This window comes from Microbacterium sp. SSM24 (genome assembly GCF_025989145.1).
Lineage (GTDB): Bacteria > Actinomycetota > Actinomycetes > Actinomycetales > Microbacteriaceae > Microbacterium.
Window position 1 is genome coordinate 687,017 of record NZ_JAPDNQ010000002.1, and the last position, 57,671, is coordinate 744,687.

The window sequence follows — 57,671 nt, forward strand, 5'->3', positions numbered from 1 at the left end:
GCGACAGCGGGATGCCGCGCCCGGCCGCCCACGCGCGCAGCGCCTCGCCCTTGTCGGACTGGCCCTGCACGACGTCGACGCGCAGCTTGTCGGCGCGCGCGGTGACGACGGGGTTCACCTCGCTCGAGAGGATCAGGACGGGGATGCCGGCGGCGCGGAGCAGCGCGACCCCCATGCCGTCGGACCGGCTCACCGTCACCGTCTCGGTGCCGTCCTGCGAGACCTGCACGGAGTCGTCGGTGTGCACGCCGTCGAAGTCGGTGACGACCGCGTCCACGATGATCGGCGCGGCGACGTCGATGAGAGGCGCCATCGCCCGCGCGATCTGCAGCTCGCCCTCGGTGTCGATCTCGATCGCCGTTCGCTCGGGGACCTCGGCGATCCCGACGCTGCCGAAGAAGCGGTGCTGCGTCGCGCGGAACCCGGCGGCGCGCAGAACGTAGAACCCGCCGGTCTCGAGGAAGTGAGGGTCGCGGTCCTGGCGCCGCGGTCGCACGTTCGCGTCATGGTTCACGGCCTCCGCCGCGCACGCCGGCGAGCGCGCCCACAGGAACCCGTAGGTCTCGACGGCCGAGAACACGCTGTCGCGACGGCGGGAGCGCACGAGCTGCACGGCGTCTTCGAGAGCCGGGACGTCGATGAACGGGGAGGTCGCCTGCAGGAACGCGACGACGCCGACGTCGATCCTGCGCCCCTCGAGGACGTCGAGGGCGTGCAGGAGCGCGCTCTCGGAGCTCGCCGTGTCGCCCGAGAGCTCCGCCGGACGGACCACGACCTCTGCGCCCCATTCCTCGGCGACGGCGGCGATGTCGGCATCGTCGGTGGTGACGACGACCCGGTCGATCGACGGGCACCGCCGAGCGGCGTCGATCGCGCGCGCCACGAGCGGGATGCCCCCGACCCGGCGCAGGTTCTTGCGGAGGACGCCCTGGGAACCCCCTCGGGCGGGGATGATGGCGACGACTTCGCTCATGCTGCGGCCTCCGTCGCCGCGGCATCCCGTCCGACCCGCAGGGCGGAGCCGGTGCCGGCCAGCACGAGCGGCAGGGTCGTCGTCGTGCTGGAGGCGAGGGTTCGGATGTCGAGAGGCCCGGCGGCCCCCGCGAGCACGAGCTCGACCGGCAGCTCGGTCTGCCGGATCGTCACACCGGCGATGGCCGCCACGGCTGCGAGCTGCTCGCGCGGCTCTCGCCGGTGCGGGAGGTAGACCGCGGGGCAGGAGCCGGCGGCGTCCGTCACCCAGGCCAGGTAGTCCGACAGGGCCAGGCGGCCGTCGACGGGCAGCGCGCTGCCGAGCAGCACGCGTCGACCCAGCTCCGGGGCTGCCGGTGCCGTCGCGCGCGTCCACTCGAACCGATGCCGGCGGACCGTGAATCCGCGGTCGCTCAGCGCGTCGATGCGGTCGTCGCCGAGATCGAACGCGGTGAAGAACTCGGCCCGTCCGGCTGCGGCGCGGCGCAGCACGGTCTCGTGGGCGAACGGTGCCAGCTGCGTCGTGAGACCTCGCTCGGCGACTCCGGGCCGGGCGTACGGACGCCGTCCCAGCAGCGCATCGGCGTAGGCGATCGCATGCGCGCCGTCATCGAGGAACGTCACGCGGTGCGGCCGCAGGACGGATGCCGCCAGCCGGAACTGTCCGGAGAAGCCGTCGCCGACGAGCCAGTGGCCGTGGCGGGCGAGGAGCGAGAACGGCACGCCGAGGTAGGGCTCGAGATCGCGGAAGCGCGCTCCGCGCGCGAGCAGCGCGTCGGCGGTCGCGGACATCTGCGCGGTGAGGCGGCCGGCCACCGGCACGGTGACGCGGTGGGCCGCGGCCCACTCCGCCGCCCCGACCAGCTGGAGCGGGGATTCGACCCACGCGATCACGTCGTTCCGGGCCATGTCACCTCCTGCTGCTGCCACTGACTCCCCACGGTGGGCCGCGACGGTGAACGCGGTGCCGCACGGCGGTCGTACGGGATGCGACGGGGAGGTGAACGGCCGGTGGCACGCCGCCCGCTCCGGCCGACGCGGCCGTGGACTCGGGAGTGGCGCCACGGCGACGCGCACGGCAGGGTGGGCACATGACACGCGTCACCGCCGACATCGCCGTCTCCGCCGACGGGTACTCCGCCGGCCCCGACCAGAGCGAGGCGCACCCGCTCGGGGTCTTCGCCGAAGACGCCCTGCACGGCTGGATGTTCCAGCATCCCGACGAGAACCGCGCCGAACTGGACGCGATCCTCGAGGCACGCGCGTATGTGATGGGTCGCAACATGTTCGGGCCGATCCGCGGCGAATGGACCGGGGACTGGCGCGGATGGTGGGGTCCCGAGCCGCCGTACCACGGCCCGGTGTTCGTGCTCACGAACCATCCGCGGGAGCCCCTCGAGATGGCGGGCGGCACGACCTTCTTCTTCGTCAGCGACGGTGCCGAGTCGGCGCTGGCCCAGGCGCGTGCGGCCGCGGGCGACGGCAGCGTCTCGATCGCGGGCGGAGCGAGCACGCTGAACCAGTTCCTCGCGGGCGGCCACATCGACGAGCTGCGGCTGCACATCGCACCCGTCACGCTCGGCCTGGGCGGACGCACCGACGTCGTGCGCCTGTTCGACGACGTTCCGCCACTGAACCTCGATCCGGTGAGCGTGCGCTCGACGCCGCACGTGACCCACATCACCTACCGACTGCGCTGACGGGGTCGGAGGCGCGTGCCAGGATGAAGCGCGTGACCGACCGCCTCATGCTGCTCGACTCCGCCAGCCTGTACTTCCGCGCGTTCTACGGCGTGCCCGACACCGTCCGGGCGCCCGACGGAACTCCGGTCAACGCCGTCCGCGGATTCCTCGACATCATCTCGAGGCTCGTGACGACGTACCGGCCCACGCACCTGATCGCGTGCTGGGACGACGACTGGCGGCCGCAGTGGCGCGTCGACCTCATCCCGACCTACAAGACCCACCGCGTCGCCGAAGTCGTCGCGGTCGGTCCCGACGTCGAAGTGGTGCCGGATCCGCTCGAGGTGCAGGTTCCGGTGATCCGCGAGGTGCTGGGCGCGCTCGGCATCGTGATCGTCGGGCAGGCCGCGCACGAGGCCGACGACGTGATCGGCACTTTCGCCACGATCGCCGACCTCCCGGTCGACATCGTGACCGGCGACCGCGACCTGTTCCAGCTCGTCGACGACGCGCGCGACGTGCGCGTGATCTACACGGCTCGCGGCATGAGCAACCTCGAGATCGTCACCGACGCGACCGTCGTGACGAAGTACGGCGTGCTCCCCTCGCAGTACGCCGACTTCGCGACCCTGCGCGGCGACTCGTCCGACGGGCTCCCCGGTGTAGCGGGCATCGGCGAAAAGACCGCTGCCGGCCTGCTCGCGGCCCATGGCGACCTCGCGGGCATCCTCGCGGCTGCCGAGACCGGGGAGGGCATGTCGGCCGGCGTGCGGGCCAAGCTCGATGCCGGTCGCGCCTACCTCGCCGTCGCGCCGACGGTCGTCGAGGTCGTGCGCGACCTCCCCGTTCCCGACGTCGACTCGCGTCTGCGCCCGCTCGACGAGCGTCAGAGGGCGGATGCCTCGTCCCTCGCCGATCGGTGGGCACTCGGCACCGCGATGACGAGGATCATCGAGACGCTCGACCGGGTGGACGAGGACTGACCTCGGCGGCGACGTACTCCCGTGGGAGTATGCGCGGCCGCTCCCCCGGTCAGACGCCTCCCAGCGATGCTCGGCGTACGATCGGGGCCATGCGGGACCGGACGTGGGACGAGAGCGCGCCGCGCTTCCGTCCGCCGCCCGGAGTGACGCTGTACGTTCCCGTCGTCGTCGCGCTGCTCATCCAGGTCCCCGGCACGATCGCCGTCTCGTGGTGGACCCGCGCGCCGATGCCCGCTGCGGCGATCAGCGTCGCGCTCGCCGCGGCATCCGCTCTCGCACTTCTCGCGGCGCGGCGCTGGCCCGGCCCGACCGTCGCGGTCGTGGCCGCGCTCACCACCGCCGACCTGCTGGTCGCGCCCGAGGCCGGACCGTCCGCCGTCGCGCTGGCGTTCGCGATCGTCGGCGCCGTCGTGCGCGGCGCCCGGGTCTGGGCTCTCGTCGCGGTCGGGGTCGGATGGGTCGTCGCGATCCTCGCCGCCGGCGCGTTGGGCATGTCGTGGCCGCCCTTCCGGATCGCGCTCGCCACTGTCGGACTCGCACTCTGCTTCGCGATCGGCGAGGGCGCCCGCGCGCGGCTGGTGCACGCCGCCGAACGTCGAGTCCAGTTGGCGGAGCGGCGGCGGACGGCCGAGCAGGAGGAGCGCACGCGCATCGCACGGGAGCTGCACGACGTGCTCGCGCACTCGCTCAGCCAGATCGCCGTGCAATCGGGCGTGGGGCTGCACCTGTTCGATCGCGAGCCCGAGCGCGCGCGAGAGGCCCTGACGAACATCCGGGCACTGAGCGCCACCGGCCTCGACGAGGTGCGCGGTGTGCTCTCCTTCCTCCGCGGCGACGAGAGCGGAGCCCCGGCGACCGCCCCGCTCACCCCGCAGCCGCAGCTGGCACAGCTCCCCGCGCTGGTCGAGGCGCGATCGGGCCTCGGCCTCGCGGTGACGCTCGAGGACCGCCTGGGCGGCGACGCGCCGTCCAGCGCCGTTCAGACCGCGGCGTATCGCATCGCGCAGGAAGCCCTCACCAACGTCGTGCGGCACTCCGCGGCATCCCGCGCGGTCGTGACGGTCGAGAGATCGGACGACGAGCTGGTCCTGACGGTCGTCGACGACGGGAGCGGGATCCGCCCCGACACCGTCGAGCGCGGCGGGCTGCGGGGCATGCGCGAGCGGGCGGAGCTCGCCGACGGCACCCTCGAGGTGGACGGCGCGGCTCGCGGCACGACCGTCGTCGCGCGCCTGCCGTGGCGGGTGGCGACGTGATCCGCGTCGCGCTGGCCGACGACCACCAGCTCGTGCGGGCGGGGTTCCGGGCACTGCTGGACTCGGAGCCCGACATCGAGGTGGTCGTGGAGGCCTCGGGCGGCCAGGAGCTCCTCGCACGCCTCCGCGAGACTCCTGTCGACGTCGCGCTCGTCGACATCCGCATGCCCGACGGCGACGGGCTGTGGGCGACGGAGCAGATCACATCCGACCCGGATCTCGCCGCAGTGCACGTCGTGATCGTGACCACGTTCGAGCTGGACGAGTACGTCTCACGGGCGATCCTCGCCGGCGCCGGCGGGTTCCTCGTGAAGGACACCGAGCCGGCCGACCTCATCCGCGCGGTGCGGGCCGTCGCCGACGGGGACGCCCTGCTCTCGCCGAGCGTCACCCGCCGTCTCCTCGATCGGGCGGCGACCGGACTCCGCGAGGCGCCCGACGCCGCATTGCTGGACGCGCTCACCGAGCGCGAGGCCGACGTGCTGCGCCTGGTCGCCGAAGGGCTCACCAACGACGAGATCGGCGCGCGCCTGCACGTGTCGCCGCTCACGGCCAAGACCCACGTGTCGCGCATCATGCAGAAGCTCCATGCCCGCGATCGTGTGCGGCTGGTCGTCCTGGCGTACGAGTCCGGCATCACGACCCCCGGCTGGCGCTGACCGCTGCGCCGGCATACTCCCCAGGGAGCACGCGAGATCACTCCTGCGGGCAGATCCGCGGATGCCGCTCCCGGCGTTGACTCGAGGCATCCGGTCGCCGCGCGGCGACCTCGACCGAGAGGCAGATCATGTCCGCAACGCTCGCCACCGCACTCGTGGCAACTCACTTCGCCGGCCCGTGGGGCTTCGGCTGGTGGTTCCTCATCCCGCTGTTCTGGATCCTCCTCTTCGTGGTGATCTTCGCGATCTTCGGGCGCCGCTGGCGCCGCGCGGCCGCCGAGAACGGGTATGGCCCGTACGGCCGCCGCAGTCCGGCCCGGCAGGCTGAGACGACGCTCGCGGAGCGCTTCGCGAAGGGAGACATCGACGAGACCGAGTACCGCGCCCGTCTGGAGGTCCTCCGGGCGAACGCCGCCGGCTGAGCCTGCCCTTTCGCAGGAGATCGCCGCTTCGCCGGGTATCGGCATCCCGATTCACCCGGCGAAGCGGCGAATCCCTGCGAACGGGCGCGAGATCAGCGCGTCGCGGGCGGATGCCGCGACCGTGGCCAGTAGCGCCGCGCAGTACACGACCGCGAGCACCAGCATGACGGCGAGCGCCGCCTCCCAGCCGCCGGTGATCTCGCGGAGCGCACCCATGAGCGGTGCGCCGAGCGCTCCGATCGCGTAGCCGCCGCCCTGGATGAGCGCCGACATCCCGGCTGCCTCGGCATCGCTGCGTGCGACCGCGACGAGCGCGGAGAAGATCACCACGAAGCCGCCTGCGTGACCGATCGCGCCGACGGCGAGCCACACCCACAGCAGCGCCGGAGCGAACACGAGACCAGCCGTGACGGTGAGCCACGACGCGCAGATCACGAGGGGCGTGACGATGCGCGGCGTGAAGCGCAGCATCACCGGCACGAGGAACGCCCCGAGGATGCCGACGCCTTGATAGATCGACGCCATCGCGCCCGCCGCCGACGCACCGAGCCCGAGCTCGTCGGCGGCGAACGTGGGCAGCCACGTCGACAGCGCATAGTAGATGAGGCATTGGAGACCGAACGCGGCGAGCAGAAGCCACACCACGGGTCTGCGGAGGAACGAGCGCTCGCGCGCGACGACGGGGAGCGGTCCGGTCAGGACCTCGGGGTCGACGTCCCTCGTACCGGATGCCGCGGTCGGCGCCGCGCCGGAGAACCGGTCGGCGCGAAGGCCCGCCGAGCGGGCGCGGCGAAGCTGCACACCCCATACCGCGATTCCCGCCACCGTGATCGCCGACCAGGTCAGCAGCGCCGCCGGCCAGCCGATCCATGCCGCCAGCGGAGCCGTCAGCAGCGACGTGAGCAGCGACCCCGCGTTGAGCATCGCGGCGTAGGCCGCCGTGACGAGCGCCACGCGGTCGGGTGGCACGTCGCGCCGGATGATCACGGGGATCACCACGTTGCCGATGGTGATGGATGCTCCGATCACGACCATGCCCGCGAGCATCCAGCCGAACCCTGGCAGCGCGCGGACGAACGTGCCCAGAAGCACGCCGCACAACGAGACGAGGAGCGCCAGTTCCGCGCCGGCACGGCGGATCACGAGCGCCGCGACCGGGGTCAGGAGCGCGAACATCAGCACCGGGGCCGTGGTGAGCAGACCCGCGGTGGCCGACCCGATGCCGAGATCGGACTCGATCTCGGCGAGCACCGGCGTCGGCGAGACGATCGGGCCGCGCAGGCTCAGCGCGGCGGTCATGACCCCCGCGATCACCAGCCAGGGAAGCGCCGATCTCGCAGTTCTGGCGGAGTCGGCGGGCACCGGTCGAGTCTACGGCGCGCCCCCGCGCCGACCCTGGGCAGCAAGGATGCCGGGAGCGAAGCTCAGCGCGAGCGCCGCGTCCATTCGCGCAGCCGCTCCAGCGGCCACGTCGTGACGATCCGCTCGGCGGGAACACCGATGCGCTCGGCGCGTTCCGCGCCGTGATCGATGAGCGACAGCTGCCCCGGCGCGTGGGCGTCGGAGTCGATCGAGAAGAGGCATCCGATCTGCAGGGCCATCGCCATGAGGTCGTCGGGGGGATCCTGCCGTTCGGGGCGCGAGTTGATCTCCACAGCGACGCCGTGCTCGGCGCAGGCCTCGAAGACCGCCCGGGCGTCGAACGTCGATTGCGGGCGTGTGCCGCGCGATCCTTCCACGAGGCGCCCGGTGACATGGCCCAGCACATCGACGTGAGGGTTGGATGCCGCCTTCACCAGCCGCCGGGTCATCGGCCCCCGCTCCATGCGCAGCTTCGAGTGAGCCGAGGCGACGACGATGTCGAGTTCGTCGAGGAGCTCCGGCTCCTGATCGAGCTCGCCGTGATCGAGGATGTCGACCTCGATCCCCGACAGCAGCGTGAACCCGTCGCCGCTCATCTTCGCGACGACGCCGAGCTGGGTGCGCAGACGTTCGGGAGACAAGCCGTTCGCGACCCGGAGCCGTGGCGAGTGATCGGTGAGCGCGAGGTACTCGTGCCCGAGCGCCCGCGCGGCATCGACCATCAGATCGATCGACGTGAGACCGTCCGACCATTCGCTGTGCGAGTGCAGGTCTCCGCGCAGCAGTCCGCGCAGATTCGAGGCCACCTGCACGCCGGCCCGCTCCCGCAGATCCGCGAGATAGCCGGGGACCTCCCCCGCGAGGGCCTCCTGGATGACGGCGAAGGTCGAGTCTCCGACGCCCTTCCGGCGGCGGAGGGATGCGGCATCCCGCAGCTGCTCGTCGGTCAGTCCTTCGATCGCATCTGCCGCAGCACGGAACGCCTTCGACTTGTAGCGTGACGATCGCTCGCGCTCGAGGAGGGTGGCGATCTCGGTGAGGGCGTCGTGCGGATTCATGCCCGACGCCCCGTGGCAGCCGCGCTCACGCGCCCGACGTCACCCCTGCGCGCCGGACGATGACCGGCACGCTCGCCAGGCGATGGATCGCCCAGCCGAAGAGGATCGCGAGCACGCCCATGCCCGCGGCGAACAGCGCCACCCCGTAGGCGACGATCGACGTGAACAGCGACGCGCGCAGGAACGAGGCCTGCATCACGGTCGCGCGCACCGGGTCGTCCTGCGGCAGCTCGGCGTAGGTCTTGCCACCGGATGCCTCGAGCGCGTGGTGGTTGATGATGTCGGCCTGCACGTAGGCGGTGACGGGCCCCGTGACCTGCTGGCCCTGGAAGGCCATGGCGTCATCGGGGATCGTGATGTTCTCGGCGGTGAGCTGCGACGTCACGCCGATCCAGGCGACGATGCCGACCACGATGAGCAGGACGCCGCCGATGATGCCGAGGATCCCGACGGCCTTCACCACCCCGACCTTCTTCGAGGGCGTTTCGATGACGTCGGCGGTGGTCTCGGTGACTTCCTGGCTCATGTCGTCCTCCTGGCACGTGGGCGGTTGTCGCCACGCTAGCGTCGCGACACGACCCCGCGGAAGCCCCCTCGCCGTGGATGATCCGACGTCAGGACGCGAGCTCGCGCGTGACCTCGACCCACCGATCGAGCGTCGTCGTCGCCGCGCCCGAATCGATCGCTTCGGCGGCGACGTCGCGCGCCTCGGCGAGGCGCTCGAGAATCGGCCGCTGCACCTGGGCCGCGTCCTGGAACAGTCGGTAGGCGACGAGACCGGCCGCCGCGTTGAGGAGCACGATGTCGCGCACCGGTCCCTCCTCGCCCGCGAGCACGCGACGGACCACCGCCGCGTTGTGCGCCGGATCACCGCCGAGCAGATCGTTGATGTCGGCGAGCGGGATGCCCAGATCGCGCGGATCGAGATCGTGCTCATGGATGTCGCCGCGGCTGACCTCCCAGAGCCTGCTGTGTCCGGTCGTCGTCAGCTCGTCGAGCCCGTCGTCGCCGCGGAACACGAGCGCGGTCGCGCCGCGCGTGCGGAAGACCCCGGTGATGAGCGGGACGCGGTCCAGGTGCGCCACACCCACCGCGTTCGCCTCGGCGCGCGCAGGGTTGCACAGGGGTCCGAGGAAGTTGAACACCGTGGGAACTCCGAGCTCGCTCCGCGTCGGACCGGCGTGTCGGAAGCCGGGATGGAACGCCGCGGCGAACGCGAACGTGATCCCCGCCTTCGGCAGCGCTGCGGCGACCGCCTCAGGGGGCAGTGTCAGGTCCACCCCGAGTGCCGCCAGGACGTCCGACGAACCCGACGACGAGCTCGCCGCCTTGTTCCCGTGCTTGACGACGGGGACTCCGGATGCCGCGGCCACCAGCGCCGACATGGTGGAGACGTTCACCGTGCCGAAGCGATCGCCGCCGGTCCCGACGATGTCGAGGACGGCCGGGTCCACGCGCAGCGGCAGTGCCGCCTCGAGGATCGCGTCGCGGAAGCCGACGATCTCGTCCACCGTCTCGCCCTTTGCCCGCAACGCGACGAGGAATCCTCCCAGCTGGGAGGGCGTCGCCGACCCCGACATGATCTGCCGCATCGCCCACGTCGACTCCGAGACGCTGAGATCGCGCCGCTCCAGCAGTGTTGTGAGGATGCCCGGCCAGGTGTACAGCTCCGCCATAACGCAGAAGCCTAGCCGCGGGCGGGAATCGGAACCGTTTCGTGACACGGCATCCCGCAACGGGCGGTTCTGCGTCTTCACCACGCGTTCACGGGAGACTCGCGGGTGATTCTTAGGCTTGCCTAAGTTCGAGTCGAGTCAAAGACATGCCTTCCGATGCGAAACTCGGGCCTCCGAATCGGCCATAATGGGGAGCGTGACGACCTCCTCAGCGACCTACGCGCAGGCCATGCGGTCCGTCAAGCGGCCGGATCCGGTCGCCGTCGGCACCATCGTGTGGCTGGGCAGCGAGGTGATGTTCTTCGCGGGCCTGTTCGCGATCTACTTCACCCTGCGCAGCACCTCCCCCGATCTCTGGGCGCAAGAGACGCAGCTGCTCAACATCCCCTACGCGACCGTGAACACGATCATCCTCGTGCTCTCGTCGGTCACGTGCCAGATGGGCGTGTTCGCGGCCGAGCGCTTCCAGCCCTACTCCACGCGCAAGCGCGGGTGGCTCGGCTGGGGCATGGTCGAGTGGTTCTGGCTCACCTTCGCGCTGGGCGCGATCTTCGTGTCGGGCCAGGTCTGGGAGTACGCGCAGCTCGTCGCCGAGGGAATGCCCATCAGCGCGAACTCGTACGCCTCCGCCTTCTACCTGACGACCGGCTTCCACGCCCTCCACGTCACGGGCGGCCTCATCGCGTTCCTCCTCGTGATCGGTCGCGCCTACGCCGTCAAGAACTTCGGGCGCAAAGAGATGACGTCCTCGATCGTCGTGTCGTACTACTGGCACTTCGTCGACGTCGTCTGGATCGCCCTGTTCCTCGTCATCTACTTCCTGAAATAAGAGCGGAGCTGATTCCCGACATGGCACGTGAGACCCCGCGCCGCTCGAAAGGCCGCCGTAGCCCCTGGGCCGCCGCAGCGCTCATCGGCATCGGCCTCCTGATCACCGGTGGCGTGTACGCCGGTGCAACCGCGGCTGTCGCCGCCACCAGCACCGAGTCGACGGTCGTCAGCGCCTCGACCGTCGAGGACGGCGAGAAGCTCTTCCAGGCGAACTGCGCCACCTGTCACGGCCTCGACGTGCAGGGCACCGACGACGGCCCGTCGCTCTACGGCGTCGGCGAGCTCGCGGTGCACTTCCAGATGAGCACCGGTCGCATGCCGCTGCAGATGCAGGGACCGCAGGCACCGCAGAAGCCCGCCCAGTTCACCGACGAGCAGATCGCGGCGATCGGCGCCTACATCCAGAGCATCGCGCCCGGGCCCACCTTCCCCGACCCCGAGGTTCTCGACGGCGAAGGCAACGCCGGCGAGGGCGGCGAGCTGTTCCGCATCAACTGCGCGATGTGCCACAACGTGGCCGGCGCCGGCGGTGCGCTCACCGAGGGCAAGTACGCTCCGGCGCTCTACCAGACCTCGCCCCTCAACATGTACGCGGCCATGGTCACGGGTCCGCAGAACATGCCGGTCTTCAACGACATGACGCTGACGACCGAGGAGAAGCGCGACATCATCAGCTACCTGCTCTTCCTGCAGGACACCACGTCGCCCGGTGGCTTCACCCTGGGCTCGCTCGGCCCCGTCTCCGAGGGCCTCTTCATCTGGATCTTCGGCATCGGTTCGCTGATCGCCGTCACCGTGTGGATCACGGCGAAATCCAACTGAACCCACTGACACGCAAGAACTGACGAGGAGCAGCATGGCACACGAGGACGACCCGCTCGAGCACGAGAGGGCTTCCTGGAAGCCCTCCCCCGGGCTCGCCGTGGCGGTCACCGACCCGGTGCAGCATCCGGAGCTCCCGCCGCATCGCGAGCGGATCACCGACCAGGACCCGGCCGCCATGCAGCGTGCCGTGCGAACGGTCTACACGCTCTTCTACGTCTCGGTCGCGGGCAGCATCTGGGCGGTCGCCGCCTACATGCTGTTCCCGATCGAGAGCGGCCGGATGATCGACATCCGCAACAACAACCTCTTCATCGGCCTCGGCATCGCCCTCGCCCTGCTCGCGATCGGCATCGGCGCGATCCACTGGTCCAAGGCGATCATGTCCGACAAGGAGTTCGTCGAGCCCCGGCACGCGACCCGCGGACGCGACACGACGCGCGAGGCGGCGATCCAGGCCTTCGCCGACGCGAACGAGGAGTCCGGCTTCGGGCGCCGCACGATGATCCGCAACTCGCTGATCGCGGCGATCGTCGCCTCGGTCGCCCCGGCCATCGTCCTCTTCCGCGGGCTCGCGCCCGAGAACACGCCGGATCACCCCAACGGGGGCGACCCGGTGTACCTCCTGAGCCACACCATGTGGAAGGAGGGCACGCGCCTGGCGCACGACCCGAGCGGCGAGCCGATCCGCGCCGCCGACGTCACCCTCGGCTCTGCCGTGCACGTGATCCCCGCAGACCTCGCCGACATCCCGCACAGCGACGGCTACCTCGAGCAGAAGGCCAAGGCCATCGTGCTCCTCATGCGCCTGCTCCCCGAGCAGCTGACCGAGGCGCCCGACAAGGCCGACTGGTCGTACGACGGCATCGTGGCGTACTCCAAGGTCTGCACGCACGTCGGCTGCCCGGTGGCCCTGTACGAGCAGCAGACGCACCACCTGCTCTGCCCCTGCCACCAGTCGCAGTTCGACGTCACGGATGCCGCGAAGGTCATCTTCGGGCCTGCCGCGCGTCCGCTGCCGCAGCTGCCGATCACCGTTGACGACGAGGGTTACCTGATCGCGCGCAGCGACTTCACCGAACCCGTCGGCCCGAGCTTCTGGGAGCGTCACTGACCATGACCACCACCCATCCCGTCGAGAACCTGACGCAGGAGCCGGCGTCGTATGCGGGGCCCGTGGCTCCCGCGCCCCGCGACAAGCCGCTCGGCGGTCGCTTCGTCGGCGCCGCGTCGAATTACATCGACGAGCGCACGAGCCTGTCCGGCTTCGTCAAGGAACTCGGTCGCAAGATCTTCCCCGACCACTGGTCCTTCATGCTCGGCGAGATCGCTCTGTGGAGCTTCGTCGTCGTGCTCCTCACGGGCACGTTCCTGACGTTCTTCTTCCAGGCGTCGATGGTCGAGACCCACTACCACGGTGCCTACCTCCCGATGCGCGGCATCGAGATGTCGGCGGCGATGGCCTCGACGCTCGAGATCTCGTTCGACCTGCGCGGTGGTCTGCTGGTGCGTCAGATGCACCACTGGGCGGCTCTCGTGTTCGTTGCGGGCATCGGCGTCCACATGCTGCGCGTCTTCTTCACCGGAGCGTTCCGCAAGCCGCGCGAACTCAACTGGGTGATCGGCTTCATCCTCTTCATCCTCGCGATGGGTGAGGGCTTCACCGGCTACTCGCTCCCCGACGACGTGCTCTCGGGCAACGGCCTGCGCATCATCGACGGCATGGTCAAGGGCATCCCGCTGATCGGCACCTGGACCTCGTTCCTGCTGTTCGGCGGCGAGTTCCCCGGCACCGCGATCGTCGGGCGCCTGTACTCCCTCCACATCCTGCTGCTCCCCGCGATCCTGGTGGGTCTGCTCGTCCTCCACCTCATGCTTATGGTGATCAACAAGCACACCCAGTTCGCCGGTGCCGGGCGCACCAACAGTGTCGTGGTCGGCTACCCGATGATGCCGGTCTACATGTCGAAGATGGGCGGGTTCCTGTTCATCACGTTCGGGTTCATCGCGCTCATCGCGGCCCTGTTCACGATCAACCCGATCTGGAACTACGGCCCGTACGACCCGTCACCGGTCTCGGCGGGCACGCAGCCTGACTGGTACATCGGCTTCGCGGACGGCGCGCTGCGCCTCATCCCGCCGGGCTGGGAGATCGTGTTCCTCGACCACACCTGGTCGTTCAACATCCTCGTTCCGCTCGTCGGCTTGGGCGTGTTCATCGTGCTCGTCCTGATCTACCCCTTCATCGAGGCGTGGGTCACGGGCGACAAGCGCGAGCACCACATCGCCGAGCGTCCCCGCAACGCCGCCACGCGCACGGCCATCGGCGCCGCCGGCGTGACCTTCTACGCGGTGCTGTGGGCGGCGGCAGCGTCGGACATCATCGCGACGCACTTCTGGCTCACGATGGAGGGCGTCATCCACACCCTCCAGGCGCTGCTGTTCGTCGGCCCGGTGATCGCCTACTTCGTCACCAAGCGCATGTGCATCGCGCTGCAGAAGAAGGACCGCGAGATCGCGCTCCACGGCTACGAGTCCGGTCGCATCGTCCGGCTGCCCGGCGGCGAGTACATCGAGGTCCACCAGCCCGTGGACGAGTACGAGCGCTACAAGCTCGTCGAGTTCGGCACCTACGAGCCCCTCGTGGTCCGTCCGAACTCCAAGGGCCGGATCCCGTGGCACGAGAACGTGCGCGCGGCGATCTCGCGCTGGTTCTTCGAGGACCGCCTCTCCCCCGTCACCCAGTCCGAGCTCGACGCGGCGCTGGCCCACCAGCACCACGCGCTCGATCACATCGCGACCGAGGAGGACGCCGAGCTGCAGGGTGCGCACGAGCGCGCCGGCGTTCCGGATGCTCCCCACAAGCCGATCGACGACGGTCGCAACTCCGAGACGGCCGTCCGCCCGTCGAACATCATCGTGCCCGAGGACGGCCAGAAGAAGCCCCGAAACCGCGAGAAGGAGGGCGGCCAGTAGGTCGCCACGCGGTTCGACCGGATGCCTCGGCACCAAGCCCCTCACGGGCGCGGCGCCGGGGCATCCGTCTTGTGGACTGCGAGGCGTGATGCAGCGCGAGCGGGAACGGCAGGAATGCGCTGAGGCGTGACCGACACCGCGACTGCCCGGGCTGCGACCACGCCGTAGCGTGGACGTCATGACCTCAGCATCGGACTACTTCGCCGCCAAGCTCTCGCTCGAGACCGACGCCTCCGACGTGTACGCAGCGCAGAAGGCGGGTGAGCGCTTCGTGCTCGTCGACGTCCGCAGCGATGAGGGATGGGCGCAGGGGCGCATCACGGGTGCGGTCCACATGCCGCACGCCGAGATCGCGGCGCGAGCGCCCGAAGAGCTCGACCCTTCCATCCCGGTCGTGGTGTATTGCTGGAGCCCCGGATGCAACGGCGGCGCGAAGGGAGCTCTCGCCTTCGCGAAGCTGGGCTACAGCGTCAAGGAGATGATCGGCGGCTACGAGTACTGGATCCGCGAGGGCCAGCCGATCGAGAACGACGAGGGCGCGCTCCCCCGCACGTTCGACGACCAGGTGATGGTCGTCCGCCAAGAGGTCGTGCGTGGCGGTTCCTGAGTGCCGCGCCGAAGGGGCGGCGTATCGAAGGACGACGACCAGGTGATGGTCGTCCGCCAAGAGGTCGTGCGTGGCGGCTGATGGTCGTCAGGCCGACTCGAGCCCCTCGGTGAAGCGTGCGGCTGCGGCGCCGTAGAACGACGTGTCAGGGCGCGCTGAGAAGCTCACCGCTTCGCCGACCTCGATGTCGCAGACCACCACCGTGACGTTATCCCGCGTGCCGGCCTCGAGCGCCCGTGCGACAGCATCCGCCGCGGCCTCGGACGCGCTGCGTCCGGTGACGGCCTCGGCGATGTCCTCGTGCGGCACGTAGTCGCTCAGTCCGTCGCTGCAGAGCACCCAGCGATCACCCGCACGGGCCTCGTGCTCAGCGACCATCACCCGATCGCGTTCGCCGCCGCTCAGCGACGCGGTGATGAGATTGCGGCGGGGATGGGATGCCGCATCCTGCGCCGTCACGAGGCCCCGGTCAACGAGCGCCTGCACATACGAGTCGTCACGGGTCTGCTGCGTCAGGACGCCGTCGCGCAGGAGATATGCGCGGGAGTCGCCGGTGTGGGCGAGGAGCAGGGTGTCGGTCTCGGAGACGAACACGCCGGTGAAGGTCGTCGCCATGCCGCTGAGCGACGGATCCCGCTCCACGTGCGCGCGCAGGTCCCAGTTCGCGTGGCGCACACTCACCGCCAGCGTCTCGGGATCGACGGTGCCGACGCGCCCCGCCGCCAGTCGATGCGCGAACGCCGCAGACGCCAGGTCACCCGCGGGGCCGCCTCCGACCCCGTCGGCGACCGCACCGCCCCAGGGCGCCGTGAACGCGGCATCCTGATTCACGGCGCGATGGACGCCGGTGTCGGAGACGGCAGCGGAGCGCAGCCGTACGCGCGAAGGCCTCAGCGGCACGATCAGCGCGCGAAGTACCCGCGGTAGTACTCGTACACCCAGCCGACGATCGCCACGACGAACACGCCCACGCCGATCGGCACCATCCAGGCGCCGACCGCGAGGCCGATCATCGCCAGTGCCGCGGAGAACGCGAGCACGATGGGCCACCACGACCACGGGCTGAACTCGCCCAGTTCGGGGTCGCCGTCGTCGATGTCGGAGGTCAGGACGTCTTCGGGAAGCTCGCCGCCCTGCGCCTTGTGCACGCGGCCGATGTAAAACGCGATGAGGGCGCCCATGAGCGCGGTGAACAGCAGCGCGACGCTGCCGACCCACTCGATCGCGTTCACGACCGGCAGCTGCGGGTGCGCGAGGATGTTCCAGGTCGTGTACACGACCGCCATCAGCACGAAGAACGCGCTGAGGAGCCACCAGAGTCCGGTGTTGGTGCGCACTTACTTCACCTCTCCCTCGGCGAGGTCGACGACCGGGGCTTCGGGTGCATCCTTCGCAGGACCGACGCCGACGGGGATCCCCGCCTCGGGGTGGTTGAGGTCGAACGCCGGACGCTCGCTGCGGATGCGCGGGATCGACGTGAAGTTGTGCCGGGGCGGGGGGCACGAAGTCGCCCACTCGAGCGACGCGCCGTAGCCCCACGGGTCGTTCACCGTCACGCGAGGCGCCTTGCGGGCGGTGATCCACACGTTGAAGAGGAACGGGATCATGGATGCGCCGAGGAGGATCGCACCCACCGTGGAGACCTGGTTCTGCCACGTCCAGCCATCAGCAGCCGAGTAGTCGGCGTAGCGGCGGACCATGCCGTCGACACCCAGCCAGTGCTGGATGAGGAAGGTCATGTGGAAGCCGATGAACAGCATCCAGAAATGCACGATGCCCAGACGCTCGTTGAGCATCTTGCCCGTCCACTTCGGCCACCAGAAGTAGAAGCCGGAGAACATCGCGAACACCACCGTGCCGAACACCACGTAGTGGAAGTGGGCGACGACGAAGTACGAGTCGGACAGCGCGAAGTCCAGCGGCGGCGATGCGAGGATCACGCCGGTCAGACCACCGAACACGAACGACACGAGGAAGCCGAGCGCGAAGACCATCGGGGTCTCGAACGTCACCGAGCCGCGCCACATCGTGCCGATCCAGTTGAAGATCTTCACGCCCGTCGGCACGGCGATGAGCATCGTCATCACGGCGAAGAACGGCAGGAGCACGGCACCCGTCACGTACATGTGGTGAGCCCACACGGCCACCGACAGCGCGGCGATCGCGATCGTCGCGTAGACCAGCGTCTTGTACCCGAAGATCGGCTTGCGGCTGAAGACCGGGAGCACCTCGGAGATGATGCCGAAGAACGGCAGCGCGATGATGTACACCTCTGGGTGCCCGAAGAACCAGAACAGGTGCTGCCACAGCAGCACACCGCCGTTGGCCGGGTCGTAGATGTGAGCGCCGAGCACGCGGTCCGCCGCGGCGGCGAGGATGGCGGCGGCGAGGATCGGGAACGCCATCAGGATCAGGATGCTGGTGACCAGCGTGTTCCACGAGAAGATCGGCATGCGCCACATGGTCATGCCCGGCGCACGCATCGTGATGATCGTGGTGATGAAGTTCACCGCGCCGAGGATCGTTCCGAAACCGCTCATGCCGAGGCCGAGCATCCAGAGGTTTCCTCCGACACCTGGCGAGAAGGTCGCATTCGCGAGCGGCTGATAGGCGAACCAGCCGAATGCGGCGGCACCCTGCGGGGTCAGGAAGCCCGCGACGGCGATGGTCGAACCGAAGAGGAACAGCCAGAAGGCGAAGGCGTTCAGACGCGGGAAGGCGACGTCGGGCGCGCCGATCTGCAGCGGCAGGATCGCGTTCGCGAAGCCCGCGAACAGCGGTGTCGCGAACATCAGCAGCATGATCGTGCCGTGCATCGTGAACAGCTGGTTGTACTGCTCCTTGGTCGGGATGAGCTGCATCCCGGGCTCGAAGAGCTCGGCGCGGATGATCAGCGCCATGACTCCACCGAGGAGGAAGAAGATCACCGACGAGATGAGGTACAGGTAGCCGATCGTCTTGTGGTCGGTCGAGGTGACCCACTTGACGATGATGTTGCCCTTCTGCTCGACGCGCGAAGCGCTGAGCAGAGCTGCCTGGCGAGGCGGCAGGGTGGTCGGGCGACCCTGCGTCTTCTCCTGAAGCGGAAGCGTCGTCGCCATGATCAGTTGTCTCCCTCTTCGTCTTCAGGCGTACCGCCGGTGCCGGGCAGATTCTGCAGCCGGTCGTACTCGTCGTTGATGTCGCCCGTCTGACCGGCCTCGCGGAGGGTGTCGAGGTACTCCTCGTACTCCGACGCGCTCACGACCTTGACGTTGAACAGCATCATCGAGTGGTACTCGCCGCAGAGCTCGGCGCACTTGCCGGCGTACTCGCCCTCACGGGTCGGGGTGAAGGACCAGTAGTTGTCCCGCCCGATGTACATGTCTTTCTTGTACAGGAAGTCGATGATCCAGAACGAGTGGATCACGTCGCGCGACTGGAGCTTGATCTTCACCGTCTGGTCGACCGGGAGCACCAGCGTGGGCAGCTCGCTCGTGATGTTGCCCTCGTCGTCGGTCTGCGCCTGGACACCCATCGTCCAGACCGTCTCGTCGTCGGACGCGCCGTCGTACTGGAAGTCCCAGGACCACTGCTTGCCGATCGCGACGATCGACACATCCGGGTCTTCCGTCTGCGTCTCGAGCGTCGTCTGGTCGCGCGCGGTGAAGGCGAAGAATCCGATCACCAGGATGAGGGGGACGATCGTGTAGAAGATCTCGATCGGCATGTTGTAGCGCAGCTGCACCGGCAGGCCGACCTGGCCCTTGCGGCGACGGTAGGCGATCGCCGCCCAGCCCATCAGGCCCCACGTGATCACGCCGACGGCGAGGAGCACGATCCACGAGTTGACCCACAGACCGGCGACCATGTCGGTGTGGTTCGTGGCGGGCGTGCCGTCTTCGACGAAGCCCGGGAGGAAGCCGTGCAGCTCGGTCGGGGTGCACCCGGCGAGTACTGCGGCCGTAGCGATCCCGACGGGAAGGACGGCCCAGCGGATTCGACGTTTCGAGGGCACAATGCACCTTTCCGGGTCGTGAGAAGAACTCTTGCCAGTCTAGGGCAAGCATCCAGGCGATTCAGGCCAACCGCCCAGCTTCCAACGAGTCCGCATCGGGGAAAAACCGCAGGCCCGGGCACTCCGAGGAGTGCACCGGGCCCGGTGGAAATCGGTTCGGATCAGTGGAAGCTGTCGCCGCATGCGCAGCTGCCGGCCGCGTTCGGGTTGTCGATCGTGAAGCCCTGCTCCGAGATCGTGTCCTTGAAGTCGATGGTGGCGCCGTCGAGGTAAGGAACGCTCATGTCGTCGATGATCACCTCGACGCCGTCGAAGTCGACGGCTTTGTCGCCGTCGAGGTACCGCTCGTCGAAGTAGAGCTGGTAGATCAGGCCGCTGCATCCGCCGGGCTGGACGGCCACGCGAAGGCGCAGATCGTCACGACCCTCCTGCGTGAGAAGGCTCTTCACCTTGAGCGATGCGGCATCGGTCAGCAGGACGCCGTGCTCGCGAACGGGCTGGTCGGTCGACAGTGCGGTGTCGGTCATGGCACTCCTCCGGACGGGCCGCGATCGCGGCGGGATGCTGCGATTCTACCCGGGTTCGCCGGGAACCGGCTCCGAGCGGGGCGTGTCCCCGCCCCGCTCGGGTGCGGCCCGGCTACTCCCCCGCGCCGCGGCGGTCGAGCTTCTCGAGAAGGAGCGCCTCCGAGAGCACCGCGTTGCGGAAGGTGTCGAGGTGCAGCGACTCGTTCGGGCTGTGCGCGCGAGCGTGCGGGTCCTCGACCCCGGTCACGAGGATCTGTGCGCCGGGGAACTCCCGCACCAGGTCGGCGATGAACGGAATGGAGCCGCCGACGCCGATGTCGACCGACTCGACGCCATAGCCCTCGTGCAGCGCCTCGCGGGCGGCCGCGACGGCCCAGCCGGACGTGTCGACGAGGAAGGCGTCGCCGAAGTCCTGGTCGCTGAACGTCAGCTCGGCGCCGAACGGCGCGTGCGCGCGCAGATGCGTCTCGATCGCCTCGTACGCGTCACGAGCGCGCTGCCCCGGCGCGACGCGGGCGCTGATCACGAGCGAGATCTCGGGGCTCAGCGTGTTGGAGGCGTTCACGACGCTCGGAGCGTCGATGCCGGTCACCGTGATCGAGGGCTTGTTCCAGATGCGGCTCAGGATCGTCCCGTGCCCGATCGGCGACACGCCTGCCGGAAGGCCCGCCTCGTCGCGCAGCGTCTCCTCGCTGTACGACGGAGTGTCGGCATCCCGCTCGGTCAGGCCCTCGACCGCGACCGCGCCATCGTCATCCCACAGCGTGGCGAGGAGCTTCACGGTCGCCATCATCGCGTCGGGCACCGCTCCGCCGAACATGCCGGAGTGCGAGGCGTGCTCGAGGGTCTTCACCCGCACCGTGAAGCGGGTGTTCCCCCGCAGCGACACGGTGAGAGCCGGAGTCTTCGCGTCCCAGTTTCCCGAGTCGGCCACCACGATCACGTCGGCGCGCAGCGCATCGGCGTTGTCGGACAGGAACTGCGCGAACGACTTCGAACCCGCCTCCTCCTCACCCTCGAAGAAGAGTGCGACGCCGAGGTCGAAGTCGTCGCCGACGGCCTCCTTCAGCGCACGAAGCGCGGCGACGTGCGCCATGACGCCCGCCTTGTCGTCGGCGGCACCGCGGCCGTACAGGCGACCCCCGCGGAGGGTGGGCTCGAACGGGGGCGACTCCCACAGGGACTCATCGCCGACTGGCTGCACGTCGTGGTGCGCGTAGAGCAGGATCGTCGGCCGGCCGTTGCGAGCGGCGCGGGTCGCGAGCACGGCGGGCTGGCCCTGGTCGCTCGTGCCCGGGATCGCGGCGCGGCGGATCTCGACGGTCTCGAACAGTCCCGTGCCGCGAACGAGTTCCGCGACGGCCTCGGCGCTGCGCTGCACCGGCTCTTCGTCGAACCCGGGAAACGCGACCGACGGGATGCGCACGAGCGCGCCCAGGTCGGCGAGAGCGGAGGGGATGCCGGAGGCTGCGGCTTCGCGCACAGCATCCTGTCGGGAGAGGTCAGTGGTCATGCGGGTAATCTTAAGCGCACCCCATCTCCCGCACTCCGAGGATCATCGTGGCCAAGAACTCCGCAGCACCCGCGTCGAGCGACGCACCCTCCGAGGGGACCACGCTCAACGGCGTCCCGGTCCCGGGCGGAAAGGGCCGCGCGACGCCGAGCCGCGCCGAGCAGGAGGCCGCTCGCAAGCGACCCCTCGTGCCCGACACGAAGGAGGCCAAGGCGCGTCAGCGCGCCGACCTGCAGACGCAGCGCGAGAAGGCGCGCGTCGGCATGGCCGCCGGTGATCCCAAGTACCTCCCGGCGCGCGACCAGGGGCCGCAGCGCAAGTTCGTACGCGACTACGTGGACGGGGGCTGGCACCTCGGAGAAGCCGTCATGCCCGCCATGGTGGTCGTGATCCTCGCGACGTTCATCCCGATGCGCGAGGTGCAGTTCTACTCGTTCGTCGCCCTCTGGATCTTCATCTTCTTCGTCATCGGCGACATGATCCTGACGTCGATCATGGTCAAGCGTGCGGTGAAGGCGAAGTTCGGGGCGGACAAGATCGAGAAGGGGCTCGGCTGGTATGCGGCGATGCGCACCGTGCAGATGCGCTTCCTCCGCCTTCCCAAGCCGCAGGTCAAGCGCGGTCAGCGCCCGTCCTGAGCCGCCAGACCCCGGTTGATCTGCCGCGCCCACAGCGGACCTCGGTAGAGGAACGCCGTGTAGCCCTGCACGAGGGCGGCTCCGGCATCCAACCGCTCCTTCACGTCGTGAGCGGTCTCGACGCCCCCGACGGAGATCACGCAGAAGTCGGCCGGCACCGCCGCACGCACGAGGCGGAGCACTTCGAGGGCGCGCTCCTTCAGCGGCGCGCCCGACAGCCCACCGGCTCCCGCGGCGGCGACGACCGCCGGATCGGTCGCGAGTCCGTCGCGCGAGATCGTCGTGTTGGTGGCGATGAGTCCGGAGAGCCCCAGGTCGACCGCGAGCCGGGCGACCGCCGTGACCTCGTCGTCGGGCAGGTCGGGGGCGATCTTCACCAGAAGGGGGGTCGCTCCGCCGGCATCGCGCACGGCCTCGAGGAGCGGGCGCAGCGTTTCGACGGCCTGAAGCCCGCGGAGCCCCGGGGTGTTCGGCGATGACACGTTGACGACCAGGTAGTCCGCGACCGGTGCGAGCAGCGCCGCACTGCGGACGTAGTCGGCCGTCGCGTTCTCGACATCGACCACGCGGCTCTTGCCGATGTTGACGCCGAGCACTCCGCGCCGGCGGCGCCGCCGGAGCTTCGCGAGGCGATGCGCGGCGGCCTCGGCACCTTCGTTGTTGAACCCCATGCGATTGACGACGGCGCGATCGGGGATGAGACGGAACAGGCGTGGGCGGGGGTTGCCCTCCTGCGGGATCGCGGTGAGCGTGCCGACCTCGACATGCCCGAATCCGAGGGCGAACAGCCCGGCGGCGCCCTTGACGTCCTTGTCGAAGCCCGCCGCCACGCCGAACGGCGAATCGAAGCGCAGCCCCAGCGCGGTCACCGCCAGCCGGGGGTCGGGACGCGTGAAGGCACGGACGGCCCCCGCGAGGAACGGGATGCCGAAGGCGCGGATCACGATCATCGCGGCATGGTGCGCAGTCTCGGGATCCATGCGCGACAGCACGGTCCGGAAGAGGAGGGGATACATCGATTCCAGGCTAGCCGGTCGCCCTGCGGCGGCACGACGCGATGTCAGTCGGCGGATGCCTCTGCCGGCGTCGGCCGCTGGTGATCGGCGCGCAGCTGGTCGATCGCGGACTCGAAGTCCTCGAGGGAGTCGAACGCCTGGTAGACGCTCGCGAAGCGCAGATAGGCGACCTCGTCGAGATCGCGCAGCGGGCCGAGGATCGCGAGACCGATCTCGTTGGTGTCGAGCTGCGAGGCGCCGGTCTGACGCACCGTCTCTTCGACGGTCTGCGCCAGCACCGCGAGGTCGGCCTCGGTCACGGGTCGTCCCTGGCAGGCCTTGCGCACGCCCGACATGACCTTCTCGCGGCTGAACGGCTCGATGACGCCCGAGCGCTTGATGACATTGAGGCTCGCGGTCTCCACGGTCGTGAAGCGGCCGCCGCACTCGGGGCACTGACGACGACGGCGGATGCTGAGACCGTCGTCGCTGGTGCGCGAATCGATGACGCGGGAGTCGGAATGACGGCAGAACGGACAGTGCATGGCAGAGACAGACTACGCCTCGTCCTCATCGACGGGCTCCTGAGCCTGTCGATCGGCGAAGCGTGCGACGACGGCCTCGCCGTGGGCTGGCAGGGCCTCCGCGTCGGCGAGGGTCACGATGGCGTCGCTCACCTGGGCCAGCGCGGCCCGGTCGTATTCGATCACCTGCTGCGGTCGAAGGAACGTGGCTGCCGACAGCCCCGCCGAGTACCGCGCCTGACCGCCGGTCGGCAGCACGTGGTTGCTGCCGGCGAGGTAGTCGCCGAGGCTCACGGGCGAGTCCGGTCCGACGAACACCGCTCCGGCGTGGACGAAGTCCTCCGGGCGCGGATCGAGCAGGTGCAGCTCGAGGTGCTCAGGCGCATAGGCGTTGCTGAACGCGGTCGCGGTCGCGAGGTCGTCGACCAGCACGATGGCGGACTGCTGCCCTGCCAGCGCGGCGGCCACGCGCCGTGCGTGCCGGGTGGCCGTCGCGCGCGACACGATATCCGCGGCCACCGCGCGGGCGAGCGCCTCGGATGCCGTCACGAGGACCGCGGAGGCCTGCTCATCGTGCTCCGCCTGGCTGATGAGGTCGGCGGAGACCAGGCGCGGATCGGCGCTGTCGTCGGCGACGATGAGGATCTCGGTGGCACCGGCCTCGGCATCCGTCCCGACCAGGCCCGCCACTGCGCGTTTCGCCGCGGCCACGAAGTTGTTGCCGGGGCCTGTGACGACGTCCACCGGCTCGAGGTCGAGCGTCGCGACCCCGTGCGCGAGCGCCCCGATCGCGCCGGCGCCGCCCATCGCGTACACCTCGTCGACGCCCAGCAGCCGGGCGGCCGCGAGGATCACCGGATGCACGCGTCCGCCGTGATCGCGCTGAGGCGGTGACGCGAGGGCGATCTCGGACACGCCGGCCACCTGGGCAGGGACCACGTTCATGACCACGCTCGACGGATAGACCGCCTTGCCGCCGGGTACATAGAGTCCGACTCGGCGGACCGGCTGCCAACGCTGCGTCACCCGCGCACCCGGCCCCAGCACGGTGGTGATCGGACCCGGGACCTGGGCTGCCGATGCCTCGCGCACCCGCGTGATCGCCTCTTCGAGCGCGGCACGCACAGCCGGGTCGAGTGCGGCGACGGCCTCATCGAGGTGAGCGGACGGAACCCGGATGTCGTGACCGGCGACGCCGTCGAACTGCTCGGCCTGGTCGCGGAGCGCCGTCTCGCCGCGCGTGGCGACATCGGCCACGATGCGCGCGGCGGTCGCCAGGGCCTCCTCGCGGGCCGCGGCTGCCCGTGGAACGGTCGCGAGCAGGTCGGCGGGAGTGAGCGCGCGTCCGCGCAGATCGATCGTGCGGAGCATCCTTCTACGCTAGCGCGGAGCGGACGAGGTCACCCGCGTGTGACGTCGGAGACGTCGTGCAGGTACCCGATTCGGCCGTCCTCGTGCCGCACCACGAACGCTTCGCCACGGTCTTCGATCACGAGAGCCCACGCGGTCGGCCCGATGCGGAACACGGGGATGCCGATCTCGTCGACGACGTCGCGCTCTTCGGGCACGAGTGCCCAGAATGCCTGCTGGCGCGCCGGTTCGGCGGCGGGCTCGACCGTGGACGACGGCTCTTCGACGCGCTCGAACGTGTCGCGCGAGTGGGCGGGAGCGAAAGCGCTCGTGTCGGTGACCGACTCGGCAGGATTCGCGGCATCGGAAGCTGCGTAGGGCGATGGCGCGACCGGCGCGGGCGCGAATGCGCTGATGTCGGGGGCGTCGCCCTCGGATGCGCGGGGCGCGCGCGCGGGGCGCGGCGAGACCGGACGGATGGGGCGCGCACTGCGGTGGGCCGGCACCTCGGGACGGCCACGGAAGTCCTCGCAGAGGACGGGGATCACGGGGGCGAACACGGTCAGCACGACGCCGGCGAGCATGAGGACGGCTTCGACCCAGATGACCCATGTCCGGGCCCATGCGCCGGTCTCGATCGCGAACTCGACGGTCTCCCAGATCAGCTGCAGCCAGACGAGGGCCGCGACCGAGAACGCGACAGAGGCGAACTGGTCGATGCCGAGCGATCCGACCCGCCGAATGCCCTGCGGCGACAGGCGCCGCAGGGCGAGCAGGAACACCGCGACGGTCGGCACGGCGATCGCGAGGATCCAGAGGATCGCCGAAGTCCACACCGACTCGAAGCGACCCACATTGATCGAGAAGAACGAGACGACGAACGCGACGAGCCAGACTCCGGCGATGGCCACCTCGCGGATCGAGAACGGCCCGACCCCGTACTGCGGGGCATCCTCGGATGCCGCGACAGGCTCCTCGACGTCGAAATCCTCATCCAGCTGGTCGTCCGTCACGGTGCTCCCTTCCGGCCGCGCTCGGCGGCGTACGTCGATTTCATGCTACTCACGCCGTATGAGACGGAAATGAGATACGGCGTGGGTCAGCCGAGGCACTGCGGTCCGAGCAGTCCTTTGAGCTCGCCGTACAGGTCGGCCGTGAGCCGCACCTGGTGCGGCACCTCGAACACCTTGGCGACCGATCCGGCGTGCAGCTTCACCGTCACTTCGGTGTCACCCTTGTGCCGGTCGAGCATCTGGCGCAACTCCCCCACGAGCACCTCGCTGGCGCGGCGCTCCGGAATGACGAGGACGAGCGGGCCCGCAGCATCCATCGTCCCGAGATCGGGGGCGTACGCGGCCTGGGCGTGCAGATTGAGTCCGTCGTCGCGCCGCGAGACGCGCCCGCGCACGACCAGGATCGAGTCGGCGACGAGCATGGACGAGAACTCCGTGTAGGTCTTCCCCATGAACATCACCGTCACCTCGCCGTTGAAGTCCTCGACGGTGATCATGCCGTAGGGGTTGCCGCTGGCCTTGGCGACGCGATGCTGCACGCTCGTGACGAGACCGGCGACGGTCACCTGATCGCCATCGTCGACATCTTCGGATGAGAGCAGGTCGTGGATGCTCATCGAGGCATGCTTCGCGAGCGGGATCTCGAGACCCGCGAGCGGATGGTCGGAGACGTAGAGGCCGAGCATCTCGCGCTCGAACGCCAGCTTGTCCTTCTTCGCCCACTCCGGGCGCTCGGGGACCTTCGCCGGCATGACCTCTTCCGCCTCGTCGTAAAGGCTGTCGAAGTCGAAGCCGATCGCGCCCGTCGCCGCCTTGCGCTTGGTCTCGACGGCCGCCTCGGTGGCGTCTTCGTGGATCTCCATGAGCGCACGGCGCGTCGCGCCGAGCGAGTCGAACGCGCCCGCCTTGATCAGCGATTCGACGGTGCGCTTGTTCGAGACGTGCACCGGCACCTTGGCGAGGAAATCGTGGAAGCTGCTGAATCCTTCGTCCGCGCGGGATGCCACGATCCCGTCGACCACGTTGGCGCCGACGTTGCGCACGGCGCCGAGTCCGAAGCGGATGTCTTCGTCGACGGCCGCGAAGTAGCGGATCGACTGGCCGACGTCGGGCGGGAGCACCTTGATGCCCATGCGACGGCACTCGTTGAGATAGACGGCCATCTTGTCTTTGGAGTCGCCGACGCTGGTGAGCAGGGCGGCCATGTACTCGGCCGGGTAGTGCGCCTTGAGGTACGCCGTCCAGTACGACACGAGACCGTAGGCGGCCGAGTGCGCTTTGTTGAACGCGTAGTCCGAGAACGGCAGGAGGATCTCCCAGAGCTTCTGCACGGCGTCGTCGGAGTAGCCGTTGGCATGCATGCCGGCCTGGAAGCCCTCGAACTGCTTGTCGAGCTCGGACTTCTTCTTCTTGCCCATCGCGCGCCGCAGGATGTCGGCCTGGCCGAGACTGAAGCCGGCCACGCGCTGGGCGATGGCCATCACCTGCTCCTGGTAGATGATCAGGCCGTAGCTGGTGTCGAGGATGTCGGCCAGCGACTCCTCGAACTCCTTGTGGATCGGAGTGATGTCCTGCTGGCCGTTCTTGCGCAGCGCGTAGTTGATGTGGGAGTTGGCACCCATGGGGCCCGGGCGGTAGAGCGCGATGACGGCCGAGATGTCTTCGAAGTTGTCGGGCTTCATCAGGCGCAGGAGCGACCGCATCGGACCGCCGTCGAGCTGGAACACGCCCAGCGTGTCGCCTCGCCCGAGGAGCTCGTAGGACTCCTTGTCGTCGAGTTCGAGGTCCTCGAGAACGAGAGGATGCCCGCGGTTGGCCGCGATGTTGTCGAGGGCGTCGTTGATGATCGTGAGGTTGCGCAGCCCCAGGAAGTCCATCTTGATGAGGCCCAGCGACTCGCACGCCGGGTAGTCGAACTGCGTGACGATCTGGCCGTCCTGCTCACGACGCATGATCGGGATGATGTCGATCAGCGGCTCGCTCGACATGATCACGCCTGCCGCGTGCACACCCCACTGGCGCTTGAGGTTCTCGAGACCGACCGCGGTGTCGAAGACGGTCTTCGCCTCGGCGTCGGTCTCGATCAGCGCGCGGAACTCGGATGCCTCCTTGAAGCGGGGGTGGTCCTTGTCGAACATGCCCTCCAGCGGCATGTCCTTGCCCATCACCGCCGGCGGCATCGCCTTGGTGAGCTTCTCCCCCATGCTGAACGGGAACCCGAGCACACGGCCCGCGTCCTTCAGCGCCTGTTTGGCCTTGATCGTTCCGTACGTCACGATCTGGGCCACGCGCTCGTCACCGTACTTCTCGGTGACGTACTGGATCACCTCACCGCGGCGGCGGTCGTCGAAGTCGACGTCGAAGTCGGGCATCGAGACGCGGTCGGGGTTGAGGAATCGCTCGAAGATGAGGCCGTGCTGGAGCGGGTCGAGGTCGGTGATCTGCATCGCGTACGCGGCCATCGAGCCCGCGCCCGAGCCGCGCCCGGGACCGACGCGGATGCCGTTGCGCTTGGCCCAGTTGATGAAGTCGGCGACGACCAGGAAGTAGCCCGGGAACCCCATCTGCACGATGACGCCGGTCTCGTACTCCGCCTGCGTGCGCACCGCGTCGGGGATGCCGTCGGGGTACCGTACCTGAAGGCCGTTCTCGACCTCTTTGACGAACCAGGACTCCTCGGTCTCGCCGGCGGGGACCGGGAAGCGCGGCATGTAGTTGGCGCTCGTGTTGAACTCGACGTCGCAGCGCTCGGCGATCAGCAGCGTGTTGTCGCACGCCTCAGGGTGATCGCGGAAGATCTGCCGCATCTCGGCGGGCGTCTTGACGTAGTAGCCATCGCCGTCGAACTTGAACCGCTTCGGGTCGTCGAGCGTCGAGCCCGACTGCACGCACAGCAGCGCCGCGTGGCTGTTCGCGTCGTGCTGATGGGTGTAGTGGAGGTCATTCGTCGCGACGAGCGGGATGTCGAGATCCTTCGCGATCTTGAGCAGATCCGTCATCACACGGCGCTCGATCGACAGCCCGTGATCCATGATCTCGGCGAAGTAGTTCTCTTTGCCGAACAGATCCTGGAACTCGGCGGCCGCGGCGCGTGCGGCGTCGTACTGGCCCAGTCGCAGGCGCGTCTGCACCTCGCCCGACGGGCAGCCCGTCGTCGCGATCAGGCCCTTGCCGTACTTCTGCAGCAGCTCGCGGTCCATGCGCGGCTTGAAGTAGTAGCCCTCCATGCTCGCCAGCGACGAGAGGCGGAAGAGGTTGTGCATGCCCTCGGTGCTGTGCGAGAGCAGCGTCATATGGGTGTACGCGCCGGCGCCCGAGACGTCGTCGTCGCTCTGCTCGGGCGTGCCCCAGCGCACGCGCGCCTTGTCGGAGCGGTGCGTGCCCGGCGTGACGTATGCCTCGATGCCGATGATCGGCTTGATGCCGGCTTCTTTCGCGGTCTTGTAGAACTCGTACGCGGCGAACGTGTTGCCGTGATCGGTGACCGCGATGGCCGGCATCTTGAGACGCGCCGCCTCTTGCACCATCGGCCCGATGCGGGCCGCCCCGTCGAGCATCGAGTACTCGCTGTGCACGTGCAGGTGAACGAAGGAGTCGGATGCCACGGATCGAGTCTATGGATCGCTCCGACATCCGAGACTCCACGCACGCCCGCTCCGCGGGATTGCGGCCGGAGGTCGCGTCACCTTCGAGTTGAGGGTGAACCTGTCGATCGCGCGCTCATGCCAGATCGAGGCGCATGACCACGCGGGGAAACCCGTTCAGGACCGATTCGGTGTCGGCGGCTTTGCGGAACCCCGCCGCCCGGAAGAGCGCACGCGTGCCGACGTACGCCATGGTGAGGTCGACCTTCTCGCCCCTGTTGTCGACGGGGTAGCCCTCGATCGCGGGCGCTCCCCCGTCGCGGGCGAATTCGATCGCGCCGGCCAGCAGCGCGTGAGAGATGCCTTCGCCCCGATGGCCGGGGCGCACGCGGATGCACCACACCGACCACACGTCGAGGTCGTCGACGTGCGGGATCCTGCGGTTCGTCGCGAACGAGGTGTCCGCACGCGGATGCACGGCCGCCCACCCCACGACCTCGCCGTCGTCGTACGCGAGCACACCCGGCGGCCCCTGCTTCATGAGCGCTCGCACGCGGTCGCCGCGCGCCGTGCCGTGCAGAGCGAGATTCTCCTTGCCCGGCAGGCGGTAACTGAGGCACCAGCAGACGTTCGCGTCAGGGCGCTTCGGACCGACCATCGTCTTCACATCGGCGTACGTCGACGCCGGGACGACCTCGATCGCCACGTCAGCCCTCGTCGAGGGCGTACTGCCGCTGCCAGGACTCCGGACGCGGGATCCCGAGCCCGTACAGATACCGGATGAGCTGGCCGTGGTGCTGGGTCTCGTGCTCGAGCAGCGCGAACGCCTGGTCCACGGCGTAGTCGTCGGTGGGATCGAGATCGTCCAGGAACGCCTCGACGGCGGTGTGACTGCTGCGCACCGCCGCGCGAACGGCGTCGGCATCGCCGGTCGGCACATGATCCAGTGACGACGCGAAGCCCTGCCACGATCCCGCGCGCGCCGCCTTCGTGTAGCTCTCGCGCGCCCCGACGACGCAGCGCAGCTGATTCTGGATGGAGTCGGAGGGCAGCTCACGAAGGCGCGCGCCGAGGGACGACGCCGGGAGCTCGGCGACGAGGTCGGAGTACAGCTCGTTCGCGAGCGCGAGTCGCCGTCGCAGGGTGGACGTCAGAGGTGTCGTCATGCAGACAGCCTGGCACCGGCATCCGACACGCGCATCCGCGCTACTCGCCGCGGAGCACCGCGAGCGCGTGGGCGAGATCGGCCGGGTACTCCGAAGTGAAGGTCACCCATTCACCCGAACCGGGATGCGCGAACGACAGCTCGTGCGCGTGCAGCCACTGACGGGTGAGCCCGAGACGGGCCGAGAGAGTGGGGTCGGCGCCGTAGAGGGGATCGCCCACGCACGGATGCCGGTGCGCGGCCATGTGCACGCGGATCTGGTGCGTGCGCCCGGTCTCGAGGTGGATCTCGAGAAGCGACGCGCGGGGAAAGGCCTCGAGCGTCTCGTAGTGGGTCACGGAGTCCTTGCCGTCCGGCGTGACGGCGAACTTCCACGAGTGAGAAGGGTGACGGCCGATCGGCGCGTCGATCGTTCCCGCCAGCGGATCGGGATGCCCCTGCACCACCGCGTGGTAGATCTTCTCGACCTCGCGCTCCTTGAACGCGCGCTTGAGCGCGGTGTAGGCCCGCTCGGTCTTGGCCACGACCATGAGCCCGCTGGTTCCCACGTCGAGCCGGTGCACCACGCCCTGTCGCTCGGCGGCGCCCGTCGTCGCGATGCGGTAGCCGCCGGCGGCGAGGGCGCCGAGCACGGTCGGCCCCTCCCAGCCCACGGACGGGTGGGCCGCCACGCCCGTCGGCTTGTCGACCACGACGATCTCGTCATCGTCGTAGACGATGCCGAGATCGGGAACGTCGACGGGGATGACCCGAGGCTCCTCTTTCGGCGCCCATTGCACGTCGAGCCACGCGCCCCCGCGCATCTTGTCGGACTTCGCGAGCACCCGCCCGTCCAACGTCACCCCGCCCGCCTCGGCCACCTCGGCCGCGAACGTGCGCGAGAAACCGAGCAGCTTCGCGAGAGCGGCGTCGACGCGCACACCGTCGAGTCCGTCCGGCACCGGAAGGCTCCGCGACTCCACGTCAGTCCTTCGCCGCACCGGATGCCGCAGCATCCGTGCCGTCGTCACCCGATGCCGCCGCCTCGTCCGATGCCGCAGGCTCGCCGGCTGCAGCATCCGCCTTTCGGGACTCACGCGTGCCGTCGAGGCCGAGACCGACGAGCACCAGAAGGGCGACGCCGATCATCATCGACACGATGAAGATGTCTGCGACGTTGTAGATCGCCGGCATCATCCACGGAGTGTTGATGAAGTCGATGACGTGCCCGACCGGGAACCCGGGTTCGCGGAGCACCCGGTCGGTGAGGTTGCCGAGCACACCGCCGAGCAGCAGACCGAGGGCGACCGCCCACAGCCGCGAACGCACACGGGTCGCCGCGAGCCACGCGATCACGACCGCCACGGCGGCCAGCGCGATCGTGAAGACCCACGTCACCTCCTCGCCGAGCGAGAAGGCCGCACCGGGGTTGCGGACGAGATAGAAGATCAGGAAGTCGCCGATCACGGGAACCGGCTGCTCGTACGGCAGATTCTCGAGCGCGAGGTACTTCGTGAACTGGTCGGCGGCCAGCACCAGCACCGCGAGGAGCGCGATGATGGTGCCGGCCGCCGCCTTGCGAAGGGGGGGTCGGTCCGTCAAAAGACCGGCCTAGAGGCCGATGGACGACACGGGCGTGGAGCCCGACGTCGTTGCCGTCGTCTCGAGGTCGCGCAGCTTGCCCTCGATGTAGCTGCGCAGCTGCGCGCGGTAGTCTCGCTCGAAGTTGCGGAGCTCGGCGATGCGACCCTCGAGCTGCGAGCGCTCGCGGTCGAGCTTCGCGACCTCTTCGCGACCGCGGGTCTCAGCCTCGTTGATGATCGAAGCAGCCTGGGCCTTGGCGTCGGCCACGAGCTGGTCGCGCTGCGCGACACCCTCGGCGACGTGCTCGTCGTGGAGGCGCTGAGCCAGCTCGATGATGCCGGCGCTCGCCGCGCCCGGAGCGCTGGCGTCGGCGACGACAGCCGGAGCAGGAGCGGCGGCGACGGGCTCAGGAGCAGCGGGCTCGGCGGCCGCGACGGGCTCTGCAGCCTGCGCGGGAGCGGCGCCCGACTCGTAGGCGGCCAGCTTGGCCTTCAGCTCGTCGTTCTCGGCGATGGCCTTGCGCCACTCCACGACGATCTCGTCGAGGAAGTCGTCGACCTCATCCGGGTCGAAGCCCTCCTTGAAGCGGACGTGCTGGAACTGCTTGGTGACGACGTCATCGGGGGTCAATGCCATGGTGATTCCTCTTTCGAGCGCTCAGGTCGCTGGCCGATGTCGGGGATGACCCGCCGGCGGCTGGTCGTATCAGCCCAGCATAGCCGCGGGTCGCCGGGAGTGTTGAAGGACTTCGGTGCGTCCGGGCGTGGCGCGTCAGTTCGCGATGGCGCGCGTGACGCTGAGCAGGATGAAGCACAGCAGCATCGTCAGCGCGAACCCGAAGTCGATGGCGATCGCGCCGACGCGCAACGGCGGGATGAATCGCCGGAACAGCCGGATCGGCGGATCGGTGACGGTGTAGACGATCTCCGCGGCGACGAGCCCCGCCCCGCGCGGTCGCCATTCGCGGTTGAAGAACGGGATCCAGTCGATGATCAGCCGCGCGAGCAGCACGAAGACATAGAGGAGGAGCGCCAGATTGAGGATCGAGGCGATGAGCTGAACGACGGGCACGGATCCAGACTACGGCTGCGAGAAGGGGACCGACTCCGGGTCGGCCTGTGCGACGGCCCCGTCGCCCGACACGGCGACGTTCTCGGGCGAGAGCAGGAAGACCTTGCTCGTGACACGCTCGATGCGACCGTACAGGCCCAGCGAGAGACCGCTCGCGAAATCGATGAGACGGCGCGCGTCGGCATCGCTCATCTGCGAGAGGTTGATGATGACGGGGATGCCGTCACGGAAGTTCTCGGCGATGACCTGCGCGTCGCGGTACTGCTTGGGGTGCACGGTGACGATCTCGTTGATCGCCGCCGGGGCAGGCTGGCGCACCACGGCCGGGCGGTGGATCGGAGTCACCGGAGCCGCCTTCTCGACGACGCCGTCGCTCTTGCGAGCGCGCGGCTGCGGCGCGGGCTCGTCGTAGACCTCTTCCTCGTCGGCGAGGCCCAGGTACACCATGGTCTTCTTGAGCGGGTTCGACATCGCATCCTCCGTAGTGCTCATCTGTTCCGAGGTTAACCGCGCTCGGGTCGCGGGCCCGTGATTGCCGAGCCGATTCGTAGGTGTGTCGCGCCGGCGGCGATCGCCTCGGCGAAGTCCGCGGTCATGCCCGCGGAGATCCACGACGCCTCGGGGATCACCCGTCGCACGGTCGCGGACAGTTCTGGGAGACGCTCGAACGCGCGGGCGGGCGGCACATCGAGCGCTGCGACCGCCATGATCCCGCGAACGCGCAGCGTGGGCAGCCCGGCCACGTGCGCGGCGAGAGACTCCAGGTCGTCGCCGGTGGTGCCGCCTCGGCCGGGGTCGTCGGTGAGATTGACCTGCAGGAGCACGTCGAGGATCGGCGAGTCGGGAGACCCGGCCGCCTCGAGCGCGTCGGCGAGCCGCGCGCGATCGACCGAATGGACGACGGATGCCGCAGAACGGATCGCGCGGGCCTTGTTGGTCTGCGCCTGTCCGATGAAGTGCCAGCGAAGGCCCTCGCGCGGACCGACGGCGTCGACCTTCGCCGAGAACTCCTGCTGCCGGTTCTCCCCCACGTCGCGCACGCCGAGGGCGTACAGCCCCTCGACGAGCGCGGCGGGGTGGAACTTGGTGACGACGATCCTCGTTACGTCCGAGGGATCGCGCCCGGCCGCCGCCGTCGCCTCCGCGATGCGAGCGTCGACGGAGGCGAGCCGGGCAGCAAGTGCTTCGGCGGGCTCTGAGGACGGTGGCACGGCGTATCGCTCCTGAGCCCGGCGAGGGCTTTCTACTTGAGGAAGTCGGGGATGTCGAGGTCGTCGTCCCCGAAGGCCGAGTCGAACGACGTCTCGGGCAGCGACGCTCCGACCGGGACGGGCTCGGCCTGGTGGTCGTCCGCATCCTTGGCGGCCTCGTCGGCGGACTGCGCGGGCACCGCCGGCGCCGTGACGACGCGAGAGGCCGTGATCGGCTCGATACGCTGCTGCGGCTCACCGCCGTCGAATCCGGCCGCGATCACCGTCACGCGCACCTCGTCGCCGAGCGTGTCGTCGATGACGGTTCCGAAGATGATGTTGGCCTCGGGGTGCGCAGCCTCTTTCACGAGCTGTGCCGCGTCGTTGATCTCGAAGATGCCGAGGTTCGAGCCGCCCTGGATCGACAGCAGCACGCCGTGCGCACCCTCGATCGACGCCTCGAGCAGAGGCGACTCGACGGCGAGCTCGGCCGCCTTGATGGCTCGATCGGCGCCGCGCGCGGAGCCGATGCCCATGAGCGCGGATCCTGCGCCCTGCATCACCGACTTGACGTCGGCGAAGTCGAGGTTGATCAGGCCCGGCGTCGTGATGAGGTCGGTGATTCCCTGCACACCGGCGAGGAGCACCTGGTCTGCCGTGGCGAACGCCTCGATCATCGAGATGCCGCGGTCGCTGATCTCGAGGAGTCGGTCGTTCGGCACGACGATGAGGGTGTCGACTTCTTCCTTCAGCTTCGCGACGCCCGTCTCGGCCTGCTGCTGACGACGGCGACCCTCGAACGAGAACGGCTTGGTCACGACACCGATCGTGAGGGCGCCGATGGACTTGGCGATCTTCGCGACGACAGGCGCGCCGCCCGTGCCCGTGCCGCCCCCCTCTCCGGCGGTGACGAAGACCATGTCGGCGCCCCGCAGGGCTTCCTCGATCTCTTCGGCATGGTCCTCGGCGGCGCGGCGACCCACCTCGGGGTCGGCCCCGGCGCCGAGCCCGCGCGTGAGCTCGCGGCCCACGTCGAGCTTCACGTCGGCGTCGCTCATGAGGAGCGCCTGCGCGTCGGTGTTCACCGCGATGAACTCGACGCCGCGCAGTCCGAGCTCGATCATCCGGTTGACGGCGTTCACGCCGCCTCCGCCGACTCCGACCACCTTGATGACGGCGAGGTAGTTCTGGTTCTGGCTCATGCCGGCCTCCGTAGCCCTGGACCCTGTCTAAACCTTCAACCTCTAGTAGAGGTATAAAGAATTGCCGAGTATGCAATTCCTGCATTGAAAGTAAGCGGATGCCGCGGCGCGGCGCGGAGCCGTGCGGGCGTGTCGCGACATCCCGTCGCAGATCCGTCCTCCGAGGGCGTCAGCGGACGACGACGGCGTTGGGAGAGGACACGTCGTACTGCCGCACCGATGCGGGAGGACGCGCCGTCATGATCTTCGCCAGCACCGCGGCCTTGTCGGCGGACCTCTCCGCGCTGCCCCACACGACGGCGGTGCGGGTGGCCCCGAGCGTGAGCGTGACATCGTCCGGCGTACTCGCGGCGACGCGGGTGACCTGTGCGCGGATGTCGTCGGGCAGCGAATGCATGACCTGGCCGGCAGCGAGGAAGGCATCCGATCCCACGCCGCCGTCGATCTCGAGCACGGGAAGCCCCGCAGGCGCCTCGGCCGCCGTGGAGAGCGCCACCCCGGCCGCATCGACGACGGTCGCTCCGGCCCGCGTCTCGATGACCCCGATCGGGGTGCGCTCCACGATCCGCACGACCAGCTCGTGCGGCGGCCGCGCTTCGAGCGTGTACGACTCGACGAGCGGGAACGCGATGAGCGCCGCCTTCACGGCGCTCTCGTCGACCAGCGGGATCGGCGTCCCGAGCTGAGCGTCCAGTGCCGCCACCACCTGTGCGTCGTCGAGCTGCTCGGCGCCGACCACCGTGATCGTCTCGACGGCGAAGAGCGGGCTGTACGCCGCGCCGAGCGTACCGAGTGCCAGCACGACGACCGCGGCGACCGACCCGATCCACACGGCCCGCCGACGGCGCTGGCGGGTGGTGAAGCGGCGGACCTCGGCGCGGAGGGCCTTCCGGCGTGCACGCGCCGCACGCCAGACTTCGCTCCAGCCGATCGACTCGGCGTCCGGCGCGGGACGGGGCGCAGCATCCGGACGCGTCGCTACCGGCGACGCCTCGGCGCCCGACGGCGACGAGGGGCCGGTGAGCGGGATCACCGGCGCCGTGCCGAGATCCTCGTCGAGGACGTCGGCGGCCGAGCTCACCGGCTCGGCCGAGTGCACCGGGGCACTGGGCTTCGCCTCGCCACGCACGGGCGGCGGCAGCGGCGAGGGCCGGCGCATCCGCTCCTACTCCCCCTCGTCCGCGGGCCCGATGGCGTCGAGCGCTTCGAGGACCTGCGGAATGATGAGGTTCACGTTCCCGCAGCCCAGCGTGATGACGAAGTCGCCGTCGCGCGCGACGGACGCGGTGTACTCCGCGGCCTCCTGCCACTCCGGCACGTAGTGCACGTGCGCGGGGTCGGCGAACGCGTCGCTCACGAGTTCTCCCGTCACTCCGGGCACCGGGTCCTCGCGGGCGCCGTAGACGTCGAGCATGACCGTGTGGTCGGCGTGGTCCTCGAGCACCTGGGCGAACTCGCGATACATCTCCTGGGTGCGCGAGTACGTGTGCGGCTGCTGGATCGCGATGATGCGTCCGTCGCCGACGACCGTCCGGGCCGCGATGAGCGCCGCCTCGACCTCGGTCGGGTGATGCGCGTAGTCGTCGTACACGCTGACGCCCCGGCGGGACCCGTGGAGCTCGAACCGCCGGACCGTGCCGGCGAACTCCTCGACCGCGCGCACCGCGGGCTCGAGAGCGAACCCGAGCGTGAGCAGCACCGCGACGGCTCCCGCGGCGTTGACGGCGTTGTGAGCGCCGGGCACCGGCAGCCGTCCGGACGCCGTCTCGCCTTCGTGGTCGAGCGTGAACGCGACGGGACCGTCGGTGCGGATGTCGCGCACGCGCACCGTCGCATCGGCGGACTCGCCGAACGTGACGACCCGCGAGTGGGTGAGCCGTGCGGTCACGAGGCGTGCACCGGCGTCGTCGGAGGAGATCACGACGGCCTCGCGAGCGCCGTCTCCGAAACGGGCGAACGCCTCATAGAAAGCTTCGCTCGAGCCCCAGTGGTCGAGGTGGTCCGGATCCACGTTCGTGATGAGCGCGACCGAGGTGTCGTAGAGCAGGAACGTGCCGTCGGACTCGTCGGCTTCGATGACGAAGAGGTCGTCCGAGCCGGTGCCGCTCGAGACGCCGAGCTGCGCGATCACCCCGCCGTTGACGAACGTGGGATCCGCATTGAGCGCGCGCAGAGCGGTGACGATCATGCCCGTCGACGTCGTCTTGCCGTGCGCGCCGGCCACCGACACGAGGCGGCGCCCGCCGATGAGCCAGTGGAGCGCCTGCGAGCGGTGGATGACGTGGAGACCGCGCTCCCTCGCGAGCAGGAACTCCGGGTTCTCCGGCCAGATCGCACCCGTGTGGACGACCGTGTCGACGTCGTCGCCCAGATTCGCGGCGTCATGCCCGACGTGAACGGTGGCGCCGAGCTCGGCGAGCTCGCGCAGCGCTCGACTGTCAGCGCGGTCCGAGCCCGATACGCGGATGCCGCGCGCGAGGAACATGCGAGCGAGTCCGGACATGCCCGATCCGCCGATGCCGATGAAGTGCGCGGCCTCGATGTTCTCGGGGATGGGAAGGGAGAGGTCGGGTCTGATCATGACCCGTCAATCCTAAGTTGGCTCGCGCCCCGCACGGCCCCGGCGCGCTGGGTACGCGGGCCGGCGTCAGCGCCCCGGGAGGTCCAGCGCCTGGTCGATGAGGGCGACCACGTTCTCGGTGCCGGTGCGGGTGCCGACGGATGCCGCCGCCTCCACCATCTGCGCGCGCCGCCCCTCGTCGGCCAGCAGCGGCACGATCTCGGCGCGGACCCGGTCGCCGGTCAGCTCGGCATCGGGGATGAGGATCGCCGCGCCGGCACGGATCGCCGACGACGCGTTGAGCGCCTGCTCCCCGTTGCCCACGGCATACGGCACATAGACCGCCGGGATGCCGAGCGCACTGATCTCGCTGACGGTCGCCGCCCCGGCCCGCGAGACGATCAGATCGGCCAGGGCGAACGCGAGATCCATTCGATCGACATAGCGGCGGACCGCGTATCCGGGCGCTTCGGGGTCCGAGAGGTCGGACCGCTCCCCCGTCACATGGAGCAGCTGCCATCCCGCCGCGACGACGTCACGCCACGCCTCGCCGTGGCCCTCGCCGAACGCCTCGTTCAGACGCTGCGCGCCGAGCGAGCCGCCGAACACGAGGAGCACCGGACGCGCGGCGTCGAGTCCGAAGTGCGCGGCGGCGACAGGGCGCAGCGTGCCACGGTCCAGGTCGACGATCTCGCGTCGCAGCGGCATCCCGACGACGAAGGAGCGCTTGAGCGGGGTGCCCTCGAAGGCGACGCCGACCTTGGCCGCCGTGCGCGCGCCGAGGACGTTCGCCATGCCGGGGCGCGCGTTGGCCTCGTGCACCACGAACGGCACCCGCGCGCGCCGCGCGGCGACATAGGCGGGCGCGGAGGCATAGCCGCCGAACCCGATGACCACGTCCACCCCGCGCGTCCTCACGTGCTCGCGCACCTGTGCCACCGCCCGCGGGAACCGCATCGGGAAGGATGCCGCAGCGCGATCGGGACGGCGAGGGAACGGCACTTTGTCGACGAACAGCAGCTCGTACCCGCGTTCCGGCACGAGCCGGGCCTCGAGACCCTCGCGCGTTCCGAGGACGAGGATCTCGGCATCCGGCTCGCGCTCGCGCAGCGCATCGGCCACGGCGAGCAGCGGGTTGACGTGCCCGGCGGTGCCACCGCCGGCGAGAAGGTACGTCGTCACCCACCGAGCCTATCCGGCGCGCCGCTGGCCCGGAGATCGCCGGTTCTCCGGGCGCCCCGCTTCCGCCGCATCCTGGGAAGCGGCGATCTCCGGGGAATCGCAGCCGGGTCAGCGGACGCCGGATGCCGCCATGCGCCGTGCCGCGGCGAGGTCGATCGCCGCCTGGCGGCGGGCGACAGCATCCGGCAGCGTGCGCGCGAAGGCGAGCAGCACGCCCGACGCGACCAGCACCGACAGCAGCGACGTGCCTCCCTGCGACATGAACGGGAGCGGCACGCCCAGAACCGGGAAGACCCGCAGCACGACGCCCACGTTGATCAGCGCCTGTCCGACGATCCAGACGGTGATGCCGCCGGCGGCGATGCGCACGAACGGGTCGTCGGTCTTGCGGATGATGTGGAAGGCGCCCACCGCGAACAGGGCGAACAGCGCGAGCACGACGCCGCAGCCGATGAGTCCGAGCTCTTCGCCGACGATCGCGAAGATGTAGTCGTTCGCTGCCGCGGGGAGCCAGTCGTACTTCTCGCGCGAGTTGCCGAGTCCCAGCCCGAAGACGCCGCCGCTCGCGAGGCCCCAGATGCCGTGCAGCGGCTGATAGCAGTCGTTGAAGTAGTCGTCGAGGCAGTTGGGGTTGAGGAAGCTCATGAACCGGCGCATGCGGTCGGGACTCGTGATCGCGAGGAACGCGACCGCCCCGGCCGCCGCGATCGCCGGGAGGATGAAGATGCGCAGCGGGACGCCCGAGAAGAACAGCGCACCCAGCACGATCAGCACGAGGATCATCGCCGTGCCGAGGTCGTCGCCCGCGAGGACGGTCGCGATCGCCAGTCCCGCCACCGGCACCAGCGGGATGAACACGTGCTGCCACTTGCGCAGGTGGTTCTGCTTGCGGAAGAGCACAAGGGCGACCCACAGTGCGAGCGCGAGCTTGAGGAACTCCGACGGCTGCGCCTGGAATCCGGCGATGATGATCCAGTTGCGGTTGCCGTCGGCACCGTGACCGAGCGGGGTGAACACCAGCAGCTGGAACACGATGGCGAAGATCAGCGCCGGCCACGCCATCTTCTTCAGGAACGGCACCGGCAGGCGGCTCGCGACGAACATCAGCGGGATGCCGACCACGGCGAACAATCCCTGCTTCAGCACGATCTCCCACGGCGCCTCGCCCCGCGCCGTCGCCGTCGCCGACGTCGCCGAGAGCACCATGACCAGGCCGAACACCGTCAGCAGCAGCGCCATCGACGCGATCAGCAGGAACTCGCTCGGCACCGGCGCGAACACGCGCCCGAGTGTCACCCGCGCGGCGAGACCACGGCGAGCAGGCGGATCAGGCGGGGTCTGCGGGGCCGGTCGGGTCCGCGGCTGCGTCGTGCTCACCTGCGGCCCCCGTCTCGATGCGTTCCCTCACTGCGGTCGCGAATCGGCGACCCCGGTCGGCGTAGGAAGCGAACTGATCGAAGGATGCCGCGGCGGGGGCGAGCAGAACGACGTCCCCGTCACGCGCGATCCCAGCCGCCAGTTCGACGACGCGCGCCATGACGTCTTCAGTCTCGGTCGCCTCCACCTCGAACAGGGGCACCCCCGGCGCGTGTCGCGAGAACGCCGTCACCACCGCTTCGCGCTCGACCCCGATGACGATCGCCGCTTTCGCCTGCGCGCCGCGCCCGGCGATGAGCTCGGAGATGTCGACGCCCTTGAGGAGGCCTCCGACGATCCATACCGCACCCGGGTACGCGGCGAGTGACGACGCGGCGGCGTGAGGGTTCGTCGCCTTCGAGTCGTCGACCCACGCGACGCCCTCGTGCCGTGCGACGAGCTCGATGCGGTGCGGGTCGAGCCGGAAGCCGCGCAGGGCCTCGCGCACGTTCCCCGGCGAGACGTCGAGCGAGCGTGCGAGCGCCGCTGCGGCGAGGACGTTGGCGGCCATGTGCGGCGCCGCGAGTCCGAGTTCGGCCAGTTCGGCGACGGTCGTGAGCTCGAGCGCGCTCGTGCGGCGATCGTCGAGGAACGCACGGTCGACGAGGATGCCGTCCACCACCCCGACGTCGCTCGGACCGGGAACACCGAGATCGAAGCCGATCGCCCGTGCGCCCTCGACGACGTCGGCATCCTCGACCATCGCCCGGGTCGCGGCATCCGCTTTGTTGTACACGCACGCGACGCGCGTGTTGTCGTACACGTGGGCCTTGGCCTGGCGATACGCCTCAGCCGAGCCGTGCCACTCGAGGTGGTCGTCGGCGAGGTTCAGGCACACTGCCGCGTGCGGCGAGACCGGCTCGGGCGAATCCTGCAGCCCGAGGTACCACAGCTGGTGGCTGGACAGCTCGACGACGAGCGCGTCGAAGCCTGCGGGATCGCGGACAGCGTCCAGCACCGGGGTTCCGATGTTGCCGACCGGCGCAGCGCGCAGGCCGCCCGTGACGAGCATCGTCGCGGTGAGCCGGGTGGTCGTGGTCTTGCCGTTCGTCCCGGTGATGAGGATCCACTCGGCAGGAGTGCCGTCGGCGCGCACGACCTTGTCCCGCACGCGCCACGCGAGCTCCACGTCCCCCCACAGGGCGATGCCCGATTCGCGCGCCCATTCGATGAGCGGATGCCGCGGCGAGAACCCCGGAGAGGCCACGACGACGTCAGGGGCGAAGTCAGCGAGATCCGCGGGCACCGTCTCGAGCGGGCCGGTCCACAGGCGCACCCCGATCACGGGGAGCAGGCGCGCGTACTCCTCATCGGCGCGTTCGGTGACGACGAGCACGTCGGCACCGAGCTCCGCGAGGGTGTCGGCGACCGAGAATCCGGTCACCGACAGGCCGAGCACCGCGACCCGCAGGCCCTTCCAGTCCGCGTGCCAGCTGGTGAGGGTGTTCAGGCGATCCGAGGTCATGTCTGGGAGAGCCACTCGACGTAGAAGAACCCGATCCCCGACACCGCGAGCAGTCCGGCGATGATCCACATCCGCACGGTGATCTTCACCTCGGGCCAGCCACGCATCTCGAGATGATGGTGGAAGGGACTCATGAGGAAGAGTCGCTTGCCGCGGGTCGCCTTGAAGTAGAGGCGCTGCAGGATCACCGAGCCGGGGCCGATGATGAACACTCCGGCGACCAGCACCGAGAGCAGTTCGGTGCGGGTGAGGATCGCCATCGCCGCGATGACACCGCCGATGGCCATCGACCCGACATCGCCCATGAAGATCTCGGCCTTGGGCGCCTGCCACCACAGGAAGCCGACGAGCGCGCCCACGACCGACGCCGAGACGATCGCGAGATCGAACGGATTGGGCGTGGGATAGCACGCCGACAGCGCGCCCGGCGAGAGACCCTCGCCACCCCAGCACGCCTGGTTGAACTGCCAGAAGGCGATGAGACTGTACGCGCCCGTGACGAAGATTCCGGCACCCGCGGCGAGGCCGTCGAGCCCGTCGGTGAGGTTCACGCCGTTGGAGTAGGCGACCCCGATGAAGGACGTCCAGGCCAGGTAGAGCAGCCAGCCCAGGATCGGACCGAGCGCCATGAACGACAGCACCGGCAGGTCGCGGAACACCGATACGTACGGCGACGCGGGTGTCTCGCCCCACGTGTTGGGGAAGTTGAGCGCGACGATCGCGAACGGCACCACGACGAGGATCTGTCCGACGATCTTGCGCCAGCCGCTGAGGCCGAGGCTGCGCTGACTGCGCACCTTCATGTAGTCGTCGATGAAGCCGATCACGCCGAAGCCGACCATCATCCACAGAACCAGGAGACCCGAGATGGTCGGCGGGTTGTTGCCGGTGAACGCGCCGACGAAGTAGCCGACCAGCGTGCCGGCGATGAAGATCGTGCCGCCCATCGTCGGGGTTCCGCGCTTTGCGCCGTGGCTGGGATTGTGGACGTTCTCGGGGGTGCGGATCACCTGTCCCCAGCCCCACTTCCGGAAGAGCCGCAGGAAGATCGGGGTGAGGAAGAGCGTGAACGCCAGCGAGATCGCGGCCGCGGTCAGGAGGGATCTCACGAGAACGATTCTCCCAGACGATCGCCGAGGAACCGCAGACGCGCCGAGTTCGAGGACTTCACCAGCACGCGGTCGCCGTCGCGCAGCTCGGTGAGGAGGTAGTCGTATGCCTCGTCGTCGGTGGCGAAGAACACGGCTTCCGCGTCCCACGATCCCTGGGCGACGGCCTCGAGATACATGCGCCGGGCGTCGGACCCGACGACGACGATCCGCTTGATCCCCAGCCGCACAGCCAGGAGTCCGACCCGGTCGTGCTCCTCCTCGGCGTGCTCGCCGAGCTCGCTCATCGCACCGAGCACGGCGACGGTGCGCTCTTCGGGACCGGTGATCTGCGCGAGAGTGCGCAGCGCGGCGGCCATCGAGTCGGGACTCGCGTTGTAGGCGTCGTTGATGATGCGCACGCGCTCCGAGCCCATCGGCTGCATGCGCCAGCGCTCGGCCAGCTCGACCGTCTCGAGCCGCGTGATGCATGCGGCGAGGGACACCCCGAGTGCGGTGGCCGCGGCGATGGCGGCGAGGGCGTTCATGACGTGGTGCTCGCCGAGCACGCGAAGCCGGAGCGGCAGGGATTCGCCGTCCGCCGTCACGACGCACGAGGTTCCGGATGCCTCCACCACGACGTCGTCCGCACGCACCTGCGCTCCCTGGCCACGACCGAACCAGCGCACCGAGACGCCCTGCTCAGCCGCGATGGGGGCCATCGCCGCCACGCGGGCGTCGTCGGCGTTGAGCACGGCGAGCCCGCCCGGGCGCAGCGCCCGCACGAGTTCGGACTTCGCGGCGAACGTCGCCTCGATCCCGCCGAAGCCCCCCGCGTGCGCCATGCCCACCATGAGGACGATGCCGAGGTCGGGCTCGACGAGCCCGGCGAGACGGGCGATCTCGCCCGGGGCGCTCGCTCCGAACTCGCTCACGAGGAATCGCGTGCCGTCGGTGACGCGCAGCATCGTGAGCGGCGCGCCGACCTCGTTGTTGAAGGACGCCTTCGGCGACACGGTCTCGCCCTCGTCCTCGAGGATGCGGGCGAGAAGGTTCTTCGTGGTGGTCTTGCCGTTGGAGCCGGTGATGCCCACGATGCGCAGCGCTCCCCTGTCGCGCACGGCGGCGACGACGTGGCGGGCGAGGTCGGCGAGAGCATCGACTGCGCTCGGCACGACGATCTGGGTCACCGCGGAGTCGACGATCCGCTCCACGATGGCGACCACGGCGCCGTTGGCCACGGCGGCGTCGACGAAGCGATGCCCGTCCGTCTCCTCACCGGGCTTCGCGACGAAGATGCCGCCCGGCTGGATCAGACGGGAGTCCGTGTCGACCGCGCCCGAGACGACGGTGTCGGCCGTGGCGCCGCCTGCGAGCACCGCGTCGCCTCGAACGGCATGGGTGAGCTGGGCGATGGTGAGGGCGATCATGTGTTCTCCGGCCGGATCGAGAGGTCACCCGAACTTGGGCAACAGCTCCGGTGCCGACGTCGCGGGCATGACGCGATAGGTCTTGAGGACCTGGGTCATCGCCTGCTGGAACGTGGGCCCGTTGGCCGCAGACGATGTTACCGTTTTGGGCTCGTCGAGCGTCACGATGACCAGGTACTGCGGGTCGTCCGCGGGAGCGAAGCCGAGCATCGTGGTGAAGTACACCCCGCGCTTGTAGCCGCCGTTGACGAGGTCGGGCTTCTCACCGGTTCCGGTCTTCCCTGCGATGCGGTATCCGGGAATCTGCACCATCGGCGCGAATGTCGACTGCAGGAAGACGTTCTCGAGCATCTTCCGCATCTGGACGGATGTGCTCTCCTTGAGCACACGCGTGGGCTCGGGCTCCTCGGGCTCGACGACGGTGCCGTCGGCCTTCGTGCAGGACTCGACGAGCGAGAGCGGCACCTTGATCCCGCCGTTGGCGATCGCCGCGTACGCACCCGCCAGCTCGGGGACCGTCGTGGTCAGACCCTGTCCGAATGCGGTGTTGTACGTGGTCTGGGCGCCCCAGTCCTCGATCGGGCGCAGCAGGCCTGTCTCCTCACCGCTGAAGTGGACGTCGCTTCCCGACCCGATCCCGAACTTCTTGAAGTAGTCGTAGCGGACCTGCGGCGACACCCGCTCGCTGAACTTCGAGATGCCGGCGTTCGACGAGTCCACGAGGACGCCCGTGAGCGTGTACGTGAAGGCCGGATGCTGGAACGAATCGCGGGCGAAGGCGCCGTTGGCGAAGAGCTCGTAGCCGGAGGCCACGACGGTGGAGTTGGGGTTCTGGCCGCCCGCGTCGATCACGGTGGCGGCCGTCAGGCCCTTGAACGTCGAGCCGGGCTCGAAGGTGCCCTCGAAGATCCTGCTGCCGCGCACGCCGTCGAGCGCCGTGGGATCGTTGGGGTCGATGGTCGGATACTCGGCGGCGGCCCTGATCTTGCCCGTGTTCACCTCGACGACGAAGATCGAGCCGGCCTCCGCGCGCCGCTCGACGACCTCCTCGCCGATGAGCTGCTGCAGGTACCACTGCAGATCGCGGTTGATCGTCAGCTCCAGCGTGCCGCCGTCGACGGCCGGCTGCTCGCGCCGCGTCCCTGGAATGATGACGCCGTCCTTGCCCCGCTGGTAGACGAGAGCGCCGTCGGTCGCCTGCAGGCAGTCGTCGTAGGACCGCTCGAGACCTTCGAGTGCGTCGCCGTCGGTGCCGATGAAGCCGACCAGGTTGCCGGCCACGGCGCCGTCGGGGTACGCCCGAGCGGGGTGCTGGACGCACGCGGTGTACGGGGTTCCCAGGTCCATCAGCGCGCGGTACTGCTCGGTGCTCACGCCGTTGCGCAGCAGGGCGTATTCCGACGTCGGATTCTCAGCGAGCGTGTCGGCCACGATCGCGCGCACTTCGTCGGCCGTCTGACCGGTGATCTCGGCGATGTCGGCCGAGACGTCCACCCACGGGTCGGCGTCGGACTTGTCAGCGGCGATCTCGGCGTCGATCTGCGAGATCAGCAGCGGGCTGAGCTGGCAGTCGTACTCCAGGATGCTGCCCGCGAGAGTCTGCCCGGACGCGTCGACGATCGACCCCCGCGTGCCGTGCAGGACCTGTCCACCCTTGAGGGCGACCTCGAGGGAGTCGGCGACGTGATCGTCGGCGTTGACGACCTGGATGTCGACCAGGCGCACGATGAACGCGCCGAGGACCGCCAGGACGACGGCGAGGGCGACGACGGTGCGGCGACGAGGGCTGCGGGTGCTGCGGGTCGTCATGTCATCAGTGTGTGCTCGGCGTGGGCAGTCCGTCGGTGATCGGCGGCGGAGTGTTGGCGACTCCGCTGTCTTCGACGGGAGTCACGGGGGCGACGGGCTTGCCCTTGATCGTCGCGTCGGGCGCCGTGACGAGGGGCGTGTCGGTGATGAGTGCGTTCGGCACCACCCCGCGCCCGATGGCGTCGACCGACGAGCGACCGTACGACACCTGCCCCGCCCCGAGGAGTGCCCCGTCACTCAGGCGGAGGTAGTTCGGCGACTCGTCGATGACCATGCCGAGCGCCGCCGCGTTGGCCGCCAGGTACTGCGGCGAGCCGAGTCCGGCGACCTCGTCGTACAGGATCTGCTTCTTGAACGTCAGGTCGCGCTGCTGCGAGCTGAGGCTCGAGAGCTCGTATGTGGCCTGCGTGGTCATGATCGACAGCGCCATCTGCGCGCCGGCGATGACGAACGCGCCGAGCACGGCCACGACGCCGTACAGCAGCTTCGGGCGACGCCGACGCGCCGGAGACGGGACGGCCCACAGGCGGCGGTCCGGGGACTCCGTCTGCACCGGCGCGACGGTTGGAGTGCGCAGGGCGCTCGTTGCGGTGCTCACGCGTTCTCCCGAACTCGCTCGGCGGCGCGCAGACGCACCGGGGTGGCTCGGGGGTTCACGGCGCGCTCCTCGTCGGAGGCGAGCTCCGCGCCCTTGACGAGGAGGCGGAAGCGCGGTGCGTGCTCGGGCAGCTCGACCGGAAGCCCGGCGGGCGCGGTCGAGGAGGAGGCATCCGCGAATTCGCGCTTGACGAGGCGGTCCTCGAGGGACTGATAGGCCAGCACGACGATGCGACCGCCGACGGGCAGGATGCTGAGCGCCGACGGGATCGCGTCCTCGAGCACGGACAGCTCGCGGTTGACCTCGATCCGCAGCGCCTGGAAGACGCGCTTCGCCGGGTGACCGGTGCGCTGCACCGCAGCGGGCGTTGCCGCCTGGAGGATCTCGACGAGCCGGCCGGAGCGCTCGATCGGCGCCTCTGCGCGCGCGGCGATGATCGCGCGGGCGTAACGGCCCGCCAGCTTCTCCTCGCCGTAGCGCTCGAAGATGCGACGCAGGTCGCCCTCTCCGTAGGTGGCGAGGATGTCAGCCGCCGTCGTACCGGACGACTGGTCCATGCGCATGTCGAGCGGCGCGTCGTGCGAGTACGCGAAGCCGCGGTCGGCCACGTCGAGCTGAAGCGACGAGACGCCGAGGTCGAAGAGGATGCCGTCCGCGGCCGCGAAGCCGGCGCCGGTGACCGCCTCGGCGATGCCGTCGTACACCGTGTGCACGAGCGTCACGCGGTCGCCGAAGCGGCTGAGGCGCTCGCCCGCGATGCGCAGTGCGTCGGTGTCGCGATCCAACCCGATCAGGTGGAGACCCGGGAACCGCTCGAGGAACGCTTCGGAGTGGCCGCCCATGCCGAGGGTCGCGTCCACGAACACCGCCCCGTCGCGCTGGAGCGCCGGGGCGAGCAGTTCGAGGCAGCGCTCGAGGAGGACCGGGGTGTGGATGTCGCGGAGGCTCATATCGATCTGGACCCTGGTCCCTCGGCCCTGATCCCCATCCGCTCCGACCTGACACCGGGGAAGTGCGTCAGGGAGGGCGGCTGGGAGTCAGGACCGAGGGCTCAGAACAGGCCCGGGATCACCTCCTGCTCCAGCTCGGCATAGCTCTCTTCGTTCGCGTCGGCGTAGGTGTTCCAGGCGTCGGCGTTCCAGATCTCGGCGTGGGCGCCCACGCCGGTGACGACGAGGTCGCGCTCCAGGCCCGCGTAGGCGCGCAGCGGGACCGGAAGGGTGATGCGGTTCTGGCTGTCGGGCTTCTCGGCGCTCGCGCCGGAGAGGAACATGCGCAGGAAGTCACGGGCCTGCTTGTTGGCCAGCGGCGCCTCGCGGATGCGCTCGTGCACGCGCTCGAATTCCTCGGTGCTGAACACGTAGAGGCAGCGGTCCTGACCGCGCGTCACGACGACGCCCCCGCCGAGGTCGTCGCGGAACTTCGCCGGGAGGATGACGCGGCCTTTGTCGTCGAGTTTGGGAGTGTGCGTGCCAAGAAGCATCGGCTCATCACTCCCCTTCGACCGGCCCCCGCAGGATGCTCGCCACTTTACTCCACTTCCCTCCACTTTGTCATCAACTTCGGGGGTATTCCTCCCCGGCGCCCCCTTCCGGCGCGGGTGCCGTGGTGCCGGGGCAAAGAAAAAGCACCGACCCGGAGGTCGGTGCTTGTCTCTCGCGTCAGCGGAGGGTGCGGATCAGCGCTCCCCTTGGCGCTTGTCCCATCTGTCGTTCATGCGATCCATGAAGGAAGCGCTCTGATGTGCGGAGGGAGACGGCTTGGCGGGCTCTTCGCGAACGCGCCCGGGGCCGCGTGTGGGAGTGACGGCGAGGAGCACCCCGCCCAGCATCACGACGAAGCCGATCACACCCACCACGATGAGCGGAAGCGAGACGCCGACGATCAGCCCGCCCAGACCGAGCAGCACGAGGATCGTGCCGTACACGATGTTGCGGTAGCTGAGAGTGCGGCCGTCGCGGGGCGCACTGACGACGTCGGCGTCGTTGCGCATGAGATGGCGTTCCATCTCATCGAGCAGACGCTGCTCCTGTTCGGAGAGTGGCATGCATCCCCCTCTTTTGCTCGGGTACGACGATTCTACGCGTGCCGTTGATCACTAGGCTAGGCCCGTGTCCGCCTCTCCAGACCCGGTTGAAGCCATTTCCCAGCGTCTGGACATGTTCGTCTCGGCTCAGCGTCAGGACGCGGCCCATCTCGGATCCGAGGCCGACCTCTTCATCGAGGCCGCCGCCGCCGCCGTATCGGGAGGCAAGCGCCTGCGCGGGCGATTCTGCGTCGCGGGGTGGAGGGTAGTGGAGGAGGCCTCCGGGCCTGCGGGTCCGGCGCCCGCGGATGTGGTGGCGGCCGCGGCATCCCTCGAGGTGTTCCACGCCGCAGCCCTCGTCCACGACGACGTGATCGACAACTCCGACACCCGCCGAGGTCGCCCCGCCGCGCACCGCGCGATGGAGGCCTCGCACCGTGGAGCGCAGTGGGCCGGGGATGCCGCATCCTTCGGCCGATCGGCAGCCATCCTCCTCGGCGACCTCCTCGTCGCGTGGAGTGACGACCTGTTCGAGGAGGGGCTGACCCTCGCTCAGCCGGCGCGCGCCGCGGCCGCGCGAGGCGAGTACGCGACCATGCGGCGCGAGGTCACGATCGGCCAGTTCCTCGACATCGCCGAGGAGTCCGCGTTCGTCACCGAGCCCGACGAGCGGCACGCGGAGCGGGCGCTGCGCGTCGCGTCCCTGAAGTCGGCGCGCTACAGCATCCAGCAGCCCCTTGCGATCGGCGCGGCGCTTTCGGGCGCCGACGCCGCGCAATCCGCAGCATTGGCGGCGTTCGGACACCCCGTGGGCATGGCATTCCAGCTGCGCGACGACGTGCTCGGCGTGTTCGGCGACGAGCGCGAGACGGGCAAGCCGTCGGGCGACGATCTTCGCGAAGGAAAGCGGACCGTCCTGATCGCGTATGCGCGGGAGGCGCTGGCTCCCCCGGCTCGGCGGATCATCGACGAGCTGCTGGGTGACCCGACGTTGGATGCCGGTCAGATCTCGGCACTCCAGCGGACGATCGTCGAGAGCGGCGCCCTCGAGCGGGTCGAGGCGCTCATCGCGGACTACGCGCGCGAAGCCGAGCGGGCGCTGTCGGGCGCGCGACTGGGAAACGCCGCGGTGGGAGAGCTGCGCGATCTCGCTCGCGCAGCCACTGTCCGCGTCACCTGACGGGCGGGATCCCGCCTTACGCGAGCGTCTGCGCGACGCGCCGCACCTCTGCCTTGCGTCCCGCGATCAGCGCCTCGATCGGAGCGATGCCGATGGACTCATCGGGGCTGAGGAGCCAGTCGAGCGCCTCGTCGTCGGAGAACCCGGCGTCGTGCAGCACGATCACGGTGCCTCTCAGAGACGCGATCGGATGGCCGTCCACGATGAACACGGCCGGAACCCGGAGCGCCCCGTCGCGGCGCGTGCCGATCAGGTAGGACTCATCGAGGAACCGGCGGACGCGTCCCAGCGGTTCGCCGAGCACCTCCACGAGCTCGGGAAGGGTGAGCCATTCGGTCTCCACGCGCGCAGCGTCGTCAGCGGTCACCCAGCAACTATTGCACTCCCCCGGGACTGTGCGCACACGCGAGTGGACGACCCCGTTCGTCACATTGATCACAGAGGCCCCACATTGCACACCCGTTGACACCCGTAGCCATCCGTGACAGCGTGCTGGGAGTCGTAGGAGGGGGATCACCGTGCGACCCAATACTCGAACCGACCGCATCCGAGCACCTCGCGCTGCACTCACCGTCATGCCCGCGGCCGTCGTCGGATCGATCGCGCTGGTGCTCTCGTCCGCACCGGCCGAGGCATTCGACGCGGCTGAGGAGCGGATGCCGCGACCCGCACTCGCGGACGGCCGGCACGTCTTCGCTGCCAGGACGGGCCCGTCGGTCCCGCTGGTGCGCGCCCTCCCCGCCATGAACGCCGCGCCCGCCACCTACACGGTCAAGCGCGGCGACACCGTGAGCGCGATCGCCGCGCGCCACGGCCTGCGCACGGCCGACGTCCTCGCGATCAACGGCCTGACGTGGCGGTCGGTGATCTACCCGGGCCAGGTCCTCAGGCTCTCCGCCGCCCGGGCCGCTGCGCCCGCGCCCGCCACGCCGAGCGCGGCGACGGGAACGTACACGGTGAAAGGCGGCGACACCGTCAGCGCAATCGCGCAGAGGCACGGCATCTCGGTCCAGGCGGTGCTCTCCGCCAACCGGCTCGGCTGGTCTTCGATCATCTACCCCGGTCAGAAGCTCCGGATCCCGGGCAGGGCCGTTCCCGCGGCGGCGACGAAGCCCGCTGCGCCCGCACCTGCTCCGGCGACGACGTCCTACGTGGTGAGAGCGGGCGACACGGTCACCGCGATCGCGCAGCGGCACGGCGTCGGCGTGAACGCCGTACTCACGGCGAACAAGCTGTCCGCGGCGTCGATCATCTACCCCGGTCAGAAGCTGGCGATACCCGCGAAGGCGAGCGCAGCGGTGAGTGCTCCGGCGGCTGCGACAGGCCTCGACGCGCCGCAGACCGAGAACGCGCGCCTGATCATCCGGATCGGTCGCGAGCTGGGCGTGCCCGACCGCGGCATCGCGATCGCCCTCGGCACCGCCATGCAGGAGTCCTGGATCCGCAACCTCGACTGGGGTGACCGGGACTCGCTGGGACTGTTCCAGCAGCGACCGAGCACGGGCTGGGGCACCGCCGACCAGGTGCGCGACCGAGTGAGGTCCATCAAGGCGTTCTACGGTGGCCCCGGCGACCCCAACGGCACGCGGACGCGGGGCCTCCTCGACATCCCCGACTGGCAGAGCATGAGCTTCGCACAGGCGGCGCAGGCGGTGCAGGTCTCGGCGTATCCGGATCGTTACGCGCGGTGGGAGAAGCCCGCCTACGCCTGGCTCGCCGCGCTCGGCTGAGCCGTGGCATCCGCGTCACAGGGTGAGCCGCTCCGCGGCCTGACAGGTGTGCGTCCGTAGACTTCTCGCGTGAGCACGAGCCAGCAGACGGATCCGCTGATCGGCCGTCTGGTCGACGGCCGGTACCGCGTCCGCGCTCGCATCGCGCGCGGAGGCATGGCGACCGTCTACGTGGCCACCGATCTGCGCCTCGAACGCCGAATCGCGCTCAAGGTGATGCACGGCCACCTCAGCGACGACACGGTGTTCCAGAGCCGCTTCATCCAGGAGGCACGCGCCGCCGCACGGCTCGCCGATCCGCATGTGGTGAACGTCTTCGACCAGGGTCAGGACGGCGACATGGCCTACCTGGTCATGGAGTACCTTCCGGGAATCACGCTGCGCGAGCTCCTGCGCGAGCAGCGGCGACTCACGGTTCCGCAGGCCGTGTCGATCCTCGACGCGATCCTCTCGGGCCTGGCCGCCGCCCACCGAGCGGGAATCGTCCACCGCGACGTGAAGCCGGAGAACGTGCTGCTCGCCGAGGACGGCCGCATCAAGATCGGCGACTTCGGTCTGGCGCGTGCGACGACCGCCAACACGGCGACCGGTGCGCAACTGCTGGGGACCATCGCCTACCTCGCGCCGGAGCTCGTCACGCGCGGCACCGCGGATGCACGAAGCGACATCTACGCGTTGGGCATCATGCTGTACGAGATGCTCACCGGCGAGCAGCCCTACAAGGGCGAGCAGCCGATGCAGATCGCCTTCCAGCACGCGACGGATTCCGTGCCGCGTCCCAGCGTCAAGAACCCCGGCGTTCCCGAGCCTCTCGACGAGCTGGTGCTGTGGGCGACGGAGAAGAACCCCGACGACCGACCGGTCGACGCGCGCGAGATGCTCGAGCGGCTCCGCGAGATCGAGCGCGAGCTCGCCATTGCTCCGGTCGTGACCCGCACCGCGATCATCGGAGCCCCGCGCGACGAGGGCATCCCGTCGGGCGAGCTCACCGCCGTCCTGCCGTCGACCGGCATGAGCCTGACCGCCACGCACCCGATCGACGAGGTCGACAACGCCACGCAGCTGCGCAGTGCCATGAAGCGGCGACGGTCGCGCGGGGCGTGGATCGTCGCCCTCGTCGTTCTCCTGGCCGCTCTCGCCGCGGGCCTCGGCTGGTGGTTCGGCTCCGGTCCGGGTTCGATGGTGGCGGTGGCGGATGTCTCGGGCATGACCTTCGCCGAAGCCCAGGAGCGTCTGGCCGAGGACTCCCTCGTCGCGATCGAGCGCGGCGAGAACAGCATCGATGTCGAAGCGGGGCTCGCCATCGGCACCGATCCCCCGTCGGGTTCGCGCGTCGACAAGGACGCCGACATCACGGTTCTCATCTCCCTCGGCCCGGCCGAGGTGCAGCTGGAATCCATGCTGGGCAAGGACAAGACCGAGGTCACCGGCATCCTCGATGCGCAGGAGATCGCCGTCGACGGCGAGAGCCCCTTCTACACCGACACCGCCGCCGACGGCGTCGTCGGCGTGTTGATCCATCCTCGCGACGGCGGGGAGGACATCCCATGCGGTGAAGGCTGCACCGCGCGCCAGGGCGATACCGCGACGCTGTGGGTCTCGCTCGGCGCACTCCCGAGCGTCCGCGGCCAGGAGGTCGACGCGGCCCGCGCGACGCTGACGGATGCCCAGCTCGTGGTGACCGACGACGTGATCGAGAAGGCGAGCGACGACATCGCCGAGGGTCTGGTGATCGGCACGACCGAGCGCGAAGGCGGCACCTGGTGGCGTCCAGGCGACACCATCACGCTCATCGTGTCCACCGGTCCCCCGCTCTTCGAGGTTCCCGATGTCGTCGGCCAGTCCCGCGACACGGCGATCGCGAACCTCGAGGCCGCGGGGTTCCAGGTGGACTACTCGGCCCTCTGGACGCCGTTCCCCGATGAGGTGACCGAGGTCGCGTCATCCGATCCGGTGGCGGGCTCGATGCTGCTCAAGGGCACGCGCATCTACATCGAGATCACCGTCTCCGGCTGACGAGCCGACAGGCCCGCGCCGAGGCATCCGGCAAGCCGGGTCAGCGCTTCTCGAGCTCCTCGGCGACGAGGAAGGCCAGTTCGAGGGACTGCATGTGGTTCAGGCGCGGGTCGCACAGGCTCTCGTAGCGCGTCGCGAGAGCCGCCTCGTCGATCTCCTCGGAACCACCCAGGCACTCGGTGACGTCGTCGCCGGTGAGCTCGATGTGGATGCCGCCGGGGAACGTGCCGACGGCACGGTGGGCCTCGAAGAAGCCGCGCACCTCGTCGACCACGTCGTCGAAGCGACGCGTCTTGTAGCCGGTGGGCGTCGTCATGCCGTTGCCGTGCATCGGGTCGGTGACCCACAGCGGGGTCGCGCCCGAGTCCTTGACGGCCTCGAGCAGCGGGGGCAGTGCATCGCGGATCCTGCCCGCTCCCATGCGCGTGATGAAGGTGAGACGGCCGGGCTCGCGATTCGGATCGAGCTTGTCGATGAGCGCGAGCGCCGTCTCGGGCGACGTCGTCGGTCCGAGCTTCACGCCGATGGGGTTGCGGATCTTCGAGAAGTAGTCGACGTGCGCGCCGTCGAGGTCGCGCGTGCGCTCCCCGATCCACAGGAAGTGGGCCGACGTGTTGTAGGGCGTGCTCGTGCGCGAGTCGATGCGCGTCATCGGCCGCTCGTAGTCCATCAGGAGGCCCTCGTGCCCCGTGTAGAACTCGACGCGCTTGAGCTCGTCGAAGTTCGCGCCCGCGGCCTCCATGAAGCGGATCGCCCGATCGATCTCGGTCGCCATCCGCTCGTACTGCTGATTGGCCGGGTTCTGCGCGAAGCCCTTGTTCCACGAGTGGACCTCGCGCAGGTCGGCGAACCCACCCTGCGTGAACGCGCGGATCAGATTGATGGTCGAGGCCGCCGTGTGGTACCCCTTCAGCAGTCGCTGCGGGTCGGCCTGACGGGAGCCCTCGGTGAAGTCGTAGCCGTTGACGATGTCGCCGCGGTACGCCGGCAGCGTCACCTCGCCGCGCGTCTCGGAATCGCTCGAGCGCGGCTTGGCGAACTGCCCCGCCATGCGCCCCATCTTCACGATCGGCATCGACGCACCGTACGTGAGCACGACCGCCATCTGCAGCACCGTCTTGATGCGGTTGCGGATCTGCTCGGCGGTCGCCCCCGCGAAGGTCTCGGCGCAGTCGCCGCCCTGAAGCAGGAATGCCTCGCCCGATGCGGCGCGTCCGAGACGCTCCCGCAGGTTGTCGACCTCGCCCGCGAACACGAGCGGCGGCAGCGTGGCGAGCTCTGCGGATGCCGCAGCCACGGCGTCGGCGTCCGGCCAGGCGGGCTGCTGCTTGATGGGCAGGGTCCGCCAGTGGTCGAGGCTGTCGAGCTGCTGAAGCATCCCTCGATTCTAGTCGTGGCCGCGCAGGCCCCGGACCGTGTGACGCGGACGCTCAGGCCTTCGTCGGGAGCCGGTCCTTCACCGTCGAGGCGTAGACGTCCTCGTACTCCTGCTCCCCCAGTCGCTGCAGCGCGACCATGATCTCGTCCGTGATCGAACGCAGGATGTAGCGGTCGCCCTCCATGCCCGCGAACCGCGAGAAGTCGAGCGGTTCGCCGATCACGACGCCGACGCGCACGACATTGGGGAGACGCTGCCCGATCGGCATCATCGTGTCGGTGTCGACCATGACCACCGGCACGACCGGCACGTGGGCCTCCAGTGCCATGCGCGCGATGCCGGTGCGGCCTCGGTAGAGCTTGCCGTCGGGGCTGCGCGTGCCTTCGGGGTAGATGCCGAGCAGCTCGCCTCCGCCCAGCACCTGGAGGCCGGTGTTGAGAGAGGCCTCCGAGGCCTTTCCGCCGGACCGGTCGATCGGGAGCTGGCCGGTCCCCTTGAAGAAGACGCGGGTCGCCCAGCCTCTGAGCCCCTTGCCGGTGAAGTAGTCGCTCTTCGCGAGGAAGGCCACGCGGCGATCGATCATCAGCGGAAGCATCACCGAGTCGATGAACGACAGGTGGTTGCTCGCCAGGATCGCGCCGCCCTCCACGGGGATGTTGCGGCGGCCGACGATCCACGGGCGGAAGATCGCCTTCACGATCGGTCCGATCACCACGTACTTCATCAGCCAGTAGAACATCGCTACCCCTCTGCTCCCGCGAGGTCGGCGGCGCCGATCAGGCCGGCGTCGTTGACGAGCTGTGCGATCGCGAACGCGGCCACCGGCCGGTCGCCGTACCCCGGAAGAGACGTCTCGTAGGCGAGGCGGACCGGTGCGAGGAGATCCTCGCCCAGCTGCGCCACTCCTCCGCCGATGACGAAGAGCTCGGGATCGAGCACGGCCTGGAAGCCGCCGCAGGCCTCGCCGAGCGCCGTCGCGACGCGACGCAGCGCCTCGGTCGCTCCGGCATCGCCGGCGAGGACGAGCCTCGACACGGCGGGCCCGCTGATGGAGCCCTTCTCGGCCCGCAGATCGGCGAGCGCCTGACCGATGCCGCCCGCGTCGGCGATCGTGTTCGCCTCCCGCTGCAGCGCCCGTCCGGACGCATACTGCTCGAGGCATCCGTTCTGTCCGCAGCCGCACAGCAGACCGTCGCGCGTGAAGCGCGTGTGACCGAGCTCGGCGGCGATCCCATGACCGCCGCGGAACAGTTCGCCGTCGAGAACGATCGCTCCACCGACGCCGGTGCCCATCGTGAGCATGACCATGTTGTCGACGTCGCGGCCCGCGCCGAAGCGGAACTCCGCCCACCCGGCGGCGTTGGCATCGTTCTCGATCGTGACCGGCACATCGATGCCGGCCTCCAGCGTGGCCTTGAGGGGCTCGTTGCGCCAGGCGATGTTGGGCGCGTGGATCACCGTCGCGCCGTCCCGGTCGATGAACCCGGCGGCTGCGACGCCCACTGCGGCGATGTCGTGGCCGGCGGAGAAGTGCCGCGCCATGTCGATGACCGCGTCGGAGAGCGCCTTCGTGTCGATCGGTGTGTCCACGCGGAGCTTCTCGATGATGCGACCGTCGGGGTCGACGACCCCTCCTGCGATCTTCGTCCCGCCGATGTCGATACCGACCTTGAGCACCGCATTCCTCTCCGGCCGACGCGCGCGCGACGGCGCGATGAGTCTAGCGGCGCGACGAGTTCCACACTCCTGACGGATCGTCACACCCTTCGGATTAGACTCGAATGAGATCCACCCGAGATTCATCGTCCGGTACCGAAGGAGCTGCCGTGGTCCAATTCGAAGTCCCCGCAATCGTCCCCGCCGATCCCCAGGCGAATGTCGCCGATCTGCTCGTCGAGCGGGTGAAGGCGACGCCGCAGCTCGCGCTGTTCGCCGTCCCCGACGCGGGCGGCTGGCGCGACATCACGGCCGCCGACTTCCAGAAGCAGGTGGTGGCCCTCGCGAAGGGCTTCGTGGCCGCGGGCATCGAGCCGGGCGAGAAGGTCGCGTTCATCGCACGCACCACCTACGACTGGACGCTCGTCGATTTCGCACTCTTCTACGCGGGCGCTGTCATGGTCCCCGTGTACGAGACGAGCTCACCGTCGCAGATCAG

General features: G+C 69.5%; 57 protein-coding genes (2 of these 57 running past the window's edge). 15 read left to right on the top strand and 42 right to left on the bottom strand.

What is annotated here, in order from left to right; genetic code table 11:
- On the bottom strand, positions 1–973 hold the 5' portion of the coding sequence (locus tag OL358_RS15215) for an acylneuraminate cytidylyltransferase (RefSeq protein ID WP_264710899.1). 224 nt of this gene lie to the left of the window's left edge; only the first 973 of its 1,197 coding nucleotides appear in the window; its start codon is at positions 971–973; the stop codon falls past the left edge of the window.
- Positions 970–1,881, bottom strand: a complete 912-nt coding sequence (locus tag OL358_RS15220) for a hypothetical protein (protein WP_264710900.1) — start codon at positions 1,879–1,881, stop codon at positions 970–972. Before OL358_RS15220 ends, OL358_RS15215 begins: the two co-directional genes overlap by 4 nt.
- A gap of 182 nt (positions 1,882–2,063) precedes the next feature.
- On the opposite strand from OL358_RS15220, the gene OL358_RS15225 reads away from it, so the two are divergent.
- The 5 genes from OL358_RS15225 (at position 2,064) to OL358_RS15245 (ending at position 5,974) form a co-directional block, all read left to right on the top strand.
- On the top strand, positions 2,064–2,672 hold the full coding sequence (locus tag OL358_RS15225) for a dihydrofolate reductase family protein (RefSeq protein WP_264710901.1): 609 nt from the start codon (positions 2,064–2,066) through the stop codon (positions 2,670–2,672).
- A gap of 32 nt (positions 2,673–2,704) precedes the next feature.
- On the top strand, positions 2,705–3,637 hold the full coding sequence (locus OL358_RS15230) for a 5'-3' exonuclease (RefSeq protein ID WP_264710902.1): 933 nt from the start codon (positions 2,705–2,707) through the stop codon (positions 3,635–3,637).
- An 89-nt stretch (positions 3,638–3,726) separates the two neighbouring features.
- Positions 3,727–4,893 carry a sensor histidine kinase gene (locus OL358_RS15235; protein ID WP_264710903.1) on the top strand — a complete coding sequence of 389 codons (1,167 nt, stop codon included), beginning with the start codon at positions 3,727–3,729 and terminating at the stop codon, positions 4,891–4,893.
- Complete coding sequence (locus OL358_RS15240; RefSeq protein WP_264710904.1) at positions 4,890–5,552, top strand: response regulator transcription factor; 663 nt, start codon at positions 4,890–4,892, stop codon at positions 5,550–5,552. Before OL358_RS15235 ends, OL358_RS15240 begins: the two co-directional genes overlap by 4 nt.
- 128 nt (positions 5,553–5,680) lie before the next feature.
- A complete protein-coding gene (locus OL358_RS15245; protein ID WP_264710905.1) occupies positions 5,681–5,974 on the top strand; it encodes an SHOCT domain-containing protein in 294 nt (97 codons plus the stop codon).
- A 51-nt stretch (positions 5,975–6,025) separates the two neighbouring features.
- Here OL358_RS15245 and OL358_RS15250 read toward each other — a convergent pair whose 3' ends face one another.
- From OL358_RS15250 to trpD, 4 genes are all read right to left on the bottom strand, one after another.
- A complete protein-coding gene (locus tag OL358_RS15250; RefSeq protein WP_264710906.1) occupies positions 6,026–7,336 on the bottom strand; it encodes a CynX/NimT family MFS transporter in 1,311 nt (436 codons plus the stop codon).
- A 62-nt stretch (positions 7,337–7,398) separates the two neighbouring features.
- A complete protein-coding gene (locus OL358_RS15255) occupies positions 7,399–8,394 on the bottom strand; it encodes a PHP domain-containing protein (RefSeq protein WP_264710907.1) in 996 nt (331 codons plus the stop codon).
- Between the two features lie 25 nt (positions 8,395–8,419).
- Complete coding sequence (locus OL358_RS15260; protein WP_264710908.1) at positions 8,420–8,920, bottom strand: aromatic ring-opening dioxygenase LigA; 501 nt, start codon at positions 8,918–8,920, stop codon at positions 8,420–8,422.
- A gap of 88 nt (positions 8,921–9,008) precedes the next feature.
- Positions 9,009–10,070, bottom strand: coding sequence for an anthranilate phosphoribosyltransferase (trpD, locus tag OL358_RS15265; protein ID WP_264710909.1), 1,062 nt, complete (start codon positions 10,068–10,070; stop codon positions 9,009–9,011).
- Between the two features lie 187 nt (positions 10,071–10,257).
- Here trpD and OL358_RS15270 point away from each other — a divergent pair, with 187 nt between their 5' ends.
- From OL358_RS15270 to OL358_RS15290, 5 genes are all read left to right on the top strand, one after another.
- Positions 10,258–10,899, top strand: a complete 642-nt coding sequence (locus OL358_RS15270; protein ID WP_056119492.1) for a heme-copper oxidase subunit III — start codon at positions 10,258–10,260, stop codon at positions 10,897–10,899.
- Positions 10,900–10,919: 20 nt separating this feature from the next.
- Positions 10,920–11,723: a cytochrome c gene (locus OL358_RS15275; protein WP_264710910.1), complete on the top strand. Its 804-nt coding sequence runs from the start codon at positions 10,920–10,922 to the stop codon at positions 11,721–11,723.
- A gap of 34 nt (positions 11,724–11,757) precedes the next feature.
- Positions 11,758–12,837 carry a ubiquinol-cytochrome c reductase iron-sulfur subunit gene (locus OL358_RS15280; RefSeq protein ID WP_264710911.1) on the top strand — a complete coding sequence of 360 codons (1,080 nt, stop codon included), beginning with the start codon at positions 11,758–11,760 and terminating at the stop codon, positions 12,835–12,837.
- A 2-nt stretch (positions 12,838–12,839) separates the two neighbouring features.
- On the top strand, positions 12,840–14,699 hold the full coding sequence (locus OL358_RS15285; RefSeq protein ID WP_264710912.1) for a cytochrome b: 1,860 nt from the start codon (positions 12,840–12,842) through the stop codon (positions 14,697–14,699).
- A 178-nt stretch (positions 14,700–14,877) separates the two neighbouring features.
- Entirely contained in the window at positions 14,878–15,306 is a 429-nt protein-coding gene (locus tag OL358_RS15290) for a rhodanese-like domain-containing protein (RefSeq protein WP_264710913.1), read from the top strand.
- An 87-nt stretch (positions 15,307–15,393) separates the two neighbouring features.
- Here OL358_RS15290 and OL358_RS15295 read toward each other — a convergent pair whose 3' ends face one another.
- The 6 genes from OL358_RS15295 to OL358_RS15320 all read right to left on the bottom strand — a co-directional run bounded on the left by OL358_RS15295 (position 15,394) and on the right by OL358_RS15320 (position 21,343).
- Positions 15,394–16,206, bottom strand: coding sequence for a PP2C family protein-serine/threonine phosphatase (locus OL358_RS15295; RefSeq protein ID WP_264710914.1), 813 nt, complete (start codon positions 16,204–16,206; stop codon positions 15,394–15,396).
- Positions 16,207–16,208: 2 nt separating this feature from the next.
- The gene (locus OL358_RS15300; RefSeq protein ID WP_264710915.1) at positions 16,209–16,643 is read right to left on the bottom strand and encodes a cytochrome c oxidase subunit 4; all 435 of its coding nucleotides are present in this window, start codon (positions 16,641–16,643) and stop codon (positions 16,209–16,211) included.
- On the bottom strand, positions 16,644–18,407 hold the full coding sequence (ctaD, locus tag OL358_RS15305; protein WP_264710916.1) for a cytochrome c oxidase subunit I: 1,764 nt from the start codon (positions 18,405–18,407) through the stop codon (positions 16,644–16,646). It lies immediately after the preceding gene.
- A gap of 2 nt (positions 18,408–18,409) precedes the next feature.
- Positions 18,410–19,303 (bottom strand): cytochrome c oxidase subunit II, encoded by an 894-nt coding sequence (coxB, locus tag OL358_RS15310; protein ID WP_264710917.1) that lies wholly within the window; start codon positions 19,301–19,303, stop codon positions 18,410–18,412.
- A 161-nt stretch (positions 19,304–19,464) separates the two neighbouring features.
- Positions 19,465–19,830 carry a HesB/IscA family protein gene (locus OL358_RS15315; RefSeq protein WP_264710918.1) on the bottom strand — a complete coding sequence of 122 codons (366 nt, stop codon included), beginning with the start codon at positions 19,828–19,830 and terminating at the stop codon, positions 19,465–19,467.
- 112 nt (positions 19,831–19,942) lie between these two features.
- A complete protein-coding gene (locus tag OL358_RS15320) occupies positions 19,943–21,343 on the bottom strand; it encodes a dipeptidase (RefSeq protein ID WP_264710919.1) in 1,401 nt (466 codons plus the stop codon).
- A 47-nt stretch (positions 21,344–21,390) separates the two neighbouring features.
- On the opposite strand from OL358_RS15320, the gene OL358_RS15325 reads away from it, so the two are divergent.
- Positions 21,391–21,981: a DUF3043 domain-containing protein gene (locus tag OL358_RS15325; RefSeq protein ID WP_264710920.1), complete on the top strand. Its 591-nt coding sequence runs from the start codon at positions 21,391–21,393 to the stop codon at positions 21,979–21,981.
- On the opposite strand, the gene OL358_RS15330 is transcribed toward OL358_RS15325, so the two are convergent.
- The 26 genes from OL358_RS15330 to OL358_RS15455 form a co-directional block, all read right to left on the bottom strand.
- Positions 21,966–22,997, bottom strand: coding sequence for a quinone-dependent dihydroorotate dehydrogenase (locus OL358_RS15330; RefSeq protein WP_264710921.1), 1,032 nt, complete (start codon positions 22,995–22,997; stop codon positions 21,966–21,968). The genes OL358_RS15325 and OL358_RS15330 overlap by 16 nt on opposite strands.
- A 44-nt stretch (positions 22,998–23,041) precedes the next feature.
- A complete protein-coding gene (gene nrdR / locus OL358_RS15335) occupies positions 23,042–23,521 on the bottom strand; it encodes a transcriptional regulator NrdR (protein WP_264710922.1) in 480 nt (159 codons plus the stop codon).
- A 12-nt stretch (positions 23,522–23,533) separates the two neighbouring features.
- Positions 23,534–24,871: a histidinol dehydrogenase gene (hisD, locus tag OL358_RS15340; protein ID WP_264710923.1), complete on the bottom strand. Its 1,338-nt coding sequence runs from the start codon at positions 24,869–24,871 to the stop codon at positions 23,534–23,536.
- A gap of 29 nt (positions 24,872–24,900) precedes the next feature.
- Positions 24,901–25,863, bottom strand: coding sequence for a hypothetical protein (locus tag OL358_RS15345; RefSeq protein ID WP_264710924.1), 963 nt, complete (start codon positions 25,861–25,863; stop codon positions 24,901–24,903).
- Between the two features lie 86 nt (positions 25,864–25,949).
- A complete protein-coding gene (gene dnaE / locus OL358_RS15350) occupies positions 25,950–29,420 on the bottom strand; it encodes a DNA polymerase III subunit alpha (protein ID WP_413631686.1) in 3,471 nt (1,156 codons plus the stop codon).
- 163 nt (positions 29,421–29,583) lie between these two features.
- Entirely contained in the window at positions 29,584–30,153 is a 570-nt protein-coding gene (locus tag OL358_RS15355; protein ID WP_264710926.1) for a GNAT family N-acetyltransferase, read from the bottom strand.
- Between the two features lies 1 nt (position 30,154).
- Complete coding sequence (locus OL358_RS15360) at positions 30,155–30,613, bottom strand: hypothetical protein (RefSeq protein ID WP_264710927.1); 459 nt, start codon at positions 30,611–30,613, stop codon at positions 30,155–30,157.
- Between the two features lie 40 nt (positions 30,614–30,653).
- Positions 30,654–31,574: an RluA family pseudouridine synthase gene (locus OL358_RS15365; protein ID WP_264710928.1), complete on the bottom strand. Its 921-nt coding sequence runs from the start codon at positions 31,572–31,574 to the stop codon at positions 30,654–30,656.
- 1 nt (position 31,575) lies between these two features.
- Positions 31,576–32,193, bottom strand: a complete 618-nt coding sequence (lspA, locus tag OL358_RS15370; RefSeq protein WP_264710929.1) for a signal peptidase II — start codon at positions 32,191–32,193, stop codon at positions 31,576–31,578.
- Between the two features lie 9 nt (positions 32,194–32,202).
- Positions 32,203–32,811, bottom strand: a complete 609-nt coding sequence (locus OL358_RS15375) for a DivIVA domain-containing protein (RefSeq protein WP_264710930.1) — start codon at positions 32,809–32,811, stop codon at positions 32,203–32,205.
- Positions 32,812–32,946: 135 nt separating this feature from the next.
- Entirely contained in the window at positions 32,947–33,246 is a 300-nt protein-coding gene (locus OL358_RS15380; RefSeq protein ID WP_264710931.1) for a YggT family protein, read from the bottom strand.
- 9 nt (positions 33,247–33,255) lie between these two features.
- Positions 33,256–33,717, bottom strand: a complete 462-nt coding sequence (locus tag OL358_RS15385) for a cell division protein SepF (protein WP_264711035.1) — start codon at positions 33,715–33,717, stop codon at positions 33,256–33,258.
- Positions 33,718–33,749: 32 nt separating this feature from the next.
- Positions 33,750–34,457, bottom strand: a complete 708-nt coding sequence (locus OL358_RS15390) for a YggS family pyridoxal phosphate-dependent enzyme (protein WP_264710932.1) — start codon at positions 34,455–34,457, stop codon at positions 33,750–33,752.
- A 32-nt stretch (positions 34,458–34,489) separates the two neighbouring features.
- Entirely contained in the window at positions 34,490–35,638 is a 1,149-nt protein-coding gene (gene ftsZ / locus OL358_RS15395; RefSeq protein WP_264710933.1) for a cell division protein FtsZ, read from the bottom strand.
- A 169-nt stretch (positions 35,639–35,807) separates the two neighbouring features.
- Positions 35,808–36,797, bottom strand: coding sequence for an FtsQ-type POTRA domain-containing protein (locus tag OL358_RS15400; RefSeq protein WP_264710934.1), 990 nt, complete (start codon positions 36,795–36,797; stop codon positions 35,808–35,810).
- A 6-nt stretch (positions 36,798–36,803) separates the two neighbouring features.
- Positions 36,804–38,219 carry a UDP-N-acetylmuramate--L-alanine ligase gene (gene murC, locus OL358_RS15405; protein ID WP_264710935.1) on the bottom strand — a complete coding sequence of 472 codons (1,416 nt, stop codon included), beginning with the start codon at positions 38,217–38,219 and terminating at the stop codon, positions 36,804–36,806.
- A 66-nt stretch (positions 38,220–38,285) separates the two neighbouring features.
- Positions 38,286–39,380, bottom strand: a complete 1,095-nt coding sequence (locus OL358_RS15410; RefSeq protein ID WP_264710936.1) for a UDP-N-acetylglucosamine--N-acetylmuramyl-(pentapeptide) pyrophosphoryl-undecaprenol N-acetylglucosamine transferase — start codon at positions 39,378–39,380, stop codon at positions 38,286–38,288.
- 108 nt (positions 39,381–39,488) lie between these two features.
- Positions 39,489–40,661, bottom strand: coding sequence for a putative lipid II flippase FtsW (gene ftsW / locus OL358_RS15415; protein WP_413631662.1), 1,173 nt, complete (start codon positions 40,659–40,661; stop codon positions 39,489–39,491).
- 46 nt (positions 40,662–40,707) lie between these two features.
- On the bottom strand, positions 40,708–42,261 hold the full coding sequence (murD, locus tag OL358_RS15420; RefSeq protein ID WP_264710938.1) for a UDP-N-acetylmuramoyl-L-alanine--D-glutamate ligase: 1,554 nt from the start codon (positions 42,259–42,261) through the stop codon (positions 40,708–40,710).
- Complete coding sequence (gene mraY, locus OL358_RS15425) at positions 42,258–43,370, bottom strand: phospho-N-acetylmuramoyl-pentapeptide-transferase (RefSeq protein ID WP_264710939.1); 1,113 nt, start codon at positions 43,368–43,370, stop codon at positions 42,258–42,260. Before mraY ends, murD begins: the two co-directional genes overlap by 4 nt.
- Positions 43,367–44,779 (bottom strand): UDP-N-acetylmuramoyl-tripeptide--D-alanyl-D-alanine ligase, encoded by a 1,413-nt coding sequence (locus OL358_RS15430; protein ID WP_264710940.1) that lies wholly within the window; start codon positions 44,777–44,779, stop codon positions 43,367–43,369. The genes mraY and OL358_RS15430 overlap by 4 nt, the downstream gene beginning before the upstream one ends.
- A gap of 24 nt (positions 44,780–44,803) precedes the next feature.
- On the bottom strand, positions 44,804–46,588 hold the full coding sequence (locus tag OL358_RS15435; RefSeq protein WP_264710941.1) for a peptidoglycan D,D-transpeptidase FtsI family protein: 1,785 nt from the start codon (positions 46,586–46,588) through the stop codon (positions 44,804–44,806).
- Positions 46,589–46,592: 4 nt separating this feature from the next.
- Entirely contained in the window at positions 46,593–47,186 is a 594-nt protein-coding gene (locus OL358_RS15440) for a hypothetical protein (protein WP_264710942.1), read from the bottom strand.
- Positions 47,183–48,136 (bottom strand): 16S rRNA (cytosine(1402)-N(4))-methyltransferase RsmH, encoded by a 954-nt coding sequence (gene rsmH, locus OL358_RS15445; RefSeq protein ID WP_264710943.1) that lies wholly within the window; start codon positions 48,134–48,136, stop codon positions 47,183–47,185. Before rsmH ends, OL358_RS15440 begins: the two co-directional genes overlap by 4 nt.
- A gap of 101 nt (positions 48,137–48,237) precedes the next feature.
- Positions 48,238–48,669, bottom strand: coding sequence for a division/cell wall cluster transcriptional repressor MraZ (gene mraZ, locus OL358_RS15450; protein ID WP_264710944.1), 432 nt, complete (start codon positions 48,667–48,669; stop codon positions 48,238–48,240).
- A 195-nt stretch (positions 48,670–48,864) separates the two neighbouring features.
- Entirely contained in the window at positions 48,865–49,233 is a 369-nt protein-coding gene (locus OL358_RS15455) for a DUF3040 domain-containing protein (RefSeq protein WP_264710945.1), read from the bottom strand.
- 112 nt (positions 49,234–49,345) lie between these two features.
- Between OL358_RS15455 and OL358_RS15460 the strand changes: the two genes are divergently transcribed.
- Positions 49,346–50,392, top strand: a complete 1,047-nt coding sequence (locus OL358_RS15460; protein ID WP_264710946.1) for a polyprenyl synthetase family protein — start codon at positions 49,346–49,348, stop codon at positions 50,390–50,392.
- A gap of 16 nt (positions 50,393–50,408) precedes the next feature.
- Here OL358_RS15460 and OL358_RS15465 read toward each other — a convergent pair whose 3' ends face one another.
- Positions 50,409–50,759, bottom strand: a complete 351-nt coding sequence (locus OL358_RS15465; protein WP_264710947.1) for an Rv2175c family DNA-binding protein — start codon at positions 50,757–50,759, stop codon at positions 50,409–50,411.
- Positions 50,760–50,967: 208 nt separating this feature from the next.
- Between OL358_RS15465 and OL358_RS15470 the strand changes: the two genes are divergently transcribed.
- Together OL358_RS15470 and pknB are read left to right on the top strand one after the other, a co-directional pair.
- Positions 50,968–52,122, top strand: coding sequence for a LysM peptidoglycan-binding domain-containing protein (locus OL358_RS15470; protein WP_264710948.1), 1,155 nt, complete (start codon positions 50,968–50,970; stop codon positions 52,120–52,122).
- Between the two features lie 69 nt (positions 52,123–52,191).
- Positions 52,192–54,138, top strand: coding sequence for a Stk1 family PASTA domain-containing Ser/Thr kinase (gene pknB, locus OL358_RS15475; protein WP_264710949.1), 1,947 nt, complete (start codon positions 52,192–52,194; stop codon positions 54,136–54,138).
- A gap of 40 nt (positions 54,139–54,178) precedes the next feature.
- Here pknB and OL358_RS15480 read toward each other — a convergent pair whose 3' ends face one another.
- From OL358_RS15480 to OL358_RS15490, 3 genes are read right to left on the bottom strand one after another with little or no spacing between them, the layout of a single operon-like run.
- A complete protein-coding gene (locus OL358_RS15480) occupies positions 54,179–55,516 on the bottom strand; it encodes a class II 3-deoxy-7-phosphoheptulonate synthase (RefSeq protein ID WP_264710950.1) in 1,338 nt (445 codons plus the stop codon).
- 52 nt (positions 55,517–55,568) lie between these two features.
- On the bottom strand, positions 55,569–56,255 hold the full coding sequence (locus OL358_RS15485) for a lysophospholipid acyltransferase family protein (RefSeq protein ID WP_264710951.1): 687 nt from the start codon (positions 56,253–56,255) through the stop codon (positions 55,569–55,571).
- Between the two features lie 2 nt (positions 56,256–56,257).
- Positions 56,258–57,193 carry an ROK family protein gene (locus tag OL358_RS15490; protein ID WP_264710952.1) on the bottom strand — a complete coding sequence of 312 codons (936 nt, stop codon included), beginning with the start codon at positions 57,191–57,193 and terminating at the stop codon, positions 56,258–56,260.
- A 149-nt stretch (positions 57,194–57,342) separates the two neighbouring features.
- Between OL358_RS15490 and OL358_RS15495 the strand changes: the two genes are divergently transcribed.
- Positions 57,343–57,671, top strand: partial view of an AMP-dependent synthetase/ligase gene (locus tag OL358_RS15495; protein ID WP_264710953.1) — the beginning only. The gene runs 1,498 nt beyond the window's last position; only the first 329 of its 1,827 coding nucleotides appear in the window; it begins with the start codon at positions 57,343–57,345; its stop codon lies off the right edge, out of view.

Coding starts and splice junctions, on each gene's coding strand:
- OL358_RS15220 (WP_264710900.1), bottom strand. CDS start 1,881: ATGGCCCGGAACGACGTGATCGCGTGGGTCGAATCCCCGCTCCAGCTG.
- OL358_RS15225 (WP_264710901.1), top strand. CDS start 2,064: ATGACACGCGTCACCGCCGACATCGCCGTCTCCGCCGACGGGTACTCC.
- OL358_RS15235 (WP_264710903.1), top strand. CDS start 3,727: ATGCGGGACCGGACGTGGGACGAGAGCGCGCCGCGCTTCCGTCCGCCG.
- OL358_RS15245 (WP_264710905.1), top strand. CDS start 5,681: ATGTCCGCAACGCTCGCCACCGCACTCGTGGCAACTCACTTCGCCGGC.
- OL358_RS15255 (WP_264710907.1), bottom strand. CDS start 8,394: ATGAATCCGCACGACGCCCTCACCGAGATCGCCACCCTCCTCGAGCGC.
- OL358_RS15260 (WP_264710908.1), bottom strand. CDS start 8,920: ATGAGCCAGGAAGTCACCGAGACCACCGCCGACGTCATCGAAACGCCC.
- trpD (WP_264710909.1), bottom strand. CDS start 10,070: ATGGCGGAGCTGTACACCTGGCCGGGCATCCTCACAACACTGCTGGAG.
- OL358_RS15270 (WP_056119492.1), top strand. CDS start 10,258: ATGGGGAGCGTGACGACCTCCTCAGCGACCTACGCGCAGGCCATGCGG.
- OL358_RS15275 (WP_264710910.1), top strand. CDS start 10,920: ATGGCACGTGAGACCCCGCGCCGCTCGAAAGGCCGCCGTAGCCCCTGG.
- OL358_RS15280 (WP_264710911.1), top strand. CDS start 11,758: ATGGCACACGAGGACGACCCGCTCGAGCACGAGAGGGCTTCCTGGAAG.
- OL358_RS15285 (WP_264710912.1), top strand. CDS start 12,840: ATGACCACCACCCATCCCGTCGAGAACCTGACGCAGGAGCCGGCGTCG.
- OL358_RS15290 (WP_264710913.1), top strand. CDS start 14,878: ATGACCTCAGCATCGGACTACTTCGCCGCCAAGCTCTCGCTCGAGACC.
- ctaD (WP_264710916.1), bottom strand. CDS start 18,407: ATGGCGACGACGCTTCCGCTTCAGGAGAAGACGCAGGGTCGCCCGACC.
- OL358_RS15315 (WP_264710918.1), bottom strand. CDS start 19,830: ATGACCGACACCGCACTGTCGACCGACCAGCCCGTTCGCGAGCACGGC.
- OL358_RS15320 (WP_264710919.1), bottom strand. CDS start 21,343: ATGACCACTGACCTCTCCCGACAGGATGCTGTGCGCGAAGCCGCAGCC.
- OL358_RS15330 (WP_264710921.1), bottom strand. CDS start 22,997: ATGTATCCCCTCCTCTTCCGGACCGTGCTGTCGCGCATGGATCCCGAG.
- nrdR (WP_264710922.1), bottom strand. CDS start 23,521: ATGCACTGTCCGTTCTGCCGTCATTCCGACTCCCGCGTCATCGATTCG.
- hisD (WP_264710923.1), bottom strand. CDS start 24,871: ATGCTCCGCACGATCGATCTGCGCGGACGCGCGCTCACTCCCGCCGAC.
- dnaE (WP_413631686.1), bottom strand. CDS start 29,420: ATGCTCGACGGGGCGGCCCGCATCGGGCCGATGGTGCAAGAGGCGGCG.
- OL358_RS15360 (WP_264710927.1), bottom strand. CDS start 30,613: ATGACGACACCTCTGACGTCCACCCTGCGACGGCGACTCGCGCTCGCG.
- OL358_RS15375 (WP_264710930.1), bottom strand. CDS start 32,811: ATGGCATTGACCCCCGATGACGTCGTCACCAAGCAGTTCCAGCACGTC.
- OL358_RS15385 (WP_264711035.1), bottom strand. CDS start 33,717: ATGTCGAACCCGCTCAAGAAGACCATGGTGTACCTGGGCCTCGCCGAC.
- ftsZ (WP_264710933.1), bottom strand. CDS start 35,638: ATGAGCCAGAACCAGAACTACCTCGCCGTCATCAAGGTGGTCGGAGTC.
- OL358_RS15400 (WP_264710934.1), bottom strand. CDS start 36,797: ATGCGCCGGCCCTCGCCGCTGCCGCCGCCCGTGCGTGGCGAGGCGAAG.
- murC (WP_264710935.1), bottom strand. CDS start 38,219: ATGATCAGACCCGACCTCTCCCTTCCCATCCCCGAGAACATCGAGGCC.
- murD (WP_264710938.1), bottom strand. CDS start 42,261: ATGACCTCGGATCGCCTGAACACCCTCACCAGCTGGCACGCGGACTGG.
- OL358_RS15430 (WP_264710940.1), bottom strand. CDS start 44,779: ATGATCGCCCTCACCATCGCCCAGCTCACCCATGCCGTTCGAGGCGAC.
- OL358_RS15435 (WP_264710941.1), bottom strand. CDS start 46,588: ATGACGACCCGCAGCACCCGCAGCCCTCGTCGCCGCACCGTCGTCGCC.
- rsmH (WP_264710943.1), bottom strand. CDS start 48,136: ATGAGCCTCCGCGACATCCACACCCCGGTCCTCCTCGAGCGCTGCCTC.
- mraZ (WP_264710944.1), bottom strand. CDS start 48,669: ATGCTTCTTGGCACGCACACTCCCAAACTCGACGACAAAGGCCGCGTC.
- OL358_RS15455 (WP_264710945.1), bottom strand. CDS start 49,233: ATGCCACTCTCCGAACAGGAGCAGCGTCTGCTCGATGAGATGGAACGC.
- OL358_RS15460 (WP_264710946.1), top strand. CDS start 49,346: ATGTTCGTCTCGGCTCAGCGTCAGGACGCGGCCCATCTCGGATCCGAG.
- OL358_RS15470 (WP_264710948.1), top strand. CDS start 50,968: ATGCCCGCGGCCGTCGTCGGATCGATCGCGCTGGTGCTCTCGTCCGCA.
- OL358_RS15480 (WP_264710950.1), bottom strand. CDS start 55,516: ATGCTTCAGCAGCTCGACAGCCTCGACCACTGGCGGACCCTGCCCATC.
- OL358_RS15485 (WP_264710951.1), bottom strand. CDS start 56,255: ATGTTCTACTGGCTGATGAAGTACGTGGTGATCGGACCGATCGTGAAG.